The organism is Parabacteroides sp. Marseille-P3160 (assembly GCF_900162725.1).
GTDB lineage: Bacteria > Bacteroidota > Bacteroidia > Bacteroidales > Tannerellaceae > Marseille-P3160.
In genome coordinates this window covers 565504-623174 of the sequence record NZ_LT799418.1, presented here as the reverse complement: position 1 = coordinate 623174, position 57671 = coordinate 565504, and the positions used below count along the sequence as shown (strand labels likewise).

The window sequence follows — 57671 nt, the reverse complement described above, 5'->3', positions numbered from 1 at the left end:
GCTTTAAAAATTGCTTTCATCATCTGTTCTCTCCCGATTCATTGCACCCGAATAATACTCTTTCTTTTTCCATTTCGTTAAATCGTTTATTTCATTCACATAAAAATATATGTTGGAAAGGATACTAATAGACAAGAAAAGGAAAGAAGAATAAAAATAATCTATAAAAGTTTCAATATATTGCAACTTTCGTTATATTTGCACTATGAAAAGAAAAGTAATAGCGTTCGGTCGATATTATAAGGAATTTCTTGCTACATTGACAGAAAAGGAAGTTTTAAAGGTGAAATATATACTTTCGTTGCTTGAAACAGAAGACCGTTTGCCTATAAAGTTCATAAAATCTATACGGGACGGACTGTATGAACTCCGTATAGAATACAATAGCAATATTTATCGTATCTTTTTCATTTTTGATGATGGACAAATAGTTATTTTATTTAACGGTTTCCAAAAGAAAACGCAAAAAACCCCACCATTAGAAATTGAAAAGGCTCTAAAAATAAAGGAGAAATATTATGAATACAAAAGACAACATGCTGACTGATATTAGTGCAGAACTTAATAAAGAGTTTGGAACACCGGGGACCCCCGAGCGAGTAAAGTTCGATGAAGAAGCATATGCTTTTTATACAGGCCAGATATTACTGGGTGCAAGACGAGAAGCTAAAGTAACGCAATCTGAACTTGCAAAAAGAATCAATGTAACTAAATCATATATTTCGCGCATCGAGAATGGATCTATAAATCCAAGTGTTGCTACATTCTATCGAATAATGAATGCTCTCGGACTAAGGATTGAAATTGTAAAACTAATAGCAGGCATGTAAAGAGACTGTCCAAAAAGTCGGACAGCCCCTTATTTTATCCATTTTCATCATCCATCCAACTTTTATCCGTAAAAGTAGGATATTTTTTTGAAGATTTAGGCAGAACAGGTATCCTTAGAGATTTTCGTCCATATTATTCCTTTTGAAATTTGCGGGCAGATATAAAATGCCTATGTCCTGTTGTTTTACATTTACAAAATCACATGAACAGTGTATGTCCACCCTTTTTATTAATAAATAGTACCTTTATAATAGACCTCGTCCCAGTTACTAATACCTAACGTTGATTTATATTTTTCTTTCACATTGTCCCAATCCGAAGTTTCAAAAGCACGATATACCTCCCATATAGGTTTTTTGCCGAGAGGATCGCCTTGGGCATCATAATATTTCCTCAAGCCTAAACGTAATCCCTCCTCTTCATAAGCATCTGCCCATAGATGATATTGAAATGCCGTTACATTTTTCATTCTGATTACTTTTTCCCAGATGTAAACCATTCCGGCAGCCTGATCCCATAATGACTTTTCGCCATAATCCGGAGAATTTAACCCCTGTTCGGTAAATTGAATTTCGCGAGGCTTACCTTTAAAGAGTACACTTGGTTGATTTGTCCAGGCATCCAATACCTCCAAATTTTTGAATGTCAAATAGGGTGTATCGAAACTATATGTTGCCTGAGTATCTTCCCATGTACGAGGATTATTTATATTCTGAGCATATGGATGATACGCAATACCCCATTCAAAATCAGCCTCTTTGCGCCCAAAACTATTTAATAATTCGAGAACCTCTTTCCCTTTAAATCCACGAGGATCTCCTATACGATTCCAATCATGATCTAATGATATCAGGACTTTAGCATTCTCATCATACTGCCGTGCTAATAGATATACTGTCCGCATTGATTTCTGATATAAATTCATATATGTTTCTTTTGTTTTTTTCCCCGCATTACACCAATAAAATCCGTTTTGTATTTCATTATGGATAATCCAATGATGAATACGCCCGTAAGTTTCATTACTATACCGTTCGGTCAAGAAACTCATTGTGGCTGCATAAGCTTCTGCACCTTCCTTTGTCGTAAAATTTGGCATAGAGAATGCTGCACTTGGTTGGGTCTCAGGATGAGCAGCCAGCCCTAACCATGATTTTTTATCTCCGCTTCTGTTCACCGGAATTAGAAGAATGGCAGATACCATCCAGTTTTTCTGTTGAGCGATTTTCATATCCTTGTCTATACCTTTCAAATGTTCGCCCTGAACGTCTGCATACCAAGTTTTTCCTGCATAGGTATAAGGGATACGTCCTGCACCATTTTCTGTATATAAAACCTGATCCAGTAAGATGTTGAATGTTACGGATGCAATACCTAAATCAATCATATCCTGATGATCGGGAGGGCACCCTCCAATGCCTTTTAAAGTACGAGGTATTATATTTGACAAATGCGACCGAGGTGTTATATCGTCAATATAATGCATTGCCGACAGTAATTCATATCCATCCGCTTTGGCTTCAACAATAGCCCATCCCGATAATAAACGATCGTGCTTATCATCTGCTATTCGATCAATCGATACAGATATATCACTTGATGTAAGCGGTATAAATGTTGTAGGCTTTTTCAAATTAGTCGCATCTTCCCACATGGGAATTTCAGCTAACCCTATATTTTTGAAATCGGTTCTATTTGTTTGTCCGTTTATAAGGATTTTTCCGTCACCGTGATTTGCCTGAATCGACGTTATCCTTGATTGGAAATTTTTAGACAAATATTTTTGTAAACGGGCCGTCAATTCTTGATCTTGCCTTTCCAGATTTTCCCTATTTTCAACTGATTCTTTTTCTTGCTCAGTCGGCTCACGCAATATGAAATTTCTTACCTTGAATGTTTTACCCGCAGACATCCCAAAACGGATACGAAGCTGTGTGAAGGGAGTAGGAGGCGATTCTAATGTAACGGATATATCATATGAATTTGTGATCCATCCTTCAGTACGAGGCATCCTGTACCCTTCGATCAAATGATTGTTGTCCAGGGCACTTCCAACAAAAATAATAAGCGGCAAAGATTCTGTCGTATTGAAACTTTCAAAAGAAAGTATATAATGTGTCTTGATATTAACCTCTTTGGATGCATCAACAAAGAAAAAGGGATCAAAACCGCCGGTTGTTACAATCCAACCATCCCCATCTTTCTTAAATTCTATTTGATTCGAATCTGCTTGGCGCGGGGTCAAATAGATCTCCGAACTCGGAGTTGGAGGATCAGGGATCGGTGAATCAGGAGTACCGTTTCCATTATCGCGACATCCTCCCCATAACATTAAAAGCATCAATAATAAATTACACATTTTTCATATTGTTTTTTAGGTTCTACATTATAATACATAGGACAACCAGCGGCTTTTTATATTCGCAGTGCCGCTTCCGTTTGCCATTTGAAGTCCTATTTTTCCTCAAGCTTCTTTATCTTGATGTTACGAAACGATACTTCGTCGAAATGATCTTGAAGGGCTATTTTCCCTTTTTGAAATTTCCCTATATCTTCTCCATTATATTTATCCGACCCATTCCATTTACTTTTGGCAATAAGATCTGCCCATTCGCAACCGCCCATATAAACGTTTGCGGTAACGATACCGTTAAGGTAGAATGTAACCTGTCCGTCTTTCTTAAGTATGCGGGACTCATTCCATTGGCCTACCGGTTTGGGTTTAGACGTTTGTGAAGCATCTATCAAATCATACATAGCTCCTGCCAAATGCTTAGGATCATGCCTGTCTGCACCCTCTATATTATCTAATAATTGCATTTCTATCCCTGTGCTCGAAGCCCATCCATACTCGGCTCCTTCTTTCACACCGAAAAAAACGCCACTATTACCGCCCTTGCTTATTTTCCATTCTAAACGCAAATCGAAGTTTTCAAATTCTTCGTCAGTAACTAAGTCCCATCCACGCTCACCTTCCTTCGTTATTTTAAAGTTCAGTTCGCCATTTTTTACTTTCCATGGACTTAGCACTTCAGTCCGATTAAAAGAATGCCAGCCGTTTGTCGTTTTGCCATCGAACAAAAGTTGCCAGCCATCGTTTACTTCAGCCTGAGTCAATTCATTTATTTTTTGTGCGTTGGCAGTACAAACAGTAAATACGGAAAGGAATAAACTCCCTAAAAGACACCTTAACATTTCTTTTTCCATTTGATTATTTTTCATTTACGATTTCCTATTACAAATATAGATGAAACCGCAGGGATTCTTATATCAACAGCCGTTAATACAATATCATCTTTTTTATGCTTGTATGCCTTCACATCAGTTGAAATATTACCTGTATGCGGGTTCCATAATTCAATATTTTTAATTGCACCTCGCAGATAAACTGTTAGATCCATCTCCTTTTCTGTAGTATTGGTAAAATAATAATAGTCTTTACCATCTTTCTGTTTATGTATATAGTTTACATATCCTATCTCATGTTTAGGAATAGATACTTCGTCAAATTGAACATCTGCAACAATATTCATCCGGTTGAATGCTTCACTTAGATTTTCTTTTGTCACTGCCTTTATAAACTTGATCTGTCCGCCTTTACTGTTCGACTTCGAAAGATCTGCCGTTATTTTTTCCGAAGCATCAACTCCAAACATTTCCGATATAATATTCTTCACAATATCGTCCTGTCCAAATTCTGCGGACTTGAAGGGTAAAGACGCCGTTGCTATTACTTTGCCTCCTCCGTCATAATATTTCTTTATCGCTTTTAGGGTAGCTGCCGAAATAATATCTCCTCCGGGAAGCAATAAAACTTTATAATCTTGAATATTCGTAGCATTATTCAATCTGAGTTCTTGCCCATTTGCTGTTATTTTACCATTGCACAAGTTTTCAGGGTGTATGAATGTAAAATCCCGACGAAGTTGGTTCGTAAGCAGATCACTCAACTGATGATGATTCACCCCTTCCGGCACCCAATTAGCCACAGGCAGTCCTGACGCAGCATCCCTATTAATATACGAGCCTCCCTGTATTGAAGCTATCGGTGATAATAAAGCGATTTCGGAGACGTGCTTTCCGCCCTGTAACAGCAAACATGCCCGCCCAACATAAGCGCTGTAACGAGGCAAGCAATCCCTAAGCAATGGATTTTCGGGAGCTATCAGCGGAGGTATAGCTACTTTCTTCGGATCCGTGTCATACCACATACCATGAGGAACAACCAAATTTACACCTCGTACAATCGCCTCGATCGTAGTTCTATACATTGCTAAGGAATCCATATCTGCGGAAAATGCACCACACAACTCCGCTCCAACTAATGGTTTATCGCCTAAGTCGGCCGCTGAACTCACTTGTTTAAATCCATTCAGACCTCTTCCATAATAAAAAATAGCATCTAATAATGGAATCTGTGCATAACGGTAATATTTAAGTATATCTCCATGGGCCACGACCGAATTCGGACTGTAATTTTCAGGCGGATGTCCCATACTTTTAAGATTTCTTTTGGCAGCCCATTCTGAAACTTGTTTTACATAGCCTTCTGCCATCAATTCGGAACGGATATCATAAAAAGCGACCCGGGCAGCTTCCGTTTCGGAACCTATGTCATAATACAAGGCCGGATAATAGAGTGCCGGGTTCTTTTTGTATTTTTCTTCAAATATCCGGGTTATGGCCGGAGTCCATGTCTCTTCCTGATGAACAAAACCGACGTCATCGAAAAAGGTCTTGGTTATCACATTGCCAAAATATTGGCTGTACCTTTTATCATATTCTCCATAAGTCATTTCGATCAATTTAGACACAGCTTCGGGCTGCATATAATCGACCAAAGGCCCATGAACACCATTTGTATTCATTTCACAAATGAAAAACATAATTTTCCATTTACCTTTTGGAGATTTCCAGTCTATTGCATTATTTTCATCCAGATAAGGTTGTAGATCGACAATCTCTTTTGTGTTCATATTCATTGCCGATACAGCCATGATTATAGATTTAGGATCGGGGCATTGTTCCTTTATCCGCTTTTCCCCGATAATATCTACTTCATACTTTTTTATCAACTTACGTGTATATTCAGGATACTCTCTTTGCAGGCGCCCTCCTACTGATCCACTGGGAAAATCAATATCATCATATAAGATAACTTGAGTGCCCTGCTTCTCCGATATTCGCAGTATATCCGAATAGCGCTCAAAGTATTCATCGCTTAAATAAGCCGGACTCATTCCCGGACATGGAATACCGGTCGGATGCTGAGGCCTTGGTGATACAGGAAGTACTGTGACTCCTCCAAAGCCGGATAAAGTTTTAGCTTCGGTCACTTCTTTTTCTATTTTTCCGGTAGTTAGATGCCCGTTCAAATGCCAAAATGGCATTGGACGGTATTGGTTCGGAGGTGATTTAAATTTCTCCTTCAACCCGTCTTGGCTGGAAGAACATGCAATCATCGTCATGCCAAGAGCAAGTATTGTTAATACCTTCTTCATATAATCTCTATTTATCATAAATTACTTCTTTTCCCGGGGTTGTGTCAAAAGAAAATGCTGTAAAAAATTCACAACTATGAATGCGTGCATTCATAGTTATGACTGCGTTCGTTCATAGTTATAACTGAATTTAGTCATAACTGTCATTTTTTCGATTGAAAGCGAATGACTTTTGACAACACACCTTCTTTAAATATAAGGGGAAGATAAATTCTACTGTTAATATCTTCCCCTTATGATTAAAAAGACATTTATGGGTTCTGTTCCAATAGATTATTACCGGAAAGCGCACTACTCGGCAAAGGATAACGGTTCAGCCTTTTATCATTAGAGGCGTTATGATCCCACCAATTTTCAGTAACAAACATGCCCCACCGTATCAAGTCAGTTCTTCGGCGTCCTTCACCTAAGAATTCGATGCCCCATTCGTCAACAAATCGATATTTATCCAGGTTTGCCGCCGTTACAGGATCGGGATCAACCTCATTCTCGAAATTTCTTTTACGTACTGCATTAATAAGGCTGGCGGCAGAAGCTTTATCTCCGGCTCTCCATTTACATTCAGCAAGCATATAATATATCTCAGCCAACCTGATAATGGGCCGGTCTGCTCCCCAGGTTAGATTGACATCGGATGATGTAGGAATAGGTACTTTTACAAGTCTTACTCCGGAATTCTCTTCACCGTCTTTTACCGTTGAGTGTAAACTGCCGACTGTTGGGTATGTTGCGGATCCTACTTGTGACATCCGCCCTACATAATCGACAAAAACAAGAGGCCTGTCTTTATATTCTTCAAATCCATTTATGACATTTCCTTCAGGCGTTTTGAAATCACCGACAATGAACATACCTTCATATGCGCCATTTCCCTTATATTTGTAAGGTTTCTTCCTCAAGTCTTTATCATTGAATTTCTCATAAGCCTTTCCTAATTTAAATTCAGTATATATTTCGCCCGTAGGTTTCCTTGACGGTTGAATACTTGTTGCATTCATCGCTCCACCCAACGTCTCATTTCCAAAATACATATAACTCGTACTATGATAATGAAACGCATACATATAGAAAGAATTATACTGCAACTTATTTCTTTCGGAAGGCGTCAGCCATAATAACTCTTTCGACTTATTGTTATCAAAACTATGAGGTCCGTACCAGGTAGAAGATAATTCATATTCTCCGTATACCCCATTGATAATATCTTCACAGATCTTGGCACATTCCGTGAACATATCTTCTCCTATATAGGATTGGGCGTTAAAGTACAGCTCGGCCTTAATTGCTGCGGCCGCACCTCTGCTGATTGTTTGCCCTTGAGAGTTATCCCAGGAGATAACAGGTAATTTGGGTATAGCATCGGTAAGCAACGAATCAATAAAATTAAAAGTTTCCTCATCCGTATTCCTGGGTTTCAAATCTTTCTCATCTATAGACCTATAAATAGGCATTCCACCATACCAATCCAATCCTCGCATATAGAAATAAGCCATTAGCGTTTTAAGTTGGCTCGTATGGTCTTGCCGATCCGCCTCAGTTAAGCCGATAGCATTATAATCTATTTTTTCAAGGTCTCCGATGACGTCAAGGCACAAAGTAATGCCCATTGTAGCCCCCGTCCATCCGCCGGTAACCCAACCTGAATTCGCGTCCCAGTCACTATGCTGCATACGCTCAAAATCTCCTCCGAAGTTGACTCCTTTTGTCAAAACAACAAACTGGTCGGCAGTACATTCCTGAGAAATCCATTTATCTCCGAGAAACCAATCAAAATGAGTAAAAGGACGTCCCATGGCAGAGTAGATTTCTTCCTTTGTTTTATAGAATGTTTCAGGTGTTACTTTATCATACCATACAGGCTCCAAATCAGTACATGAGCTCAAAAATGAAATTATCATTATCAGTATGGTATTCCTTATTATCTGTATTTTCTTCATAATATCCTTTTTTTAATAAATTAAAACCCTATTTGAATTCCCAGCATAAACGTACGTGTCCTTGGATAAGCATTGACATCCTCGAATCCGGGTTCAAGTCCGTTTACGTTTATTTCCGGATCCAATCCTTTATAACCCGTAATTGTAAACAAATCACGTCCCGTCAAATAGATACGGGCATTAGCTAATGGTCTGATCATTTTCCTATTGAAAGTATAACCTAATGTTATCACATCCACCTTGAGAAAACTTCCGTTTTCTAACCATTCATCCGTAAGTAGACGCGGGTTGTCCTTGCTAATAAATGCATTTTTTGTGACTGCATCTTTTAATACATTCCTTCCATTGCTCAATGAAGTAGGTATGCCATAATACATCTCATTGACATTAAACACATCATACCCAAGCCAGCTACGCATATAAATGTTTAAATCCCATTGTTTATAGCGCAAGTCATGTCCCCAGGATAAGGTTAATTTCGGAATTGATTTCCCAATATATCTCCTGTCTGTTTCGGGATTCCTCCTATCATAAGGGATAATATTTTCGTCTTTATCATAGATCAGTGCCATTCCATTCTCATCGTATCCGGCACTTTTAAATAGAAAGAATTTCCCAATTTCCGTGCCGGGTTGTATCCGGACAGCTGTTCCGGGTGATCCGGGATGAGGCAATGTATGCAAGTCTACATAGGCATTGCCAATGCCCAATGTTTTTAATTTAGTATTATTTGTAGATGCTACAATAGTTGTATTATATGTGAAATTCTTCTTGTTTATTGCATTCCAACTCAATTCAAATTCAAAACCGGTATTTTCCATATTCCCGGCATTCGTCTGAGAACTACCGTAAACATTAGGAGGAGACGCAACAGGTATAACATAAATCAACCTATCCACTTTCCGATTATACCAATCAAAACGACCCGTCAGTTTATTATTTAATACTGCATAGTCTAAACCAAAGTCAAGTTCTTTCTTAACTTCCCATTTCATGTCCTTTACTTGGTTATGTTGTAGCCCGTAGACTCTCATCCATTGTCCATTAACATATGTCCAAGAATCAAGGCTAAACATCCGGAAAGCATTTACAGAACTAAAACCTGCATTACCGGTCTCGCCATATGCACCACGGATCTTTAAATCGTTTATAAATTTGACATTCTCCATGAAATTTTCAGATGAAATACGCCATCCGGCCGATATCCCCGGAAAAGTCCCCCACTTATTTTGATAGAATTTAGAAGATCCTTCATAACGTGTCGTAAGGGTTAACAAATAACGGTCTTTATAAGCATAATTTATACGTCCTAAAAAAGCAATCAAACGAGTCCGGACATCTTTAAACGATCCCATATTGGCTTTTCCTTCCGACAGGTATGATCCTGATCCAAGATTATTAACTCCTATATAATCAACTAAAAAATTCTGATTATCAGCGCCAAATCCCTGGCCGTTAAACTCTTGAAAGGAATAGCCGGCAACAGCATTTATAGTATGATCCCCAAAGGTTTTGTCTAAATTAGAGGTTAGGTCAAAAGTCTTGTCTATATACCTTTTATAATCCTCGGAACCCCATCCCTTTACTCCGTTTTCCAAAGAAATCCTATGTTGCGCCGATCTATATTGAACTTGGTAAGCAGAAGTCCTTTTGGCAGCGACCATGGCCGATACAGACCAAAAATCAGTCAAATTTAATTTCAACGTTGAATTTGCCAATAGAAGAGTGGATTCAAGATTGTTGTTTTTCAATTTAACTTCTGCCACAGGATTAAATAATTGGGACTGATTGAGTATCATATTATAACCCGATTCATATTGATCGCTATATAAAGGATATGTCGGGTTTAGTGTCATTGCTTTCTCAAAAATCTCATTATCGATAAGATTTGAATTTATCTCCGAATAACTAATATTCGAGATTAATTCAAGCCGGTCGTCTAAAAATTTGAAATAGGTATTCAATCGCCCGCTAAGCTCTTTTCTGGTGGAAGTTATAGCCATACCTTTTGCATCTCTGACCGTAACGCTTCCTCCGACACGAGCGTTTTCTGTCCCACCGCTTGCGCTAATTACATAGCGTTGGCTCAATGGAGTCGAACGTAATATCTTATCATACCAATTTGTCGACCCTCCATAATTATACCCTCCGTCACCCGGAGTATCTCTGTCTGCTTTCCCATAGCTACGAAACTCGTCAGCCGTAAGAATATCGGGCTTCTTCCTTACAGTTTCTGTAGATAGCTCACTTACAAAATTGATTTGGGCTTTGCCGATCTGAGGTCGCTTGGTGGTAACCAAAATAACACCTCCAGAAGCTCTTGTTCCATAAATTGCTGCAGCAGAAGCATCTTTCAACACTGTTATGGATTCTATATCTTCTTTGGCAACTAAAGCCATCTCTGCTCCAGGTACGCCATCGATCACAATAAGCGGTCCCATATCAGCATTAATGGAATTAGCTCCTCTCAATTGGATGCTTTGATTTGCATTCGGGTCAGAACCGTTTGTCGATTGTACGGAGAGTCCGGCCACCTTTCCTTGTATTGCCATTAATGGAGAAGTGGTTCCACTTGTAAAATTTTCAGATTTTATTTTTGTGACAGCATTAGTCATCACCTTTTTATCTAAAGCCCCATAACCTACAACGACAATCTCATCTAATACATTAATACTCTCTTTTAGTATAACACTAAACTTAGTGCCCTCGGTTATATCCAAATATTGAGTAAGATAACCAATAAAAGAGATTTGTAACTGTTTATTTCCGGTAGGTATATCTAAAGAGAATACTCCATTTAAATCTGTAATTACCCCCATATTAGTACCTTGCACAATGACATTGGCACCAATAATCGGTTCGCCTTTTTCGTCCGTTACAGTCCCGGTAATTCTACGGGTTTGCGGTTGTTGCAAAGCGATCGGAAGTTCTTCTTTTGTGTTCAGAACGATCTTTTTGTTGACAACCGTGAAGACGATATCGGAATTATCAAATAGCTGGGTGAGTACTTCATAGATATTTTTGTTTTCAACTGCAACGGAAGCGTTTCTTGCCGTGTTGACTTGATGGGCGTCATAGACAAAGGTAAAGTCGCTTTGCTTCTCCACCTGCTCCAAGATCGAACCAACACTGGAGTTCTTTACATTCAGTGAAATGAGCTTGTTCTGGGCATAGGTGTTGCCGGCAAAACTCATTCCGATACTAAAAAAAAGAAAAAGAATACTTAGTCTCATGGCTAATGGTATTTTTCGTAAGAGAGTATACGATTTTCCCCCTAACTTTTTTAAGGTTAATTTTTTATACATACTTTTGTATTTGGTGTTTTAAAGTTATTTAATAGCTGCAATCGCAGCAGATGGCTTTCGTACGGAAGGATGTTGCTGCATTCTTCCGTATTTTTTTCTTTTTTCCTATTTCCTTCCCATAGGCAAAATGGTTTTACAATTCATACTTGATTTTTATTTGGTTAACTCTACTACCACGGCATTCAGTTTCTCTCCGCTGATTTCCGGTTTCCTTATTTTATATTTTATGCCGGTCGCCAATTGGATATATTCCAATACCTGCGGCAGTTGTTCGTTCTCAAATTTGGCGGTGATGATGGATTCATAGACTTTCCGGTTATTCACTGCAAACCGGACATTATAATAACGGCTAAGCCGTTGAAGCACATCCTGCATCGGGAGATTCTTGAAATACATTTTCCCTTCTTTCCAACCGGTTTCATAGATCGGGTCAACGGTCTCGACAGAGATTTTCCCCGCCTTAAAAACCGCTTTCTCATTGGGATGAAGCGGATAGCGTTCACTCCGGCCTGCAGTACGCAGATTTAACTGCACGGAACCTTCGACCAGTGTGGTAACTATTTTACTATCTTCTCCATAGGCGGAAACATTAAATTCGGTACCGGTTACTTCTACTCCATACGATTCGTTCACTTTTACGAGAAAAGGCTGATTTTTCCTCTTCGCAACGTCGAAATAGCCTTCACCGGCCAGATAGACTTCCCGATGCCCGGCGGCAAAATGGGTCGGATATTTGAGGTACCCGCTTGCGTTCAGCCATACTTTGCTGCCGTCCGGTAAATCGACCGCCGCCACCATGCCGGGGTTCGTCCGCACTTCTATGTATTGGGGAAGCGCTTCCGCCGGCTGTTGCCGGGTAAAAAGATAATAAGACAAAAGTAAGGCGGGCAAAAACAAAATCGCGGCGATCCGCTGTAAGGCCATCCACCGTCGCCTGATCGAAATGGACTTCTTTTCCCGGCGAATCTTTTCCTTCAAATCGCGCAGGGATGCCTCCGCATTTATCTGGTCTATGGCCTTTAAATGGTCGGCCAATTGCCCGATAAAATAGAATTGCTCCAATGCCTGCTCGTTCTCCGGCGACTCGGAGGCCCACTTCTCAACCGCACGCCTTTCCTCTTCAGAAGCTGTTCCTGAAAGGTACCGTATCACTATTTCATTCTCCGGGTTTTCCATTTTCTTCTTTGCTTTCTGTATATAATACCGTTCAGGATGAAAATGTACTAAACCGGAAGTAAATTATTTTTCCAATAAAAAGAAATTTACCTCATTTCCTGAATATTTCTAATTATTTATTTATGTTTGTTCACAAATCGATCGAAGATGCGTACGATAGATGTCAATAATTCTAATGCTATTCGCTTGCTGAAAGAAGGGGATGAAGCCATGTTCGACTCCTTCTATCTACATTATTATAGCAAGTTATGCGCTTTCGCCTCCCAATATGTCGAGCTCGTCGAGTCAGAAGAACTGGTGCAGGATGTCATGCTATGGCTCTGGGAAAACCGCCAGGCGTTGATTCCGGAGCTTTCGGTCAAGTCGCTGCTTTTCACTATGGTAAAAAACAAATGCCTCAATCGTATAGAACACCGGAAAATCAAAGAGGAAGTCCATGAAAAATTTCGGGAAAAATTTCGGCAGCAGTTTGAAGACCCCGACTTCTACGAACGGGAAGAATTGATGCAACTCCTCTCCGACGCCATCCGGCGCCTTCCCGAAGAGTATCGCCAGGCCTTCGAATGGAATCGGTTCAAGAACCTCACTTATAATGAAATTGCCGAGCTCACGGGCGTTTCTCCCAAAACGATTGCCTACCGGATTACGCAGGCGTTAAAAATTCTCCGTATCGAGTTGAAGGACTATCTACCTCTTCTTCTCTGGATCATAATCCATTAATCATAATTTTTCGCTTTATATATTTACACATATATATAAATTATCTATCAATATACTGATCAATAATTTATTTTCCGCTGTTGATAAACAAATGAGGAGCAATCGGATTTTTTATCCATTTTGACAGACCCCACATAAGACAAGCGTCCCGGATTTACTCATGGAACTTGAATATTTTTTATACCTTTGGACAGCATAACCAAATAATACCCATTCACATGAAAAAACTTAAAATTTCCATCCTCTGCCTGCTTTTGTCAAGCTCCCTACTTATCTTGGCAGCCTATTCCCAAGCCAATCCGCCCCGATTAATCGTGCGGGCCGATGATATGGGCTCCTTCCGGGCAAGCAATATCGCTTGCATGGAAACCTACCGGAGCGGAATCATTACCTCCGTGGAAGTGATGGTTGTGACGCCCTGGTTCCCCGAAGCAGTCAAGTTATTGCGTGAAAATCCCGGTTTGGATGTAGGGCTTCACCTTACGCTTACCAGTGAATGGGAAAACATTAAATGGCGCCCGTTGACACAGGCTCCCAGCCTAACGGACTCTAATGGCTATTTTTTCCCAATGATGTGGCCTAATCCAGCCTATCCGGGATTATCCGTCCTTGAAAACAAATGGAGCCTCAAGGAAGTCGAACAGGAGTTTCGCGCCCAGATCGAGCTGGCATTGAAGAATATCCCGCAAATCAGCCATCTCTCCGGGCATATGGGGGCGCTTCAGTTTCATAAAGACGTTTCCGAATTAGTCCGCCGCCTTGCGGATGAATATAACCTCACGGCCGTAGACCGGAGCGAAGCGATGAATGCCTACCAAGTAGAGTTTGTCGGCTATGACGGCCCGAAGGCTACCTCGGCCGAAAAGGAAGAGAGCTTCCTTCGGATGCTGAATAAGTTACAGTCCGGAAAGAGCTATCTCTTCCTGGATCATCCGGCGCTCGATAACGAAGAAATGAGTACGGTCGGCCACATCGGATACGAAGAGGTCGCCAAAGACCGGCAAGGCGTCACCGATCTGTTCACCTCCGACCGGGTGAAACAGACCATCCGCGAAAAAGGAATTGGATTGGTCAGCTACAACGAACTGACGAAAGCGCTCCCGCGAAGCGCGCCTGAAGCCGAAAAGGTATCGGAGCAAAAGATCCGGGATTATCTGGCCGACGTGAAGAAAAGCGGACAGGATTTGCACAGCCTTATGATTCTCCGCCATGGGAAAGTCATTTACGAAAAATGGTTGGGCGAACATTCGGCCAAAGAACCTCATATCATGAATTCGGTCAGTAAGACATTTACGGCGACAGCCATCGGCTTCGCCGTTCAGGAAGGGTTGCTGAAGGTGAACGACAAAGTCGTTTCCTTCTTTCCTAACGATTTGCCTGCTGAAGTCTCTCCCTATCTGGCCGAACTGGAGATCGAAGACCTGCTGACCATGTCGGTCGGCCATGACGCCGATCCTACGGGGGAAATCCGTACTTCGACCGAACCGGATAGTTGGGAAAAGCGCTTTCTGGCGACTCCGATCGTGCATCAACCGGGCACCCGGTTCGTCTATAACAGCTTGGCCACCTATATGCTGGCTTCCATCCTGCAGAAAGTTACCGGAGAAAAACTGACAGATTACCTCTATCCGCGCCTTTTCCGCCCTTTAGGCATCACGGGGGTAAAATGGGACGCCAGCCCTTCGGGGGTAAATACCGGCGGTTGGGGACTTTACATCAAAACAGAAGATATGGCAAAGATGGGACAATTCCTATTGCAGAAAGGAAAGTGGAACGACAAACAATTACTTACCGAAGCCTGGTTTGACGAGGCTACCCGGGCGCATATCCAGCAGGCCCCTTCCTGGGTCGGAAAAGAGATAAAAGAAAAAAACAGTGACTGGATGCAAGGTTATGGCTATCAGCTCTGGCGTTGCCGTCATAACGCTTACCGTGCCGACGGAGCCAACGGACAGTTTATTATTGTTCTTCCCGAGAAAGATGCCGTCATCGTGACAACTGCCCATATCAACGATATGCAGGCGGAGATCGACCTTATCTGGAAACACCTGCTCAAGGCACTGAAATAAAGATTCCTCTCTCAAGAGTTTAGATAAAAATTAGAAAAAGGATATTACCTCCGTATAATATATTTATATTACAACCAAAGGATAAAATTGGAGAACCGGTGGATAACAGATCGCTGCTTCGGAAAAAATGTTGCTGCAAGTTTAGTTCCCTCTTAATCTCAAGAATAGTTGTCAACTGGTTCCTACAACAATGGGATTACAAAAAATGAATAAACTTATTTTTTGTATAAGGATAAAGCTGCATAAATATTTTATCCAAGCCAAACGTTCATTAAGCATTTTTAATCGAAGGGGCCGAACAATACTACTTACAATTAAGAGAAAAAAGAGGATTATCCGTTAATAATTTTGCTAAATTTGCACTTTCCAAAAATGAACTATTACTTGAATCAATAAAATAATATTTATGGCAAAGTTAACAAAAGAAGATGCGCTTCGGTATCATGCCGAGGGGAAACCCGGGAAAATCGAGGTTATCCCCACTAAACCTTACAGCACGCAGGACGATCTATCACTCGCCTATTCCCCGGGCGTAGCTGAGCCTTGTCTGGAAATTGAAAAGAATCCTCTGGATGCATACAAATATACAGCGAAGGGCAACCTGGTGGCTGTCATCTCGAATGGTACCGCCGTGCTCGGATTGGGTGATATCGGCGCCATAGCCGGGAAACCGGTAATGGAAGGAAAAGGTCTTTTATTTAAGATATTCGCAGGCATCGATGTTTTTGACATTGAGGTGGATGAAAAAGATCCCGAAAAGTTCATCCAAGTGGTTAAGGCAATCGCTCCTACCTTCGGAGGTATCAACCTGGAAGATATCAAGGCGCCGGGATGTTTCGAAATCGAAACGCGCCTGAAGGCCGAATTACCTATTCCGGTCATGCATGACGACCAACATGGGACAGCCATTATCTCCGCAGCGGGTCTGCTCAACGCGCTCGAGATCGCCGGAAAGAAAATAGAGGATATCAAAATCGTAGTAAACGGTGCAGGCGCCGCTTCCACCTCCTGTACAAAAATGTATCTGCGATTAGGGGCTAAAAAGGAAAATATAGTGATGTGCGATAGCAAAGGCGTCTTGTCTGTCTATCGTACAGACCTGAACGAATCGAAAAAAGAATTTGCAACCACCCGCAATATAAAGACATTGGAAGAGGCAGTAGCCGGCGCTGATGTCTTTTTAGGTTTATCGGTAGCAGACGTTCTTACAGAAGAGATGTTGAGAACAATGAATTCTGACCCGATCGTCTTTGCCTTGGCCAACCCGAACCCGGAGATTGCTTATGATAAGGCGATCGAATCCCGCAAAGACATCATCTTCGCCACCGGCCGTTCCGATTATCCGAACCAGATCAACAACGTATTGGGATTCCCCTATATCTTCCGCGGGGCATTGGATGTCCATTCAACCGCCATCAATGAAGAGATGAAGACAGCTGCGGTTTATGCGTTGGCCGAACTGGCAAAGGAAGAAGTACCCAAGAGCGTGTTGGATGCCTACGGATTGGACAACCTCGCTTTCGGACGAAGCTATTTCCTTCCGAAACCATTTGATCCCCGTTTGCTGGTACGCGTTTCCACCGCAGTAGCCAAGGCCGCTGTCGAGTCCGGCGTCGCCCAGCATAACATTACCGATTGGGATGCCTATGCTGTTTCCCTGGAAAAATTCAAACGTTAACTAACCTGGTTATATAAATTAAGAATGTTTCATAAGCCGTTTCTCTTTCGAGAGGAACGGCTTTGTTTTTAGAGACTCCGGTAGCCCCCCGGCCGTACCTATAAATTGAAATTGCGGAACGGAATAGATTTTGTACTTTTGCAGATGGAAACAGAGGAACGATAGTGAATGAAAGTTTGTATCGCTGAAAAGCCAAGCGTCGCACGCGAAATTGCCGAAATACTCGGAGCAACCCAGAGAAAGGAGGGATATCTCGAAGGAAACGGATACCAGGTTTCCTGGACTTTCGGCCATTTATGCACCTTAAAGGAACCGCATGACTACACGGCCGACTGGAAACGCTGGAGCATCGGCGCCTTACCGATGATCCCCCCGCGATTCGGCATCAAACTGATTGAAAACGAATCGTATGAAAAACAATTCAAGATCATCGAGTCGCTGATCCAAAATGCCGAAATGGTCATCAATTGCGGGGATGCAGGACAGGAAGGAGAACTGATCCAGCGTTGGGTGATGCAGAAAGCTGGCTGCAAATGCCCGGTCTATCGCCTCTGGATCTCCTCGCTCACCGAGGAGGCTATCCGGGAAGGCTTTCAACAACTAAAGAATCAATCGGATTTTCAATCTTTATATGAGGCTGGACTCTCCCGTGCCATCGGAGACTGGCTCCTGGGGATGAATGCAACCCGGCTATATACGCTGCGGTACGGGCAGAACAAGCAGGTCTTATCCATCGGACGGGTACAGACCCCTACACTTGCACTGATCGTGAACCGCCAGAAAGAAATCGAAAACTTCCGACCGGAGCCCTATTGGGAATTAAAAACGATCTACCGGAATACGCGCTTCTCCGCGACAAAAGGCAAATTCGCCAAAAAGGAAGAAGGCGAGGCGTTCCTCTCTACCGTCCTGGACAAAGACTTTGTGGTCACCGATGTGTCGGAGAAGAAAGGGAAAGAAGCCCCGCTCCGCCTCTTCGACCTGACTTCCCTGCAAGTGGAATGTAACCGGAAATTCGCATTCTCGGCAAACGAGACATTGAAACTGATCCAATCTCTGTATGAAAAGAAGATAACGACCTATCCCCGGGTAGACACTACGTTTCTTAGTGAAGATATCTACCCCAAGATCCCGGCGACACTCAAAGGCATGACAGAATATGCCGAACTGACGACCCCGGTTTTAGCCGCGAAGATCCCGAAAAGTAAAAAGATATTCGATAATGCCAAGGTAACCGATCACCATGCGATCATCCCGACCGGCGTTGCTCCCCGTAACCTGACCGAACCCGAACGGAAAGTCTATGATCTGGTGGCCCGCCGGTTTATTGCCGCCTTTTATCCGGATTGCGAAATATCCACGACCACGGTACTTGGAAAAGTAGATACGGTGGAATTCAAGGTGACCGGCAAACAGATCCTGAAGCCCGGTTGGCGAGTGGTCTTCGGAGCGGAACAGAAAGACCCGGAAGCGGAAGAAAACGAGGAAGAAGGCATCTTACCGGAGTTTGTCAAAGGAGAAAGCGGGCCGCATCAACCGGAATTGTCGGAGAAGTGGACGAAGCCACCCAAACCCTACACGGAGGCAACCCTCCTGCGTGCGATGGAAACTGCCGGTAAATTAGTCGATAACGAAGAGCTGCGGGATGCACTCAAAGAGAACGGTATCGGTCGCCCCTCTACCCGGGCCGCTATTATTGAAACCTTATTTAAGAGAAGGTATATCCGCAAGGAACGAAAGAACCTGTATGCAACTGCCACCGGAGTGGAACTGATCGATACGATCCACGAAGAACTGCTGAAAAGTGCGGAACTCACCGGACTTTGGGAGAAGAAACTACGCCAGATTGAGCGGGGTACGTATAAGGCAAATATATTCCTTGAGGAGTTAAAAGATTTAGTGCGTCAGATCGTGCTGAATGTCCTATCGGATCAATCGACCAAAACCATCACGATCGAGGAACAGATAGAGGAGGAAAACACGAAAAAAAAGCCACCGAAGCAAAGCGGAGGTACGGCTAAAAGAGTAAAGAAACAAAAAAAGCCCTTGCGCTGCCCCCGGTGTAAGAAAGGAACGATCTTACGCGGCAAAACAGCCTATGGATGTTCCGAGTACAAAGAAGGATGTACGTTCCGGCTCGATTACGCCACCTACGGAGAAGGATTGAGCGAGGAAGAATTAGAAAAAATAATCCAATCCCTATGAACGAACCGATCATACAAAAAGAAGAATATTTTCCTTTAATGGATGCTGAAGGCCATACGATCGGCAAAGCAACCCGGAAAGAATGCCATAGCGGCAGCAAACTTTTACATCCGGTGGTCCACCTCCATGTGTTCAATGAAGCCGGTGAGCTCTATCTGCAAAAGCGAGCCATGAATAAAGATATCCAACCGGGAAAATGGGATACTGCCGTAGGAGGGCATGTGGATTACGGGGAAACGATTGAAGAAGCGCTCCGCCGGGAAGTAAGGGAAGAACTGGGTATCACGGACTTTACGCCGGTCTTCCTTGCCCGTTATGTCTTTGAGTCTGCGATCGAAAAAGAATTGGTTCACTCTTTCAGAACCCTTTATACCGGAATGATCACCCCTGATCCTTCCGAACTGGAAGGCGGCCGTTTCTGGTCTCTCCGGGAAATTGAGGAGAACATCGGAAAGGCCGTCTTTACCCCTAACTTCGAGAATGAGTTCAAGAAAGTACTTCAACAATGTTAATATTTGAGTATGCCGATCTGTTTGATCGCATCCGAAAAATCCTCCTTCGGTATTTTCGCCTTATTACGCACCTTCAAACGGTAGTTATAGACTGTCTGGGAGGAATAATGCAGGAAACTGGCTATCTTCGTACTATCGCTGATGCCCAGACGTACCAGTGCAAAGATCCTCAATTCCGGACTAAGCAACTCTCCGTCCCGGGGGATGATCTGTTCCTTTTCAAGGAGGAGTGAATTAAATTCTTCCACGAAATTAGGATACAAGTTCAGGAACATCGTGTCGAAGCTTTTATAAAACTCTTTTAGCTCATTGGCCAGTGTGGAGGAAGAGTCGGTCATATTCAACGCCTCTTTTATCTGTCCTACCTTCAGCTTCCGATGCACATTCTTACGTATATCCTCCAGTTTATCAATATAGACCGAGCACATATTGAAAACATGCCCGATATACTCTTCCTTGACCCGGTTGGATTCAGATAATTCCCGATTCAGAAGATTCAAATCCTCATTCATTCCTGTCAGGCTCCGGTTACTCTCTTTCAACGACCGACGGGCAATCGACAATGCTTTCATCTGTTTGCAGGTATAGAAAATAGCGACTAATAATACGAGCACCAATCCTAAAATCAGGAATATAAACAGATTTAAACGTTCTTTTTCCTGTCTTACCTTTTGATCGTAAGCCGAGTTGATTATCGGCAGCATCTGGGATATTTCCAGAGTCCGCATCCGTGCACTGCAAAAGAGAGCGTCTTCCATCGAACATTTAATATAAGCATAGGCTCGCTCGATATCTCCGTCTTCATAGAGCCGGATCGCCAGTTTACGTAGCGAGATATACTCTTTCACTCCCGAACGGATATCTCCAATAGATGAAATAGCCAAATAAATCCGGGCTTGCTCTTTTTGCCCCATTTCCATATAGATTTCCGAAAGATTGTAGGCTGCCATCCCGATCTCATGATTAGTCAGTTGGAATTTCTCTCCGCAAGCAAGGGTAAGTTTCAATGCTTCGTCAACCTGGCCGATTTGCAACAGTTTCATCCCTTTTACCATGTAATAGGCCAGATCATCGGGAGTTATCACGGATAGAATCGAATCCTTATATTGGAGTTCCAAGGCTTTATACGCATCCCGTTCATCCTTACTGAACGAATAACTGGCTAATAAAATATAGAGCGAATGATAGAGATGATAGATCGTGGACTTTTCGTAATTTCTGAAATGGGTGTGATCAATCGATTGTAGAATATCAAAGGCTTCTTTATACATGCCGGTAGTCATCATCACCTCCGCGTGATTCATCGTAGCAATAGAAATTTCCTGCTGATCTTTATCTCTCTGAGCAAGCTCCATCTGCTTTTTAACGATCTGCAGCGCTGAATCCATCTGATAATATTTATAAATACCGAAAAGCTCGCCGTACTTATTAAAGCGTTGCTTGGAAGACATATTCTGCTGCAGGCTCTTTTCAATCAGCAGGATCCGCTCCCTTGTCTCCTGGTCATAGATCGGACGCTCCTGAATGGTTTTATCCAATACCGAGAGCAAGGAATCGAGCTGCCCATTCGATGCATGGATCGAAAGACTCAAGGTTAATAAGAAGAATAAGACCCACAGTTGTTTCATTCTATCCGTACTTAATCACTGAAGTAACGAAATTACTAAAAAAAAACGGAACGAAAGACTATATAATCCAGGATAAACTTAAGAATTCATTCTCCACAAAAAAGAATATCAGTATGAACAGTATGAACGGGCAAATTTAAACTCCTGTTATGTTCGGCGGAAGCTCCAGCTTCCGTCGGTGATAAAAGCGAGGCTCCCGCCTCGCAATGATTCTCCTTTTTTTAAGGATAGGCAAAGCAGGAGCTCATATCTTTGCTTCCAACACGACGGAGTGAGAACACTCCGCCTAACAAATGGGTAAATACGTTTGCCCTTTTGTATGGTGGCAATTGAGTGTTTGATGGATATAAAACACGTGTTTGACAGCCATAAAACATGTGTTTGACAACCGTGAAACACGTGTTCGACAGCTGTGAAACACATGTTCGACAGCTGTGAAACACTCAAGAGCCAAAACTCAATATCACCATCCGGTGCAGTGGATATATTTATTGTTCTTACTTATTTTACAACACGGAGCTACTTATTTGTTTTGTCTTGTTCCTGTTTGTTTTTGGTCCGGTTCCATGGGAGTATGGAGGGCGTTCTTCCGTATGCTTGCAAAAACAAAAAAACCGGTAGTAATCAATTTGAATCTCTAATAACAGTGAATAAAAACTCCGTTTATACGGTTACCCTTTTTCTTCAAAACACTTACTCTTTATGATATTAACATATTAATCAATTATCTAATTATTAGTATATTAAATTACAAAAAAGAAGATTTCAGACTTACTTTGATTGTCTACATAGGTAACTATTTGCCTCTTGGGGCTTTTATATTTGTAGTGAAAGTGTGTAACTCTCTTTTTGAAAGTGTGTATTTATTCTCTAAAATAACCTAAAATCAAATTAAGCCATGAGTCTTAAAAGAAAAATTATTTTATTTCTACTGGTTGGCGTATTCACTTCCTCTCTAAATCTTTTTGCCCAGACCAACGACCGGATCACGGTACAAGGTATTGTAAAAGACAACCAAGGAATACCCACCATCGGTGCAAATGTCATAGAGAAAGGTAGTCCCAATGGAACGATCACCGATATGGACGGTCGCTTCTCTATTAATGTATCTCCCACAGCAACCTTAGTATTTTCGTATATTGGCTACGAAACACAGGAAGTCCCCATTGCCGGACGAACCACAATCAATATCACCTTCCATGAAAATGCAGAGATGTTGGAGCAGGTTATAGTCATCGGGTATGGTACGGTTAAGAAAAATGATGCAACAGGTTCTGTAACGGCTATTAAGCCGGACGAAATGAATCACGGTCTGACAACAACTGCCTCGGATATGATCACCGGTAAGATAGCCGGTGTAAACGTAACGAGTGATGGAGGTGCTCCCGGCAGTGCAGCGACCATACGTATCCGTGGAGGATCTTCTCTATCCGCAAGCAATAATCCATTGTATGTGATTGACGGGTTACCCATTGATAATGAAGGGATCAAAGGAGTATCAAATCCGTTAAGTACAATTAATCCAAATGACATCGAAACATTTACGGTCTTGAAAGATGCTTCCGCAACTGCTATTTACGGATCCAGAGCTTCCAACGGAGTGATTCTTATCACGACAAAAAAAGGTACGAAAGGCTCTCGTCCGCAGGTAAGCTACGATGGAAATCTATCGATTAGTTATAAAGATAATTCAATTGATGTGATGTCAGCCGATGCATACCGCTCGTTCGTCAATACGACCTTCGGAGAAACCTCTAATACCGCGAAATTGCTTGGAACAGCTAATACAAACTGGCAAGATGAAATATTCAGAACAGCGGTAGGTACGGATCATAATGTGACGGTAAAAGGTGGACTCTCTTTTATGCCCTATCGCGTCTCTTTTGGATATACAAATCAAGATGGCATTCTTGAAACGTCTAATTTTGAACGTTATACCGGATCCGTCAATGTGGCTCCCAGTTTTTTAGACAATCATTTAAATGTGATTCTGAATGCAAAAGGGATGATCGCGAACAATCGCTTTGCCGATACGGGAGCTATTGGGGCAGCAATGGCGTTTGATCCTACCCAACCGGTAATGGATGGTAATACCAAATACGGCGGCTATTACGCATGGGAAAATGCCGGTGAATTTATTTCTATCGCTACGAAAAACCCGGTTGCCATGCTTAAACAGAAAGAGGAGACAGCTAACTCTAAAAACTTAGTTGGTAATGCCCAATTTGATTATAAGTTCCATTTTCTTCCGGATTTACGGGCAAATTTGAACCTCGGAATGGATATAGCCACCGGAACGCAAGATATTTATTATCCCAAAGAATCTCCTTTAGGGTATGTCGACAATGGAAGAACCGGATCCGAAACAATAGAGAAATACAACAATCTATTGGAATTTTATATGCAATATGCAAAAGAATTAAATGAGAACCACCGCTTCGATATCATGGGTGGTTATTCCTGGCAGCATTTCCATAGGGAAGTAAGCAATGCTTACAATAACTTGAGCGGTGACAATCCAACGTCCTATGATTTTGCAACAGAGAGTTATTTAATTTCGTTTTATGGGCGTGCTAATTATACATTCATGAACCGGTATTTATTGACCGCCACGCTTCGTAATGACGGGACCTCCCGCTTCGCCAAAGGAAATCGTTGGGGATTGTTCCCCTCCGTTGCACTTGGATGGAAAATAAAAGAGGAGGCCTTTCTGAAAGACGTGGATGCGCTCTCCGATTTAAAATTACGCTTAGGTTACGGTATTACCGGACAACAAGATATCTCTCAAGGAGATTATCCTTATATGGCTACTTATTTTGCCGGCCAAGATGGGGCCTATTATCAATTCGGGGATGAATTTGTATCCATTGCCCGTCCGAATGGATATAATCCGAATTTGAAATGGGAGAAAACAACGACCTGGAACGCCGGACTGGATTTTGGATTCCTAAACAATCGAGTCACTTCTTCTATTGATTATTATTACAGAGAAACGAAAGATTTAATCAATGTGATCGATGTTCCTGCCGGGACCAACTTCAAAAATCGTATTGTAAGTAACATCGGTTCGTTAGAAAACAAAGGGATTGAGTTCTCTATTAATGCCAAAGCAATCTCCACAAAAGACTGGAAATGGGATATCGGCTTCAATATCGCATCAAACAGTAACGAGATCACGAAGTTAACAGCTCAGGATAATGAATCGACAATCGTCTTGGTCAATACAATCGATGGTGGAACGGGAACGATGATTCAGGCACAAGGCATCGGACATCCGGCGAACTCATTCTATGTCTATGAACAAGTTTACGATGAAAACAAGAATCCAATTGAAGGACTTTATGTCGATCGTAATAAAGACGGCATTATCAACGAAAATGATCGCTATTTTTATAAGAAGCCAGCCGCAGACGTAACGATGGGATTGTCATCCAAGTTAATTTATAGAAACTGGGATTTCAGCTTTTCCCTGCGTGCTAACGTAGGAAACTATACCTACAATAATGTGGCATCTTCCAATGCAGCACTGAGCGAAGGGAGCATTAATAACAAAGGATATCTGTCAAACCGGCCGATTTCAGCGTTTGCCACCAACTTCCAGAACATGAATGTTCTTTCGGACTATTACGTGCAAAATGCATCTTTTATCCGCTGTGATAATATTACGCTGGGGTATTCCTTTGACAAACTGTTAGGTGTAGTCGGCGGGCGTGTGTACGGAACCGTACAGAATCCGTTTATTATCACTAAATATGACGGCCTTGATCCGGAAGTGGGAAATGCAGGAACGCTCGGTATTGATCGGAATGTGTATCCGCGCCCTATCGTGGGTATTGTGGGTATAAGTCTTAATTTTTAATCTTAAATAAAACAAGTCATGAAAACAATCTCAATAAAACAGATCGTACGGACCTTCTTACTTGCAGGGTGTATCAGTTTCACTTCCTGCGTGGGAGATTTGGATGTAGACCCGATTGATCCGAATTTAAATATCTCTTTCGATCAGAATGCCAATCTTGCAAAAATCTATGCTGGTCTGGCTATCACGGGAAATAAAGGGCCTGATGGCGAAAGTGATATTGCTGATACCGATGAAGGGGCCTCCGGTTTGATGCGCATGATGTTCAACATGAATGAACTCCCAACCGATGAAGCCATCTGTGCCTGGTCCAGTGATGCCGATGTTTATCCGTTGAACTTCACGAATTTCAGTTCTTCGAACGGTGTTGTGCTTAACATGTTCAATCGTTTGTATATTCAAATAGCACAAGTTAATAATTTTCTGATCAATACGGCAGATAAAACCGACGAAGCAACAGTGACACAGCGCGCCGAAGTCCGTTTTATTCGCGCATTAGATTATTACTATCTATTGGATTTATATGGAAATGTAACCTTTGTAGACGAAACAACCGGCATCGGTTCGTATGTTCCGGAAAGAATTGTCCGGGCAGATCTGTATGCCTACGTGGAGAAAGAGTTGAAAGAGATTGAATCTTCCATGAAAGAGCCTCGCCAGAATTTGTATGGAAGAGCCGATAAAGCAGCCGTATGGATGTTGCTCTCACGGTTATATTTGAATGCTGAAGTTTACACAGGGACGGCCCAGTGGAGTGCTGCCGCAGAATATGCAAAGAAAGTAATGGATGCCGGCTATACGCTTGAATCAAATTATGGGGATATGTTTAAAGCAGATAATAACACATCAAATGAAATGATTCTACCCATCTGTTACGACGGAACATACACCCGGTCTTGGTCAGGCCTTTTCTTCATAGCCAGCTTTATTAGCGGAGACATGAGTTCTCTTTCCAACTTCGGAACAAAAGAGGCTTGGGGAGGTAACCGCGCCAGAGTCGCTTTGATTAAAAAGTTTGCAACAGATGGCGATTTATCAAAAACGACGGACGAACGTGCCTCTTTCTGGACCACCGGCCGTACACTTGAAATTACAAAACCGACTGAATTTACAGAAGGATATTCCATCACTAAATTCAAGAATATAACGAAATCCGGTACAATCGGTAGTGATCCGAATCAACAGTTCCCGGATATGGACTTCCCTTTATTCCGTTTAGCAGAAGCCAACCTGACCTTTGCCGAAGCGACACTCAGAGCAAACGGCGACAAGCAAGCAGCATTAACGGCAATCAACGCATTACGTACCCGGGCAAAAGCCACTCAAATCACAGCTTCCGATTTAACACTCGATTTTATCCTGGATGAAAAAGCGCGTGAGTTTTATTTCGAAGCGCAACGTCGTACGGATTTGATTCGATATAATCAATTCACTTCTAATTACACTTGGGACTGGAAAGGAAATACGGCAAACGGGACATCCGTTTCAAGCCATTATACCTTGTATCCTATCCCTTCTGCACAACTTACTGCAAATAGTAATCTAATTCAGAATCCGGGATATTAAAAACAGCGTACAAATTCTTTTAAACGTATAGAAGATTATGAAAAATATAGTGAATAGCATTTTACTTTGTCTGGTCGTCTTTTCAATTACCGGCTGTACAGATGACAAAGATCCCATCATAAATAATTTAACGAAGGCGGATGGAAGCCCGATCTCTTTTGTACTCAACGCGACAGCGAACAGTTCATATACGCTATTGGCAGAGAATGCAACAGCTGTCGTGGATACTTTAACCTGTGAGCAACCCGATTATGGGTTCAGTGCGGCAGTAACCTACACCGTCGATATCAGTGAAGCCGGAAGTGACTTCGCTACCTATGCCTCTTTAGCAACAACAGGACAAGGGGAAAAAATTGTCATTAAGACCTTTGAACTGAATGATGCAATGACCACGCTGGGGATGTCAAATCCAGCTGTCACATACAGCATCGATGTCCGCTTACGTGCAGCCGTAAATGACAGCGTACCTAAGCTGACATCCAATACGATCAGCCTGTCGGTAACGCCTTACAGCGGCTCACGAACCCCTGTCTATTTCGTTGGTAATATCTTGGATAACGAATGGAATAATAATGATCCGGGCATGATGCTCTTTGCCGAAAACGATATGAATGATATGACCTATACGTATACCGGTTATGTAAAGGCGGGAAGCGAATTTAAGATCATTCAAAACCTGGGAGACTGGGCTGTTCAATGGGGATATGCCAGTGATGGCAAACTGAGTCAGGATGGAGGAAGCGGTAATATCGGCGGATTCACGGCCAACGGATATTATACGATCTCGCTGGACTTATCAAACAACACCTATTCCATAGAACCTTATGACAATACACCGGCAGAATATAATCAAATATCCTTTATCGGAGCATTCAATAATTGGGGAGGTGACCTTGACTTAACGCAATCCACTTATGATAAACACATTTGGGTTGGACAGAATATTGAAATACCTTCCGATGGCGAATTAAAACTTCGTGTAAATCATGATTGGGGAGCCAGCTTTGGTGGAAGCAATAGTCTTTGGTCTGAAAAACAAGGCGAATTCGCAAAATTTGATGGTGGCGATAACGTTACAGTAAAAGCTGGAACCTATTTTGTGAAGTTCAATGACATCTCAAAACATATTATCTTAATCGCTAAATAGAACAGTTATCAATATAAAGAAAGAGGAGAGGGAGGATCTAAGTCGACCGCCCCTTCCCCTTCTTTTTTATAATAATAGATGCAATATAAAATAGAGATCAACGATGAAAAAAAGAATGCTTACGCTCATCCTACTTGGCATGAGCTCTTTCCTTGCATGCCCTCATGCCCAAGAACTTCAATCACCGGACGGGAACTTAACGATGAAATTTACCCTACAGTCGGGAGGCGAGCCGAGTTATACCCTATCCTATAAAGGCAAGGACGTAATTAAACCGAGCACACTGGGACTGGAACTGGTTCCCGAAGCTGACTCCAGAGAGTTCTGGGATTTCTCGCCCGAAGGGACTGTAGCTGAAAAAAGGGATGCCAAAACATCGCTCTATAATGGCTTCACGGTAACGGATACAAAAACAACAACCTTCGACGAAACCTGGGAACCTGTTTGGGGAGAAACCCGGCAGATCCGAAATCATTATAACGAACTGGCCGTGACGCTGCACCAGACAGAAACCGATCGGCAAATTATCCTCCGCTTCCGTCTCTTCAATGATGGATTGGGCTTCCGGTATGAGTTTCCTCAACAAAAGGACCTGACCTATTTCACCATCAAGGAAGAACGCAGCCAGTTTGCCCTGACCGGAGACCATCTCGCATTCTGGATTCCGGGCGACTATGATACGCAGGAATACGACTATACGACATCACATTTATCCGAGATACGGAGCCTGATGAAAGGAGCCATTACTCCTAATTCTTCACAGACTCCTTTCTCCGAAACAGGTGTACAGACGGCTTTAATGATGAAGACCGCTGAAGGACTGTACCTCAACCTGCACGAAGCGGCATTGATCGATTATTCTTGTATGCATCTGAATCTGGATGACAAGAATTTCGTCTTCCAATCCTGGTTGACACCGGATGCGCAAGGTAATAAAGGCCATTTGCAGGCTCCTTGCACTTCTCCCTGGCGTACGATTATTGTCAGCGATGATGCGCGGGATATACTGGCATCCAACCTGACACTGAATCTAAACGAGCCTTGTAAACTCAAAGATGTCTCCTGGATCAAACCGGTGAAGTATGTCGGGGTTTGGTGGGAAATGATCACCGGACGTAGCTCCTGGGCTTATACGAACGACTTGCCCACCGTCCGGTTAGGCGTTACCGATTATACAAGAACAAAGCCGAACGGTATCCACGGAGCCAATACGGCACATGTAAAAGAATATATCGACTTTGCAGCCAAACATGGTTTTGATGCCGTATTGGTGGAGGGTTGGAATATCGGTTGGGAAGATTGGTTCGGCCATTCGAAAGATTATGTATTTGATTTTGTGACTCCTTATCCCGACTATGATGTGAAGGAATTGCACCGTTATGCACAAAGCAAAGGGATCAAGATGATGATGCACCATGAGACTTCTTCTTCCGTCCGAAATTACGAACGCCATATGGAAGCAGCGTATCGGTTTATGAATGAGAATGGCTACACCTCTGTGAAAAGCGGTTATGTAGGTGATATGATCCCCAGAGGAGAGCATCATTACGGACAATGGTTGAACAATCACTATTTATATGCCGTCCAAAAGGCGGCGGAACATCGGATCATGGTAAATGCCCACGAAGCAACCCGTCCTACCGGATTATGCCGTACGTATCCGAACCTTATCGGCAACGAATCAGCCCGTGGAACCGAATATCAAGCCTTCGGCGGAAGCAAGCCGAATCATGTAACCATCCTTCCCTTTACGCGCCTGCTCGGCGGACCAATGGATTATACGCCGGGGATTTTCGAGATGGATGTTGAGAAAATCAATCCGAATAACCATTCGCATGTAAACTCCACCCTCTGCAACCAGTTGGCGTTATACGTAACCATGTACAGCCCGTTGCAGATGGCTGCCGACCTTCCGGAAAACTATGACCGCTTCCCGGATGCGTTCCAATTCATTAAAGACGTTGCCATTGACTGGGATGACAGCCGGTATCTGGAGGCCGAACCCGGCGAATATGTCACCGTTGCCCGGAAGGCAAAGGGCACGAACAACTGGTTTGTGGGAAATGTATGCGGCGAAAAGGGATTTGCCTCAAAGATCTCTTTCGACTTCTTAGAGGCCGGAAAGCAATATATTGCTACGATCTACGCCGATGCCAAAGAGGCGCACTATAAAACGAATCCACAGGCTTATACGATCCGTAAGGTGGTTGTCAACAACAAATCAAAGTTGACGCAGCTTTCGGCCCCCGGCGGTGGATACGCCATCAGTCTTTTAGAAGTAACGGATAAGGCTGAACTCAAAGGGATAAAGAAATTGTAATATTCACCGGCATCTTTTGTTCATCAAGACAAAGGATGCTTTTCATCAAGACAGACAAGATATGAAACGATTCAGCTTATTTATGCTACTGGCATTCATCAGTATAGGACTTACCCATGCGATTGAGGTGCGTAAGTTAGATCCCGCTTTCTGGTGGGCAGGGATGAAGAACACAGAATTACAGGTCTTGCTATATGGCGATCAAATCGCACGTTGCGAGGTTTCTCTCTCCTCCAAAGAGGTGAGGATCAAAGAGATTGTCCGCCTTGAAAATCCGAATTACCTGTTAATCTACATGGACCTGACCGGGGCAAAGCCGCAATCATTTGAGATCCTGTTGCAACGGGGCAAAGAGAAGAAAACGGTTCCCTACGAACTCAAAGCTCGTAAAGCCGGTTCTAGTGAACGCCCCGGATTCAACGCCGGTGACGTACTCTACCTGATTATGCCCGACCGTTTTGCCAATGGAGATCCAAATAATGACGTGATCCCGGGCATGCGCGAAAACAAAGTGGATCGTTCCGATCCGTTTGCACGCCATGGAGGTGATCTTAAGGGTATCGCTGATCATCTGGATTACCTGCAGGATTTAGGGGTAACAGCTATCTGGCTGAATCCGACTCAGGAAAACGATATGGCTTCCGGCTCTTACCACGGCTATGCCATCACGGACTATTACCAGGTAGACCGTCGTTTCGGTTCGAACGAAGACTTTCGCCAATTGGTAGATCAGGCACATCAGAAAGGAATGAAAGTAGTAATGGACATGATCTTTAATCATTGTGGCAGCGAGAATACACTTTTCACGGATATGCCTTCGCGCGACTGGTTCAATTTCCCGGAGAAATATGTACAAACATCCTATAAGACAGCGACTCAATACGATCCTTACGTATCAGCCTATGACAAAAAGAAAGCATTGGACGGCTGGTTTGTGGAATCCATGCCGGACTTTAACCAACGGAACCGCCACGTCGCGCGCTATTTGACGCAGACCAGCATTTGGTGGATTGAATACGCCGGGATCAATGGTATCCGGCAAGACACTCATCCGTTTGCCGACTTCGACGGAATGGCAGCCTGGTGCCGGGAGGTTACGGAAGAATATCCCGATTTTAATATTGTCGGAGAGACTTGGTATAAAAACAATGCAGCGATCGCTTTTTGGCAAAAAGACAGTAAACTGGCCGCTCCACGCAATTCGAATTTGCGTTGCGTCATGGATTTTCCACTGCTCTTTACGATGGAGAAAGCATTTGAAGAAGAAACGGACTGGGACAATGGATTGACTCGTCTTCATGAATACCTCGGACAGGATTTCATCTATACTAATCCGCAGGAACTGCTGGTCTTCTTCGATAATCATGACACCTCCCGCTTCTTCAAAACAAAAGAAAGTACGAAGAATACCGACCGTTTCAGGCAGGCCTTCGCTTTTCTGCTGACAACACGCGGTATCCCGGAAATCTATTACGGAACGGAGATTCGCATGGCAGCCGATAAATCGGAAGGCGACGGTGCGCTCCGCGCTGATTTTCCCGGCGGATGGAACGGGGATGCACGAAATGCCTTTTCGGCAGCCGGACGGACGAAGGAACAGAACGAGACTTATGACTACCTACGCAGACTCTTACATTGGCGACAAGGCAATGAGGTGATCGCCAAAGGTTCGTTAAAACATTTTGTCGTCGATCCTCTGAAAGGCATCTATATCTATGAGCGGAAGCTAAACAATAAATCGGTAGTAATCATCCTAAACGGCACGTCCAAAGAACAAGTACTCCCCTTAGAGCCCTATCGGGAAGTTTTGCCCAAGACGGAAGCAAAGGAAATTATTGTCAATCGGACGGTCTCCCTTTCTTCCGCATTAGAACTTCAGCCCCGGGAGGTCTTGATATTGGAATTCAATTAACCTTGATTCTGCGAATTCATGCGATTAAACATGACTGCCAGATGGGAATAAATGGAAGTGTTTTGGACGACAATCTCTTCGGGAACCCGGATACGGAACGGAGTGAAGTTCCAGATGGCTTTGATTCCGCCGGAAATGAGATCATCCGTTACTTCCTGCGCTTTCTCAACCGGGACGGTGAGAATGCCGATTGTCCCCTGCAACTCCTCTTGCTTTTGCTGAAACTCACTGATATGATAGACCGGGATTTCGTCAATGGAAGTACCGACGATTTCTTTGCGCGTATCAAAGCCGGCAACGATTTCGACGCCGTATTGCTGCAATCCGGAGTCACGCAACAAAGCGGCTCCCAAACGGCCGACACCGAACAGCAAAGCCTTATGGCGGGAGGTAAACCCAAGAAAATCTTCCAGGACTTTTATTAAGGTAGCAATTTCATACCCGACACGTGTTTTGCCGGTAATGCTGACATAAGACAGGTCTTTAGCCACCTGGCTGGAATCCACGTTGATTTCTTTTGCTATCTGAGTGGAGGAAACAAACGATTCACCCTGCCCTTGCATCAATTTAAGGAAAGCAAGGTACCAGGGTAGCCGCCTAAGGGTAGGTTCCGGTACTTTCGGTTGTTGTTTCATACTCAAGTCGCTCATCTCATCTTCTATAGGTATACCAATTTTACAAAGGTACGTTTTTTTTATCTCTCAGCAATGTTTTAACGATCACAGACATCGTAAAAAAGAAATAATCCCTGCAAAAAAGAGGTTTTTCAAAAAGGAAGTCCTAACTTTGCTCCAACTCCATGCCAATTGCATAGGAGATTTTTAGTCATCATCTTTTATTTACTTACAATTATTAGCATTATGGAAAAGAGCATTAAGGGTACTCGTACAGAGCAAAACCTGCTAAAAGCCTTTGCAGGCGAGTCACAGGCAAGAACACGTTATACGTTTTTCGCCAGCGTTGCAAAGAAAGAGGGTTATGAACAAATTGCAGGTGTATTCCAGGAAACTGCAGATCAGGAAAAGGAACACGCAGAACGTTTCTTCAAATTCCTTGAAGGAGGAATGGTAGAAATTACCGCCTCTTATCCAGCCGGGAAGATCGGGACGACGCCTGAAAACCTGGCAGCTGCAGCCGCCGGAGAGAATGAAGAATGGTCCGAGCTTTATCCCGAATTTGCCAAAGTAGCGGAAGAAGAAGGATTCAAAGCGATAGCCGTTGCCTTCAAGATGATTTCCAAGGTAGAAGAGGAGCACGAGATCCGCTATCGTAAGCTTTTGTCGAACATCGAAAAAGGCGAAGTCTTCGAGAAAGAAGAAGAAATCGAATGGCAATGCCGCAATTGCGGTTACGTACACAAAGGAAAGAAAGCTCCCGGAAAATGCCCGGCATGCGAACATCCGCAATCCTTCTTCGAACCGAAGAAACAAAATTACTAATCACCCGGTGATTTTTGCAATCATAAAAAAGGCGCCCGAAAGAGCGCCTTTTTTATTTATCTCACCAACTTTAACTCATCGATCAGGCGGTTGCATTTACCCCATTTATCGATCAGATAGAGAACATAGCGGATATCCACTGCGATACAACGCTGCAATTCGGGCTCGAAAGCGATATCCCCGCTCATTGCTTCCCAATTACCGTCGAAAGCCAGGCCGATCAGGCGGGCATTTTTGTCGAAGACGGGACTTCCGGAATTACCACCGGTAATATCGTTGTTTGTCAGGAAGCAAAGCGGCAGCTCGCCTTTTTCATTAGCATAGGGCTGAAAGTCGCGTCCCCGGATCAGATCCAGGATTTCAGGCTGCACATAGAACTCGTCACTTTCGGGATTCTCCTTTTCCAGGATTCCCTTATCCGTGGAATAATAGTCATACCAGGCGGCGTCATAAGGGCGATAGCCACCGATGGAACCGTAACTCATCCGCATCGTAAAATTTGCATCCGAATAGAAAGTTTTGTCCTTCTGCATTTCCTGCAGGCCGGCCAGGTATAAACGCTCACCCTTGGAGATATCATATTCCGCCTCGCTCATCGTTTGCTGCAAGCTCAGCACCGAAACCATCACAGAAAGGCTCAGTTCAGCCGCGGGATCCTTTTTCAGCTTCTTGTTTTGTTTCGGATCCTTCAAGGCTCCGGCAATCCGGTCATAGGATAAAAACATTGTCTTTTTAAACAGATCGGCTGCATAACGCTCATAATCGCCCTTATACTTCTTATCCACTTTCTCATAGATATCGGGCAGGAACTCGGACGAAACGGACTCTTTGGCAATCTTCATCATTGCGCCGAGCACCTTCTGGTCCAATGCGGCATTATAATCCTTAAAGAAAGGACGTATCTTTTCTTCCATGAAGCGGTCTACATCTTCAGGGGTAGCGTCTTTCGTGACGAAACTCTGTACCGTACGCGCCAGGCGTATGATCTCCGCTCCACTCATGAAAGCCTCCGTCAGGTAGGTATAGGATCGGCGATACGGATCATTGGTGGTATACCCTTTTTCCAACAGGGAAAGCACCTCCCCGTAAGTGGCCTTACGGGCCGGATCCTTGCCTACCCAATCGGCAAAGGCGGCCTCTTCGGCTTTTTTCCGTTCGATGACATTCAGCTTATCCAACCCACGGTTCATTCCGATCGCATTCTTCCAATAATTGGAACTGCCGGCATATTTGGACGCATATTGGATGCGCACCTCATCGCTGGCGCTCATAGCCTCTTTCCATATCTCCTGTTTGATGCCGCGCACCTCAATCCGCGGTTTATTACTGTCCTCGATCCGTTGGGTTACTCCCCAGGAAGAAAGATAACGGTCGGTGCTGCCCGGGAAACCGATGGTCATCCCGTAGTCTTTTTCCCGGTAACCTTGCAAAGACACTTCAGCTACATATTTCGGCTTGTACGGACGATTTGACTCGCTGTAGTTTACCGGCTCGTTGGATTCATTCGCATAGACGCGGAAAACGGAGAAGTCGCCGGTATGGCGCGGCCACATCCAATTGTCCGTATCCCCGCCGAATTTGCCGACCGAGCTGGGAGGAGCGAAAACCATCCGCACATCCCGGTATACGTTATACACCACCAGATAATACTTGTTATTATTGTAAAAAGGAACGACATCGGCCGCCAGGAAATCATTCTCCCCAATGGAATCACATAAAGCCGCTCCGATCGAATCGGCGGCATAAAGACGTTTGTATTCGTCCGTAATCGTATCGGTTACGGCATTGATGCGGTCGCTCACGTCTACCATCTCTTTCAGGTAACGCACCGACAAGCCGGGAACGGGAAGTTCGTCTTCCTTTCGTTGGGAAATAAAGCCATCCTTCAAGTAATCATGCTCCACACTGCTCAACTGCTGTATCGCCCCGAAGCCGCAATGGTGGTTCGTAAAGATCAACCCCTCTTCCGAAACGGTAATCCCGGTGCATCCTCCGCCGAAGATCACGACGGCATTTGCCACACACGGATCTGTCTCGCTGTACAACTGCTCCGGCGACGGATTAAAACCCAACTCCTTCATCAGGGCCAAATTCTGCTTATTCAACTCTTTCAACACCCACATCCCTTCGTCGGCATACATCTGCATGCAACCCGCCGCAAGCAGCAGTGATACAGATATCTTTTTCAAAACATTCATTCAGTTACTTTATTTAATTATCATTTGTTAATTTTTTCTCTATTTTGATTCTCCTTGTTTTTTGAAAAGTAACGTCCGATATACGGCATTTGATTCAAAGGAAGGTCTTTCCTGACAGCATAAAAAAGGAAGACGAGCAGCAGGAGCGTACGCCAGGCCATCCGGAGCAGCAGGTTATCTATCGGCGCATACATCCCACCGATATAGAGTACTGCCGCAAGCAATCCATAGGTAAGGCCGGACTTCATATCGTAAGCTATCGGATAGTATCGCTGTCCGAAGAAGTAGGAAAGCAGCATCATCAGCAAATTACAGGCAAAAGAAGCCCAGGCGCAAGCCATATAACCATAGCGCGGCCCGAACACAAGGATTATGCCGACGGTGGCCGCACAGCCCAACAGGGAAAAATAGGCTCCCCATTGCGTCTTGTCTACCAATTTATACCAGAGCGAAAGATTGAAATAAATCCCGAAGAAAAGTTCGCCGAACATCACAATCGGTACGACCTTCAGGCCCGGATAGTAATCCGGAGTAACAAGATGCTTCAGGATATCCAGGTAGAACATCACCCCCAGGAAGATGAACAGTGCGAAAATGATAAAATATTTCATCGCCTCCGAATAAGAACGTTTATTGTTTTCGCCCTTGTTCCGGGCAAAGATAAACGGTTCGTAGGCATAGCGGAAAGCCTGGATAAACATGACCATGACGACCGCAATCTTGAAGCAGGCCCCGTAAATCCCCAGTTGTTCCTTTGCGTATTCTTTATCCTCGAAAAGGAAAGGAAACAGGATTTTGTCTGCCGTCTGGTTAAAGATGCCGGCAACCCCGAGGATCAGGATGGGGAAAGAATAGGACAGCATCTTTTTCAACAGAGGAAAATTCAGTCGATACCTGAAACCGGTCAGTTCCGGAAGCATCAATAACAGATTAAGCGCCGAGGTCAGCACATTTGCTATGAAAACGTAGCCGACACCATAACCAGGGTGGTAAAACCAGGAGATCGTATCAGGGAAACGACTGTAAATCCAGGGACAAATCACAAGAAAGAAAACATTCAGGAAAATATTCAGAAAGATATTCAGGAGTTTGATAAAGGCAAAGCGGAGCGGCCGTTGCCGGTAACGCAGGTATGCAAACGGCAAGGCGCTGAAAGCGTCCATCCCGACGATCACGATCAGCATCCCGATGTACTCAGGATGATCGGCGTAACCGAGGGAGCGGCTGACCGGTGTCAGAAAAGCCAGCCCTGCAAGGATAAAGAGCAGGGAAGTGGAAGCCACGCTGATCAATGAAGTCGAGTAAACCTGCATCGGATCTTTTTCTTCTTTCTTGTTGATGAAGCGGAAGAATCCCGTCTCCATGCCGTAGGTCAACAGCACCAGAAGCAGCGCAGTCCATCCGTATAAATTGGTAACCACCCCGTAATCGCCCGTTGTATCCAGAACACGCACGTACATGGGTACCAACAACCAATTCAGAAACCGCCCTAAAATACTACTTATTCCATAGATAGCCGTGTCTTTGGCTAAACTTTTCATCCCTCCTGCCATCAGTCTATCGAATCAAAAAGGAGCCCCTGTTCTCCATTCCGTTTAAAACCTAAATGTGTATATGCCAATACCGTCGCTTCCCGCCCCCGGGGAGTTCGTTTCAGGAAACCCTCCTTGATAAGAAAAGGCTCGTATACCTCTTCCAACGTACCGGGATCTTCGCCTAAAGCCGTCGCGATCGTCGTCAGGCCGACGGGGCCTCCGCCAAACTTTTCAATGATGGTGGTCAACAGTTTATTATCGATCTGATCCAATCCGTATTTATCTATATTCAAAGCTTCCAGGGAGAAGCAGGCTATTTTCTTATCGATTTTACCGGAGCCTTTCACTTGTGCAAAATCACGCACCCGGCGTAATAAGGCATTGGCAATACGCGGGGTCCCCCGGCTTCGCCCGGCTATTTCCTGGGCGGCGCTTCGATCGCATTGCACCTTCAGTATGTCGGCGCTTCGCAATACAATATTCGTCAAGGTATCGATATCGTAATATTCCAGATGCATATTGATACCGAAACGAGCCCGCAGGGGACTGGTCAACAAGCCGCTCCGCGTAGTCGCTCCGATGAGTGTAAAAGGAACTAAATCGATTTGTATCGAACGGGCGCTCGGTCCTTTATCAATCATGATATCGATACGGTAATCCTCCATCGCCGAATATAGGTATTCCTCGACGATCGGGCTCAGCCGGTGTATCTCATCGATAAAAAGGACATCGTTTTTCTCCAGGGAAGTCAGCACGCCAGCCAAATCGCCGGGTTTATCCAATACCGGCCCGGAAGTTACCTTAAAGCCGACGCCCAATTCGTTGGCGATAATGTTGGATAGGGTTGTTTTGCCTAACCCGGGAGGTCCGTGCAGCAAAACATGGTCGAGGGCTTCCTTACGCATACGGGCGGCCATTACAAAGACTTTCAGGTTTTCCACCACCTTTGCCTGCCCGCTGAAGCTCTGAAACGACAGCGGCCGGAGCGCGTTCTCAAATTCCCTTTCGCTTTCCGGTATTCTCGTCTCTCGTATGTCGAAGTCTTCTTCCATTTTAAACTATTGACCGACAAAGGTAATAGAAACGGATTAAAAACCGAAGTTCTCACCCGATTAATCCCCGGTTGATCCATCCGGTTTTACAGATTATTATAGATCGTAACCTCTCATCCGAATGAATTAATTGCAACGGAATAAATCCAGGAGGCAAGCTTCCTTGCATATATAACTTGATCCGGAAAACTACAAAATTGTATTGCCACATCCGTATTGGCGGAAGAATTTACCACTTGAATAGGGCTTAAAATCAGAAAGAAATTACTGGATCGCTATGTTGATTTTTAATATATTAATTACTGCCGAAGTGTTGTTGTTGGGGTATTCATTAGATTAAGAAAAGACAAATCGTAAAAAACATTTTGTTTTCATACGTAATCAATTTTGCAAGCTGTTAATATATAACTATTTTCAATACACATCCTCCTCAACATTATTCAAAACACTAAAGTCTGCTCTTAAAAGGAGGATCATTATTAAAGCATTATTTAATTATCAATTACGAATTTACAAAATAAATGATATAATTCTCTATCATTCTCATTCGTAGAAATAGAAAGTTCATATAAGGCCTTACCACCTTGATAATATGCAACCTTTTTCGTTTTGTTTATTCCGTTTTCTCTAAATGCATTCAGATAGTTCTCGAGCCTATAGCCCCATCCGGACAGTACTTTCTCATCAAACTCAAATTCCATATCCATATCGTATTTTTGAGCTAATTCACATGCTTCGTCGAGCCTGGAAAGAGGTATACTTTCATTAAAAAAGTAATTAGGCTGAAGATAGGCATAATTAAAATTAAGTTTCTTCCATTCGGAATAACCATCGGATTTAAAATAAGGGATCCAAACAAAGCTATATTTAAGATTATTCAAATAAATTGCGATGTCTGCTAATATAGTTCGTGTATTTGTTGCCTCTTCCGCTATCCAATAAAAGCCGGCTAGCTCAATGTTACTATATTTCATTTCATTAAATTTTCGCCTTACATAGTCTATGTACCATATACATGCAGCAATACGGTCATTGGGCTTTGAAAAATCTAAAAGTGTCGCATTGCTTACTGCTCCCCAATCTTTTTGATTAACAATAGGTTCCGGTAAACCAATAATCACCTTCCTTTTTACATTTGGAGTACCTATCCTACCGATTGCTTTATCAACGGAGCGTTGTAATGCACCTAAACAATACTTCGATTGAAAATATGAATCAGCTAACATTTGCCAATCTTTCTGATTTGCAGGAGTATTCGTATATCCTGTAGCAAAGGATTTTCCTGATCCATTATGGATTTCTAAAAATAGAAAAGAATCAAACAACCAATTTTCTTGTCCTGATGAGTCTGTATAGGTAACGTAGGGATTAATATATTTTTCATCCCACTGAAAGGTACGGTGTGATCCTCCGCTATATAACAATACAAGATCCTTACATTCCAATAATGAAGTACGATTTTTTTCCCAACTGTAAATAGTATCTTTTTTACTGGGAGGCATTGGTGCTCCCCCTTCAGCATTATCTGCTTTTCCACAGCTTATCGCAATTAAAAAGAGGAAAAATAGCAAGAAACTCTTTTTCATATTCTATATTTAATTTTATGTCATGAGGGTATGGCAAATTCTGTCACACCCTCATTATTAATTACATATTATAGCCCCATAAGGTTATTTCACACAAAGAAATAGCCGTGGTGGGCGGATTTTTATAGTTTTCCAAACATTTTACCCTTAGATACCTGACGAATGGACTTTTATCTTTCGTAAATTCAAGCATGTCACCTTTGGCAAAATCAGCTAATGTCGATTTTGAATTATCTAATGTTCCCAATTTGGTCCATTTACTCCAATCACCGTCAACTGGAGGAGTCCCATCTTCTAGATAGCCCCACAACTCATAATTCTTAGGACAAACATTCGTGTATGCCCAATACAAACTTGCCCTAAAACGATATAAATGATAGTAATCACCCATATCGAAGGTAAAGCATTCTCCTGTCAGATAATTTTTGTAACCGATTTCTCCATAATTTTCAGGTTTAGACATAATACCTTTATCCCAGAGATAAATAATGTTTCCTTCCATCTGTTGCGTGTCATTATTCAACCTATATTCTTTAAATACAGAATTGTCAATGGATATATATTCCGGGATAGAAGCGGTTAATGTATAATCCAATTCAGAATATAAATTATCAATCCGAATATGATACGGTTTAGTCAAATCTAAGGTCAAAATTGTATCCGTAGGAGATATTAATTTAGCTCTTTTAGAAATGCTTAAATGTATATTTACATTAGATAAACTTTTTAGATTGTTTAAGTCTAATACAATGGTTCTATCTTTATCAGAAATAACTCCTGTTGCTATATCTTTTCCATCTTGCGCTGTAACCGCTTTAATCGGAGTCAGTACCGGATTAACAGGCAGCGATTCATCAAACTTTGCATCTTCACACGAAACGAAACATACGGCTAAGCAAAGCGTCATACTTATTAAAAAAGTTAAGTTCTTCTTCATCTTGTGAAATATTTTGATTTTTACCACCATGGATTTTGTACTAATTTTTTACTCATATCTATTTCAGTCTGAGGAATTGGAAACAAATAGTATTCTTTTCTGAATATCCTCGTTTCAAATGGTACTACATTATAAAAACCCGAAAAAGAAAAATTATTAGATGCCGGGTCCCCCGCATTAATATCCATCCCCCACATACGTCCGCCATCACCGTATTTACGGTCATCAGTCGCTCCTCCCTGATCTGGAGTGTGAGCCAACCAGCGACGCCTTGTTGTAAAGTATCGATCACCTTCGCTATTCAGTTCAATTTGCCTTTCCCTTATTATAAATTCACGCTGCAGGTCTTTATTTCCTGCAATTTCCGGATTCGTAGAAAAAACACTGGGTATGCCAGCTCTTTCTCGTATCATATCCCAATATTTACGTATGTCCGCATTTGAAGGATCATACTCGTTTAACGCTTCTATATAATTTAATAAGATTTCCGCATAGCGGATAAAGACATTCATATATTGTTGAGGAAAAATACGGTCATACATATTCGCCATCGGATCATTGTTTTTGAATGCCAGATACCCAGTACGAGAGAAGAATGTATATGAACCGGACTGGCGGGAAACACCTCCATAATAAAGTTCTGCACGAGCATATCCATCTTTTTGCCCTGCGGTATTGAAATAATTCCTTTTATCAATGTCATCGGGAAGTTGTGGGATAATCCGCCTATTATAAAGGATAGATGCATAAAAACGGGGTTCACGATTTGCATACATATTCCAGTCCCCCGCCCAATGCCCCCAAGCATCGCATTGACGTATGTCTGCAATCATTTTTTTACGGCCGTCTTCCGTGTTTACTGCGCGATTTTGGGGATTCCAATGTTTATTTGGAGTTGTAGAAAAACCATCTTTAATATATCCGGAATTTGGATCGTCAATTGTTTTTCCATTTTCCATTAAAAAAGCGTCGACAAGACGTTGTGTAGGGCCGACTCCACCTAATGTTTTAGGACCAGGAGTCGTATGGATCATCCATGCCTCGGTATTATAATTTCCATAGGCACCCCAAATAATCTCGCAATTCCATTTTATTAATTGGACATCCACGTATGATTTATATGGGTTAAACTCGTCGTCTCCGTTTTCATTATTCTTGTACAAACGAAGCTTCGCCTCAGGATTCTGTTCTGAAATATTAATTACTTCCCGACTTGCTGCAGCGGCTTTTTCCCACTTATTTTCATCATATATCGTATTGGCCAATTGACTTCCGTCGGGATTCTTAAAGTCTTCATATTCCTCATTCCCATTCCACTGAGGGCTTGCTGCCAACAAAAGTACCTGAGATTTAATCGCTTTGCAAACCATTTTATTGGGTTTACCCATCCAACTTGTATTATCACGCCAGTGAAGGGGCAGGTCTTTCTCCGCCTCATCCATCATTTGACAAATGTAATCCACACATTCATCAAACGGGGCACGCATAAGAGAGGCATAATCAGTATCACCGGATTGTAATTCTTTTAACAATACAACAGGGCCATATTGCCTGAGGAGTAACCAGTAATAATATCCGCGAAGGAACTTAACTTCTGCTTTGTATTGTATTTTTAGATCTTTACCCAATTCATCGCACTTGTCTACATTATTCTCAAAGACAAAAGAGGCCCTTATCGCTCTATACCAAAGGCTGTATTTATTATAGAAGCCGGAGGAAGGGTTCCAGTTTCCTAAATTAATGCCATAAGTATTATAGACAGTCCATGATAGATCTATTTCATCCGAACAACCTAACCAGGGATCATCTTGATGCAGATTGTGCAAAGGAATCGCAGCATATACATTCGCTAAATAACCTTCGACTTCTGTTCTGGAGCTCCAAACCATATCGTCTGTTTTCATGTCGTCCGGTTGTTTATCAAGGAAGTCGGAACAACCTGCAAACATACACGATAAGACTGCAACTAAAATTATTATCTGTTTTTTCATTTCTACATCATTATTTAAAAAGTTGTTCTAATACCGAAATTAATTTTCCGGGCAAGCGGATATTTGTTCCCATTCGATGTGCCTGTTTCCGGGTCCCACATTTTCCATTTAGAAAATAAAGCGACATTATTTGCTAGAAAATAAATACGTAAACCTTCTATTCCTAAGAATGAAGTCTTTTTCCGAGGAATGGTATAACCCAACTCAATATCATTTAGCCGGAGTAAATTTCCATTATAAAGATTACGGGTGGAAGCCTGCCAGTTATTTGTAGATCGTCCATTGGATAATCGGGGATAAAAAGCATCCGGATTAGGATTTTCTACAGTCCACCGATCCATCGCTTTTTCAAAGACGTTTCCTTTACCGACCCCTTCTGAAAATGGAATAAATGTAGAACCTCCTAATGCATAAGAAACGTTGGCCTGCCCTCTGAAGAAAATACCAAAATCAAAACCATTCCATAAAAATTGAGCTCCAAAGCCATAAATAATTTCCGGAACAGTAGAATAGCCGATGGCTGTTTCATCATCAATATCGATAATACCATCTCCATTCACATCTTTGTATTTAACGTCTCCAGGACGAACTTCTCCAAATTTCTGCTCCGGACTACTATCTATATCCTCCTGGTCTTTAAATAATCCTAGAGCGATCAACCCGAATTGCTGCCCATATCGATGGCCTGTCCTCATACGGTTTGCCCATTCTCTCTGTGGTTCATCCATCTCCTTTATCTCATTCCGGGTGAAAGTGAAATTCCCATAAAATTTGTACTGTAATTTATCTATCTGATGGTTTAATTCAAGTGTCGACTCTATTCCTTTATTTGTCATTACTCCCATATTCGCAAATGGAGCTGTATTTAGTCCGGCGATACCTGGTAATGTTTGGCGCTGGATCAAAATATCAGATCTTCTTTCGTGGAAAAAATCCAGATCTAACGAAATGGCATTATTCAACATCCTCAATTCAATCCCTAGGTCTTTCTTTAATCCTTTTTCCCATGTCAGATCACTCACTCCTACCTGATTTTCACCGACACCTCCGATTGTAGTCGGACTTTCTCCAAAAGCATAATTTCCTAAACCACTGCCCCAAGTGGATAGATAACCGTAACGCATATCTGAAGGAAGCGCATCGGATCCGACTAAACCAATTGATCCTCTCAGTTTTAAAACATTGATTGCTCTTACCTTCCAGAAAGATTCATTTGAGATGAGATATCCAAATGCACCTGCCGGGAAAAGGCCGAAACGTTTATTCTTGGGGAAATTTTCAGAACCATTATATCCTAAATTAAATTCTGCGAAGTATTTATCATCATATGAATAAGTGCTTCTGAAGGCCAAACCTTGTTTTCTGTAGGGTAAGGCCATAATTGAGGTTGAAGCAGAATTATTAATATAATCTCTCTGATAATACATAAGCATTCCTCCAATACGATGTTTTTGATCAAAAAGCTGATTGTAATTTAATTGTGCTTTTGCTTCAATCGCCCTATTAGAATTATAATATTGAGAATAGCTTAAAAAATCTTCTCCTTTATTAACTTCACGGACAACGATATCGCCTGTTTCATCATCGATGTTATCTATAGCGTAAGTGCTGGAAGATTTACTTCGTATTTGAGTATTGTTATTATTATTGTCAAAAGAGAAATAACCCTTAAAGTCCAATCCTTTCAATAGAAAATCTAAGTTCTGATTAAGAATAACTTGACTTGTTATTTGCGTTCTATATCGAGTGTTATAACCCGACCCCATCAAACGTTCTACAGGATTGCTTTCTCCTACCTGCGTCGGAGCTCCCCATCCCCACTTTGTACTTCCATCCAAATTTTTTCCAATTGGAAGACGGACCGGATTGGAAACAGGAGTAGAAAGGTAGGCCCAATAAAATAATTCTTCTGCCGGACTATTAAAATAAGTGGAATAAAGTGTTCTGTTTCCTACACTGGGTTCATGTATATCCGTTAAGTTAGCCCCGATTTCTAAACTGACGACCGTGGATTTAGTCAATGTGACATCTACATTGGAACGGAAATTATAACGCTTGAGATTAATGTTTGACGAATAATCATTTATTCCGTAGTCTTTTAAATTGCCGTTGTCTTCAAAATAACTTGCATTCAGAAAATAGCGGGCTCTTTCACCTCCACCTCGAATGTTTATAGTTGCATTTGCATTCGTAGACCAATCTGTGAAAATTTCATCAAACCAATTTACATTTGGATATAAAAACCTATTGGTGTGATTTTTTAGGGCAGCAATATAATCTTGCGAATAATTTTCTGAGCCTAACGCTTCATTGTACAAACGTGCATAATTAGCCCCATCCAAAAATTGGGGCATATTTACCAAATTAGATGCGCCATATTCAAATTTAACATCAATAACCGGCTTTTGGGCAATTCCTTTTTTGGTCGTTACCAGTACGACGCCATTGGCTGCCCTTACTCCATAAACAGCTGTTGCTGAGGCATCTTTAAGAATAGATATAGACTCTATTTCCTCTATGTTAAGATTCGTCATATCCCTTTCTACGCCATCTACCAGGATTAACGGGCTTTGGTTGGAACCAAGCGTCGAGATACCCCTTATCCAAAAAGAGGCATTGTCATAACCAGGTTCGCCCGAGCGCTGTACAATGGTAGCGCCGGCAACCCTTCCGGACAATGCTGACACTAAAGAACGCTGGGGTGCAATGATAGAGCTTGTTTCTACGGCAGAAATCGCACCTATAACACTGGCCTTCCTCTGTGTTCCCATTCCGACAACAACCGCTTCATCTAGAGTCGTTGTCTCTTCCATCATAGTAACATCAATCGCAGATTTATTCGATACGGTAATTTTTTGTTGTTGGAAACTAATAAACGAGAAAACGAGCACATCTCCTTTTTTCGCCTCAATAACATAATAACCTTCGGAGTCCGTGATAACTCCTTTCGTCGTTCCTTCGATCGTAACATTTGCTCCAGGTAAGGGCTGGCCATTTTGATCAATAATTTTACCTTTGATAATCATGCCATTTTGAGAGGATTCACTTACTTTATAATTTTCACCCGCATATCCATTTAATGAAATAATGGATAAAAGGAAAAGTAGAAAAGAGTGGTACATGATCTTTTTTACATCAATAATCGTGTTTGTCATACATACTAGATTTTATTTAAACATATTGTGAAATAAGATTTGATAATTCATTTAAACTTCGCATATAAACGAATGATATCATCTAAAGCGTTTATCGCCTTTTTTCGTAACTTTTTTCATAGCTCATCAATTTTATATTGTTTTTTCATAATTTGAACTCAGCCTCAGAATTGCTTTTACAGCTATCAATGCTTAAGCCGTAAAGCTAAGAATCAGTCGATAAGGATTATTTTGCTCTTAGACGAGAGCATATGTTTTTCGTTTGACGATGGCCAGGGTATCAATGGCATCCCTTACAATACTTTGAGCGAGTTCGGTATTTCGCTCACGATCACCTTTCAAAACTCTCCTGACATAGTCATCGGAACATTTATATTTCCTGGCTAATGCGGAAATTTTCAAATCTTTAATTTCTGTACTTGTAAAAATCTTTGTCGTCATATTCAAGACTATTATTTATATTATTTCTAACTTTGTCAAGAAAGACAAGACAAAGTAAATCAAGATTCTTGATATTACAAAATAAAATCACAAGAAATATGATATTTTTTTCAAAAAACCTGAAGTTTCTTAGGGAAAAGCAAAACATGACCCAAGGAGAATTGGCTAAGTTATTGGAATTAAAGTCTAACTCTATATCTAATTATGAAAACGGAGTTAGTGAACCGGACTATAATATATTGAAGCGGATAGTGGATATTTATAAAGTTTCGGCTCATGACATCTTATATTCCGATATGGAAATGACAACGGAAAATAAAAAATCAAGCAACTTGATATACCCCAGTGAATCTGCAAAAGATTTTATCGAAAAACTGTGCGACCTGTCTGCTGAAAACGCATTATTAAAGAAAGAGAACGAAGATCTGAAAAACCTGAATAAAAAAACAGATCGAATGTCTGATGTACCTTCAGCTTTTGTTGCAGAGAAGGAAATAGAGTTCAATAAAAAGACACGCAAACGGTAGCAAGACACAATCCCTCACACAATATTTCTCATACACATGTTTTACCTTAATGAAAAAAATGTACGTATGAAATTAAAGAATGCATTACCCATTTTAGCTTTAATCTCAATTACAAATTTTGTATTTGCACAAGATACGATTAAAGTTACCAATAATTACGGAAGTGAGAATAGAGAAATCCAAGATTTAATTGATTTTGAAAATATCTACATTGAGGAATTAAATTTCGAAGGTGAAAAACTTAAAGGAAAACAGTATGAAATTAATTTGCAAGAGTTTGTAAATGGAAAGCTAATTAGTGTATCGAAGCTTTTCGACGGTTCTGAATCTGATTATTTCAAAATTGCATCAGATAAAGAATCATTAAAATTTTTCTTTAGTATGACTGACGGGAATTTAAAGACTTACATAAGAGGACAAAAATTTGGAAGCAAAAAATCTTATTTCAAATTAAATGATGAATCTGACAAATATGCTTTGAAAGATTTCTTTGGAAGTAAAAGCGAACTAAATATAGACATAAACTCTAAACAAGAGATTCCAATCTTCGCAATAATAACACCAACTATTCATAAAGACGGTTCCGGTTCTTATTGTGAAGTTGTTCAATCAAATGTAAAACCTGAGAATTTGGGAGAACATTTCAACATCCCGCATTATTTTTTAGTAACAATAAGATTCAAATAATGAGACTCTACGAACATCCTGAAAGTAATCTGTTTTATCCAAAGATAACTCCTCAAGGATTTTACCTTTAATATTGTAATAGATTATTGTGTATTTTTAGTTCCAGGAATTCTGTAATATCAATCCGTCTGTGCAAAGTGGCAGGCAGGATAAGTAATAACTTTATTTTCTCCTTCTCAAGATGAAACGATTTGGCTCAGTCAAAAGTTAATGGCAACTTTGTTGATTGTTCAACAGACAATATATCACTGCATCTTAAAAACATATTCAAAGAGAACGAACTGGACGAAAATTCAGTTACCGAGGAATTCTCGGTAACTGCACAGACGGTAAGACCCATAAAACCAAACATTATAATCATGGATAAAGCCGAAAAGAACATCTTTCGGCTTCGCAAATCAGGAGATAAAACGCCCTTAAAAATTAAATTGACCGGTCAAAATCAAGTCGATTTGCCATGTGAAAATTCATAGTTATGAACCTTTTCATTCATAGTTATGAATGGCTCCAGTCACAGTACTCATTGTTTTCGTTTATAACTATGAATTTTCAGGAAGAATTCCGGGATGAATTGTGAATAAACATCCTCTTGATAAAGGTATGTAAATAGTTCCTTTACACCTTTAATATATATTAAATCTTTCATCACGCATACTTTCCTTGATTAGGCCATAAAAAACTATCATACAGCCTATTAAATTATCGATAGACCACCTTTTAATCTCCCCAAAGAGCGTTTTTATAAAAGCTCTAAGAAGGCCTTTAAAAAACAGGGAATTCTCCTTAAATCATCGCTACAGCACTATAAAGAGGGGATCGGATCCTTTTTACTCTCAGTTTTAATGCCTTCTCAGACCTTTTTGCCCCTTTCTACGCAGGATATCTTTGCGTCGTACCGGTACAACAAAGTAATCATTTTTAATTAATCATTTAAATTTTCAAATTATGGCACAGTTTATTAAATTAGTAAAGACACCCGCAAAACCAGGTGTAAAGGATTCAGGGTATAAGTTAATGGCACGTAACGTCAGTCAGGGCAAGACCAATCTGGCTGCCTTATGTCAACTGATTTCAGCCAGAAGTTCCATCTCCAGCGCCGATGTCAAGGCGGTCCTGGATTCCCTTAATTTCGTGATGGATTATGAATTGAAGCAGGGACGCATCGTGCAGTTCGATTCCTTCGGTAATTTCCGCCTCTCCGTAAGTAGCGACCGGGTGGATGAAAAGAAGGATTTCGATACTTCGCTGCTCCGCAAGCCGAAGATTGTCTTCACACCGTCTGGGTCTTTACAAGAGACCCGGAAGACCGTCAAGTTCTCTTTACAGACGGATGAGGAAACGGATCCGGAAGAAGGAGACGACAAACCGGAACTCTAAAGTCAGTGTAAATGAAACGGATGAACATCCAATTAATAATGGCCGTGCTACTCTGTGTAGCCTAATTAATGAATATAAACAATTGTTTCATAATATAATATAGTATATTCATTTGCAATTTGCAAATTTTTTGCAAGTAAAAGCCCCGACCTAATAAGCCGGGGCACAATCGGAAACTAAGCTACTGTCAAACAACTAAAGCTACCGACTGTTTTATCTTATCTGAAATATCTGTTAGCGCATGTGCTAATATGCCTAGTTCTTCTCTCGTAAACGATGCTTTTTTATTGTTTACTATGTTACCATTTAGCCTCTGATAAAACCATTGCGGAGACTTTTGAAAATATTCTTTTGCGAGGTGTGACACCGATATCGCAGGTAGTATATCTTTTAGCTTTTCACGCAAGATGGCTTCTTCTAGTTCCTTATTTGTTTCCTGTATCGAATCCAACATTTTGCCGGCAAATTCAACCTTATTATTACTTGATAGTGAATCTATCTCTTTGTCTATTTCTTCCAGTTCCTTATCGGTTTTTGCTACCCGGAAACGTTCTTTTAATTCTTGTATTTTCTTATCCATACCTTTTTTTTGTTTTATACCCCCTCTTTCGAGGGGGCTTGTTTTTACTCTAATTCTTTGAGAAACTCTATCAACCGGTCTATCTCTCTCTGAAACCTTTCCCTCGTATCCGGAGGAAACTTTTTAAAGTAACGGAGGTAAAAGAGTAAATCCCTCTCTGCTTGCCTCCTGATCTTTTCTGTTTTTTTCATTCTTAATAGCTTTAATTGTTTGACATTACAAATGTAATAACATATTTGTTATTATAAAAACATTTAGCCATTTATTTTTGAAAAAAACAATAAAAAACCGCCTCTATTCTCACGAACAAAGGCGGCAAACAGATTGAGAATTTTACTTAGTATTAATATCTATTTCTTTAATTTCTTCGTTAGCCAAATAACTATATACCCTATCCCTATGATTAGCAACCCGGACGCAACACCCATCGCCCAGCCTCCGAAATCCATCTTCGTTTTTTGCCAGCGGGTTAGCTCTTTTTCTACCGGGAACGGAACCTGTATAGAATCGCGTATATAGACGCTATCCCGGACAGTATTATAGCGGTAGATGTACTTATACTTATTAAAGTACACCGTATCGCCGAGTTGATAAACACGTACACTGTCGAGCTGATAAATGCTATCGCGTTGTATCTTATCCTTATATTCCGTACGCACACTTTCGACCGGAACATATTTAATCGACCGGCATCCGGAAAACATTGCGAGCGACACTAATAAGTAGAATACCTGTTTCATAACCCTACCTTTTCAATTTCTACCCATTTCGTTCCGTCTACGCTATTTACGTCGAGCAGCCCGATTTGCTTTCGATCGAAATCAACTGCATTTACTTCATATTCCCTGCCTTTGTGGTAGACCTTTGCCGGCCGGGTGAATGCTTTTTCAAACTCCTGTTGTGTCATAATATCAATTTTTTAATACTCCGTAGGGTACGAACCTACGGAGCTGGTGAAAAATAATAATCTTGACAGATTAATCGTTATATTGTAAGAAGTTTCCATCCGGCCCTTACGTCCCCCATAACAGCCGGTATTCCATTTTCAACCCCCGACATAGCAGCTATAATCCGGCACATCAGATCTTCGTTGTTTACATCGATTTCCACGTCCGGACGAACCTTCGCGTTATTCGATACACTTTTAATATAAGCTTCTGTATCATTACTGTCCTCCGGGGGGGCCCACCGGTATATCCATTCCCGGAGCGTATTTAACTTATATATCAGCTTATAGTTCCTGATTATGCGGAACATCGACCGGTAGCCGTATGCCATCGAAACAAAAGTTTTGAAACTTTTGTCTTTTGACGGGATAACCTCGCCTTGAAACTTGTCTGAATTAATTCTGATGTTTCCGGGGTTATTGTTCCGTAATCCCCTCGGGTATTTTGTTGTCGCCATCTTTTTCCTTTTTCTTGTACACCTGATCCCTTAACTTGCAATCGGATTTGTAACACCGGAATCCTCTATAAAAAGTAACCTTGCTTTTTGTCTCGGCTATTTCGTTGCATTTTTCGTTTATTTTATCCGAAAATTCGATTCGGATCGCAATAAGTTCTTTTGTGTATTTATCCGTCGCGGCATTAAACTGTTCTTGTATCTCTCTGTATTCCTTCTGGTATTGTGTAAGTTTCGCGGTTAAATAATCGTATTGATCTTGCTGTAAGTCTATCTTTACTTTTTCCGCTTCCGCGTCTGCCTGATTAGCTTCCGCGTTATGTTTTTTTCTTTCTGCTTTTACGTATAAAAACCAAGGTATGTTTCCCAGTAATAATATTCCGCTAATAATTTCCCAAATGCGATCCATCTTCTTTTCTTTTTAAACAGGGACGGCCGTAACCGCCCCTCTGGATAACCTAAACTCTAATTGCCTTATTTTACAACACCAATTTCCACGCTTGTATCTTTCTCCTCTTTCGACACTAAACTCTTTAATAGATCGAAGGCCCCGGATCCGCTTAATCCAGCAACAAGAATAGTCAGTACGATCTCATACCATTCTGCCCCCTGAAGAAATACGGCTTTTCCGCTTAAATACCCGAAAACAAGATAAACGGCCGATACGGCGATTGAAATCAGAATCTTGTAAATTGCTTTCGTAATTTCTTTTCCTGTAAGTTTAGCAACCCACTTGACTACTTGAGTAATCGCAACAGCTATAATAGCGGTCACAGAAGCAAAAGAGGAAAAGTCCCCGGGAAAGATAAGATTCCAAACATTCCATCCTGGATCGGAACCGATTGCGGCCGTTGAGTCAACTTGTGCAAATAAGCACGTTACACTTGCGAATAACATCGCGATAAACAATAAAATTTTAGTTTTCATATTTAAAAAATTTGTGGGCACATGCCCGGTTATTAGTTATATCTTCCGAATGGCCCGGATGGAGGCGCGAAATTGTCCGTATCCCGAACCACATCCGATATCCTCAATTCGTCTATAACAAGACCAGTAAATGCAGATGCGTTCTTCGTCGTATTGAGAAGCCACATAACAACAGGCGTAAATGCGGCGGAACTTGTTGTTGTTGCTACCAATACCCCGTTTTTCCACGTCTTATATGTATTTCCTGATTTTGTTACCCTTAGATGCCTCCAGTCATTTGCTTCGATTGTCCCCATCGAGATAGTTGTTTCATTTATTACGAAATACAGTGTTCCGCTATAACTTTGTCCGAAGACATACCTCGAAAATGTAGATGATTTATTCGCTGCTATAGACACAACACCCCCTGAGTCTGCCGTAGAAGACCTTTTCTCCCACCACTCGACTGCAAATTCGCTCCACGACGGAAGATTTAAGACAGATCCTATAGAATCAAAATCAATAGATGAACTTGAACTACCTGCCGATACCCCTTGTCCGAATTTTCCCGCTGAATAATTAACGCTTCCTGTTATTGTCCCATATAAATTGCTTTCGGAATCATCCGCAATGTTATTCTCAGCGTGAAAAAGGAACTTTGTACTTATGTCTGCCGTTAGGATCAAATATGCAGTTGTCTGTGTATTTGCGGTTGCGGACTTCTTTATAAGGTATTGCCTCTCATAGTTATCGAGATACAATTTAGAGTACGTACCGTTTTTAAGGTATACTATATCTCCCTTTGTAACGTCGATAGTCGGGGTTATACTAACCTCTTCCTTGTTTATTGTCAACCCGCCCCCGCCTGGCGCTCTTAAATATCCGCTCATAGGTTTATAATTGAATAGTTTATAATCACATCTCCTGTAGGTTGGCTTTTAGCCTTCACTTTGAATGATCCGGCCGATACGTCAATCGAAGGGTAAAGCTGTGCATCCGCAGCAGCATCGTAAGATTCATCTGCCGTTGCCGCGTCGATTATAGATGTTGATTTGATGGATGCATTAGAGATTGTTGCTTCATAGAGATTTGAAGTAGTATTCAACACCCACGCAGAAGTAGCCAAAGTTGAAGATCCGTTAACTTGAGCGATCCCGGCTAATCTGTCCTCTACCGCCTTTCCTCTATTTCCTGCAAAAGCCGTGTTACTCGTTTCCCCTAATGCCAACGACGGGGAGATAACGACGTATACGCTGCCAGACCACCTATATTGTAGATTCGTCGTAAGGTCAGTATAGATTTTACCTGATTCCGGCGTGTAGGCCACGTTTTGAACATTTCTAAACTCCGTTTCGGAGTACAGAGTTCCTTCTAATACATCGTCTACATAGGAAGGTAATTCGCTTGCCGGAACCTTACCGTCTACGAGGTTAGCTTTTGCGTTCAGGGCTGTTTGGGCTGCGGTTGAAATCGGTTTGCTTGCATCGGACGTGTTATCTACACTTCCTAAGCCTATTTCCGATTTCGTATAAGACGGCTTGCTCGATCCTATCCAAGACGGTATACCCGTTATGTCTGTACCCCACGCAACAGCACTCTTAAACGCAAGGCTTCCGAGGTCGGCAAACCACTTCCAAATCTTACCGAGCGAAATTGAAAGTTTTTCCCCGGATGTAAGATTCTGTCTCGAAGCCGCCCCGGTGAATTGAATAGTACCATCTTCGATAGCTACTATAGCCTCCACCCTGACGCCGGTATCTACATAATCCTTCAGGTCATTGTCATATACCCACCAAGTTTTATAGCCTAATGCAGAGCTATCACGGATGACTGGGGATTTTCCCGGCTCTCCGATGAATCCATCCATCCTTTCGTAGGATCCATCTTCTTTTTTAGAGTATGGTATAAAGTATTTCATTCAAATAAAATGTTTTTGATTTTCCGAATACTCTCTGTTTAACCGTTGCAAGAAACGGGAAACCATCTTCGGGGATAGCATCCAACGCATTCGAGATAGGCGCCGATTATGTAAAAAACTTTTGAAGTTGTCCATTTTTGCCTAAACAGCACAAGATGCCGTCCTTCCCCAAAAGATGTATTCACCTTTTCGAAGTCTACAACTTCTATCTCTGTGTTAAGGACAGAATAAATTGATACCTCCGGGCAATCAAAGCTCTTCTTGCTCCCCATCTTCATCTGTATTCCAAAGTCAGCAAACCTTTTCATAATGCTATGCCGTTATCTATGCAGTCTTGTTCTACCATTTCATGAGTGTTTTTTCTTAATGCCAGGAAATTCAAATAGGGTTGTTTCCTCTCCTCGGTAACTATACCAAGCACAGAAGCCTCATAGTCATTACGTAGCTTATTCTCAACCGATACAGGATATAGTTCCTCTATCAGCGTTTTGAATATAGTATTAGAGTTAACAGGATAGTCAACCAGTAGTGAATCATAAAAAAAACCTTCTGTTTCTTCCTGCACACCTTCCTCGATATTGTGATTATACAACACCTGATAATCGTTTATCCAGTCGAATATGTTCGGCCTGAATGTTGAAAAAAGCTTTTTAGTCAATCTTTCCATTTATCGCCATTTTTAAAATGTTTTTCCGATGTTCTTCCGTGCAGCCCGCTGGCCGCCTAAGCACTTATTCGCTTTTCCCGGCACAAGCGGAACCCGTGAAACGCATACGCAAACGCAAACCGATAATGCGTAAACGCACAACGCCAACCGGCATACGCCCCATAAGACGCATTGCCAACAAAACGGGTAGAGAACCAGCCATAGGAAGGTGATGCATCATCCGTAGGACAATAGTAATAGTCGCAGTAAGTCTTATTCGCGGCCCCACCAACGGAAGTAGGCATCATGTGTATATTTGGGGAAACAGTTTTTATATATCCATCCACACGGGGTAACTCGGCGATAAGTTCATATCCATCCGGAACAGTGGCCTGATTATCTGACGGAACAACTATTTTACTAATATCTTTACAGAAATAGCAAAGGGATTTTCCTCCCTGGTCGGCTGTTTGATGCCATACGGCATAATCGGATGATATTAAAAGGATATATTCAGACGGTAGTTCAAAACCACGATAAGATGCCACATTGACTACTTTGTCTTCATATATCGGAGCTTCTCCCGTACCCGTATTTTTCCAGTTTTTTATAGTGTAACTTACAAGGCCTGTCTTATTTCCTATTTTAGCCGTAACTAAAGAGGGAATAAAAGGATAATAGGCATTAAAATTAAGCCATTCTGTACCATTTACTGCGGTGCCATTACCAAGTCCTCCCTGATGGTATCCGTTAGAATCCAAAATAGGATTATAGGTTTCCTGAATATCGAAATTGCAATACTCGATATAGTAGAGGAGCGCAAGTGCATTATATGCTAATCCGGAGCTGTTATTGTAGTCTGCACCCACTGCCTTACATTTATTAATTATGTCGGCCGATGCGATAGCTGTTCGAGCCATTCCGAGTCCTGATTTAGCCGTTCCATCGCTGTCGGAGGCGTTGTTTGCGCCCCGGAAACGGGCGGCATTAGCCGTCACAATAGGGAATCCGTTCGCATCCCTTGCGATTTCATTTTCATCCCATATAAGACTACAAACAGTCGCAGCCCTATTGTTAACATTATCGTAAGTAGAGAATGTAGGAGCAATGTCGAACACGGAAATAAGTTCAAAACCAGGTAGAGCATAAGGGGAAATGCGCCATTCCGTATATTCGTCCGTATCAACCACTTTAAGATAAAAGTCCGGCACACGAAGCAAAAGATTCCCGTTGCTACCATCTATCGCAACTGTATTTCCGTTTTCATCTACCGTTGAATCCTCATTTCCAAGCTTAACATCTCCATTAGGAGTGGCAAGGTAACGGTATATACCGTTTTGCACAGGAAGATCCTTATGCATTTGCAAGGAACCCACACGTGTAGGAAGTTTTGAATCATTCGCCTTTGTCTTTCGTATACCATACCAGTAGTTATCCATATTCGCTATATCGATAATAGACATCAGCTCGATGTGATTGTTAAACTTAACCCAAATTTCCGTCGTGTATTTCCTCTTTATGTAGTATGTTCCGTTCGGGCTTACTGACGTGGGAGGATTAGTCTCGTTGTAGAAAAACATTCTATCTTTTTCCATATCTCTTTTGTTTACCAGTTATTTATCCAATTTCCAGTTATTGCATCGGCAGCCGTTTCGGCTCGCTCTGCCTGTTCCTTCGCATTATCTCCTTGCTGTTTCGCATAGTTTCCCTTGCCTTCTGCGTCGGAGGCTGCTCCTTCTGCCAAAACGGCGGCATCGTTTGCGTTCTGTGCCGCGGCGTTGGCGTTTTGAGTCGCGGTGGCGGCATCATTAATGGCTCTTATTGTGTCAGCTTTCAATTCTATATAATCGGCAGATATTTCACCCATTTGCCGCATTACGTCTTCGGCCGCCTGCGTGGCCGGCTCTTTTAATTTAGATATCTCCTCTTCCGACAGGTTTATAAGATGCAGATTCGAGACGTCGAGCGTGTCGGTGACGGGAATAGAGATTATCTCTACATTGCATTGGGAAGAATTGCGCTCATCTTCGCTGTGTGAAACGATATTAAACACTTTTGGATCTCGCTCGAAATCGAAGCCGGCGTACTTAAAGCTTATAAACAAACGATGTTCGCCTGTAGCAAGACTATCTGATACGTTAACCTGAATACTTTCTTCGACGAACGAATAATCCACATCGACTGTCCCGTTCCAATACGCAAGCTTAACGGTCAATTCTTCTACCTGGCGTAGATCGATCTTCTCCCCCTCGTTTGTTACGGCAGAATAGAGAATATTAAAGCTATTGCCTTTACGGATTCTTTTCATGACCAGTTATTTATCCAATTGTTTAAAATACTATCCGGCTTCTCTTCTGTTTCCAAAAAAGCTACCTGGGCCGTTGCCTCCTCAAGCGAATCGACTATATCTACGCCTAAATCACCCTTTACGTAGATGTCCGTCTTTATATATGCATGTTTAGTTAAACTCCATTCGTACACGTAATTATCCAGACCTACTTTCGTCGGATGGGCATTTAGCTCTTCCATTAATGCAACTTTATCATCAATGTCAGGCTTATAAGTGTCGTTCCATTCTGCTTTTGCGTCTGCTGAAGGTTGACGGAGATAGGATAGCCAGTCTTCGTAAGTCTTATCTTCGTTGCCTTCTTCTTGCAACCATAACTCATATGCCGAAAGGCCCTTTAATTCTTCAATAGAAATAAGATCTTGCCATGCTTCGCCTTCTAACCTCCATTGCCAATAGGTATCGGTTGACTGAAGTTGAATCTGTTTTCCATCTGCGCCCTTCAGCAGCAGCAAGGGCGCCACAACTACCGATTCTATCGTTCCGACCTTTCTGATTGCAGGAAGAGACACAAGGTTGGCCAGCGAGGTTGCTTCTTCAACCTCGCCGACTCCCTGGCTGTTCGCTGCAAGAATGGTTGCC

At 42.1% G+C, this 57671-nt stretch carries 44 protein-coding genes and 2 pseudogenes (1 of these 46 running past the window's edge); 17 read left to right on the top strand and 29 right to left on the bottom strand.

The genetic code is table 11. The annotated features are described in order from the left end of the window. Positions 1–205 precede the first annotated feature (205 nt). Together BQ8014_RS02555 and BQ8014_RS02550 are read left to right on the top strand one after the other, a co-directional pair. Entirely contained in the window at positions 206–547 is a 342-nt protein-coding gene (locus tag BQ8014_RS02555) for a type II toxin-antitoxin system RelE/ParE family toxin (RefSeq protein WP_080902996.1), read from the top strand. After that, a complete protein-coding gene (locus BQ8014_RS02550; protein WP_080902995.1) occupies positions 519–830 on the top strand; it encodes a helix-turn-helix domain-containing protein in 312 nt (103 codons plus the stop codon). Before BQ8014_RS02555 ends, BQ8014_RS02550 begins: the two co-directional genes overlap by 29 nt. 230 nt (positions 831–1060) lie before the next feature. Here BQ8014_RS02550 and BQ8014_RS02545 read toward each other — a convergent pair whose 3' ends face one another. The 6 genes from BQ8014_RS02545 to BQ8014_RS02520 all read right to left on the bottom strand — a co-directional run bounded on the left by BQ8014_RS02545 (position 1061) and on the right by BQ8014_RS02520 (position 12750). After that, a complete protein-coding gene (locus BQ8014_RS02545) occupies positions 1061–2743 on the bottom strand; it encodes a DUF5722 domain-containing protein (protein WP_139785057.1) in 1683 nt (560 codons plus the stop codon). 542 nt (positions 2744–3285) lie between these two features. Beyond that, complete coding sequence (locus tag BQ8014_RS02540; RefSeq protein ID WP_200814335.1) at positions 3286–4053, bottom strand: 3-keto-disaccharide hydrolase; 768 nt, start codon at positions 4051–4053, stop codon at positions 3286–3288. Continuing rightward, positions 4050–6332: a glycosyl hydrolase gene (locus tag BQ8014_RS02535; RefSeq protein WP_160150015.1), complete on the bottom strand. Its 2283-nt coding sequence runs from the start codon at positions 6330–6332 to the stop codon at positions 4050–4052. The genes BQ8014_RS02540 and BQ8014_RS02535 overlap by 4 nt, the downstream gene beginning before the upstream one ends. Before the next feature lie 251 nt (positions 6333–6583). Further along, complete coding sequence (locus tag BQ8014_RS02530; RefSeq protein WP_080902993.1) at positions 6584–8269, bottom strand: RagB/SusD family nutrient uptake outer membrane protein; 1686 nt, start codon at positions 8267–8269, stop codon at positions 6584–6586. 20 nt (positions 8270–8289) lie between these two features. Continuing rightward, entirely contained in the window at positions 8290–11502 is a 3213-nt protein-coding gene (locus BQ8014_RS02525) for a SusC/RagA family TonB-linked outer membrane protein (RefSeq protein ID WP_160150014.1), read from the bottom strand. Between the two features lie 225 nt (positions 11503–11727). After that, positions 11728–12750: a FecR family protein gene (locus BQ8014_RS02520; RefSeq protein WP_080902991.1), complete on the bottom strand. Its 1023-nt coding sequence runs from the start codon at positions 12748–12750 to the stop codon at positions 11728–11730. A gap of 147 nt (positions 12751–12897) precedes the next feature. Between BQ8014_RS02520 and BQ8014_RS02515 the strand changes: the two genes are divergently transcribed. The 5 genes and pseudogenes from BQ8014_RS02515 (at position 12898) to BQ8014_RS02495 (ending at position 19934) form a co-directional block, all read left to right on the top strand. After that, entirely contained in the window at positions 12898–13470 is a 573-nt protein-coding gene (locus BQ8014_RS02515; protein WP_080902990.1) for an RNA polymerase sigma-70 factor, read from the top strand. 218 nt (positions 13471–13688) lie between these two features. After that, a complete protein-coding gene (locus tag BQ8014_RS02510; RefSeq protein WP_080902989.1) occupies positions 13689–15539 on the top strand; it encodes a ChbG/HpnK family deacetylase in 1851 nt (616 codons plus the stop codon). Positions 15540–15945: 406 nt separating this feature from the next. Beyond that, positions 15946–17205: pseudogene (locus BQ8014_RS02505) on the top strand (malic enzyme-like NAD(P)-binding protein); the annotation flags it as partial. Between the two features lie 180 nt (positions 17206–17385). Further along, entirely contained in the window at positions 17386–19422 is a 2037-nt protein-coding gene (locus BQ8014_RS02500) for a DNA topoisomerase 3 (RefSeq protein WP_080902988.1), read from the top strand. Further along, positions 19419–19934 carry an NUDIX hydrolase gene (locus tag BQ8014_RS02495; RefSeq protein ID WP_080902987.1) on the top strand — a complete coding sequence of 172 codons (516 nt, stop codon included), beginning with the start codon at positions 19419–19421 and terminating at the stop codon, positions 19932–19934. Before BQ8014_RS02500 ends, BQ8014_RS02495 begins: the two co-directional genes overlap by 4 nt. On the opposite strand, the gene BQ8014_RS02490 is transcribed toward BQ8014_RS02495, so the two are convergent. Continuing rightward, a complete protein-coding gene (locus BQ8014_RS02490; RefSeq protein ID WP_080902986.1) occupies positions 19931–21562 on the bottom strand; it encodes a DUF6377 domain-containing protein in 1632 nt (543 codons plus the stop codon). The genes BQ8014_RS02495 and BQ8014_RS02490 overlap by 4 nt on opposite strands. An 898-nt stretch (positions 21563–22460) precedes the next feature. Between BQ8014_RS02490 and BQ8014_RS02485 the strand changes: the two genes are divergently transcribed. From BQ8014_RS02485 to BQ8014_RS02465, 5 genes are all read left to right on the top strand, one after another. Beyond that, a complete protein-coding gene (locus BQ8014_RS02485) occupies positions 22461–25421 on the top strand; it encodes a SusC/RagA family TonB-linked outer membrane protein (RefSeq protein WP_080902985.1) in 2961 nt (986 codons plus the stop codon). 18 nt (positions 25422–25439) lie between these two features. Beyond that, on the top strand, positions 25440–26987 hold the full coding sequence (locus BQ8014_RS02480) for a RagB/SusD family nutrient uptake outer membrane protein (RefSeq protein ID WP_080902984.1): 1548 nt from the start codon (positions 25440–25442) through the stop codon (positions 26985–26987). 37 nt (positions 26988–27024) lie between these two features. Then, positions 27025–28134, top strand: a complete 1110-nt coding sequence (locus BQ8014_RS02475; protein WP_087880477.1) for a SusE domain-containing protein — start codon at positions 27025–27027, stop codon at positions 28132–28134. Between the two features lie 103 nt (positions 28135–28237). After that, positions 28238–30454 (top strand): glycoside hydrolase family 97 protein, encoded by a 2217-nt coding sequence (locus tag BQ8014_RS02470; RefSeq protein WP_080902983.1) that lies wholly within the window; start codon positions 28238–28240, stop codon positions 30452–30454. 61 nt (positions 30455–30515) lie between these two features. Further along, positions 30516–32366, top strand: coding sequence for a glycoside hydrolase family 13 protein (locus tag BQ8014_RS02465; RefSeq protein WP_080902982.1), 1851 nt, complete (start codon positions 30516–30518; stop codon positions 32364–32366). Here BQ8014_RS02465 and BQ8014_RS02460 read toward each other — a convergent pair. Then, positions 32363–33001, bottom strand: a complete 639-nt coding sequence (locus BQ8014_RS02460) for a redox-sensing transcriptional repressor Rex (protein ID WP_369808776.1) — start codon at positions 32999–33001, stop codon at positions 32363–32365. The genes BQ8014_RS02465 and BQ8014_RS02460 overlap by 4 nt on opposite strands. A gap of 225 nt (positions 33002–33226) precedes the next feature. On the opposite strand from BQ8014_RS02460, the gene rbr reads away from it, so the two are divergent. Then, positions 33227–33805, top strand: a complete 579-nt coding sequence (gene rbr, locus BQ8014_RS02455; protein ID WP_080902980.1) for a rubrerythrin — start codon at positions 33227–33229, stop codon at positions 33803–33805. Positions 33806–33861: 56 nt separating this feature from the next. On the opposite strand, the gene BQ8014_RS02450 is transcribed toward rbr, so the two are convergent. The 8 genes from BQ8014_RS02450 to BQ8014_RS02415 all read right to left on the bottom strand — a co-directional run bounded on the left by BQ8014_RS02450 (position 33862) and on the right by BQ8014_RS02415 (position 46700). Further along, on the bottom strand, positions 33862–36003 hold the full coding sequence (locus tag BQ8014_RS02450) for a dipeptidyl-peptidase Dpp7 (protein ID WP_080902979.1): 2142 nt from the start codon (positions 36001–36003) through the stop codon (positions 33862–33864). 20 nt (positions 36004–36023) lie between these two features. Then, complete coding sequence (locus BQ8014_RS02445) at positions 36024–37556, bottom strand: lipopolysaccharide biosynthesis protein (RefSeq protein WP_080902978.1); 1533 nt, start codon at positions 37554–37556, stop codon at positions 36024–36026. Continuing rightward, the gene (gene ruvB, locus BQ8014_RS02440) at positions 37556–38590 is read right to left on the bottom strand and encodes a Holliday junction branch migration DNA helicase RuvB (RefSeq protein WP_080902977.1); all 1035 of its coding nucleotides are present in this window, start codon (positions 38588–38590) and stop codon (positions 37556–37558) included. Before ruvB ends, BQ8014_RS02445 begins: the two co-directional genes overlap by 1 nt. A 491-nt stretch (positions 38591–39081) precedes the next feature. Next, on the bottom strand, positions 39082–40176 hold the full coding sequence (locus BQ8014_RS02435) for a DUF4855 domain-containing protein (protein ID WP_080902976.1): 1095 nt from the start codon (positions 40174–40176) through the stop codon (positions 39082–39084). 61 nt (positions 40177–40237) lie between these two features. Beyond that, a complete protein-coding gene (locus BQ8014_RS02430; RefSeq protein ID WP_160150012.1) occupies positions 40238–41113 on the bottom strand; it encodes a DUF5000 domain-containing lipoprotein in 876 nt (291 codons plus the stop codon). A gap of 20 nt (positions 41114–41133) precedes the next feature. Beyond that, positions 41134–43104: a RagB/SusD family nutrient uptake outer membrane protein gene (locus BQ8014_RS02425; protein ID WP_080902974.1), complete on the bottom strand. Its 1971-nt coding sequence runs from the start codon at positions 43102–43104 to the stop codon at positions 41134–41136. A gap of 14 nt (positions 43105–43118) precedes the next feature. After that, positions 43119–46259: a SusC/RagA family TonB-linked outer membrane protein gene (locus tag BQ8014_RS02420; RefSeq protein WP_080902973.1), complete on the bottom strand. Its 3141-nt coding sequence runs from the start codon at positions 46257–46259 to the stop codon at positions 43119–43121. A 237-nt stretch (positions 46260–46496) separates the two neighbouring features. Then, complete coding sequence (locus BQ8014_RS02415) at positions 46497–46700, bottom strand: hypothetical protein (RefSeq protein WP_139785056.1); 204 nt, start codon at positions 46698–46700, stop codon at positions 46497–46499. 98 nt (positions 46701–46798) lie between these two features. On the opposite strand from BQ8014_RS02415, the gene BQ8014_RS02410 reads away from it, so the two are divergent. The 4 genes and pseudogenes from BQ8014_RS02410 (at position 46799) to BQ8014_RS02395 (ending at position 49291) form a co-directional block, all read left to right on the top strand. Continuing rightward, positions 46799–47227 carry a helix-turn-helix domain-containing protein gene (locus tag BQ8014_RS02410; RefSeq protein ID WP_139785055.1) on the top strand — a complete coding sequence of 143 codons (429 nt, stop codon included), beginning with the start codon at positions 46799–46801 and terminating at the stop codon, positions 47225–47227. A gap of 66 nt (positions 47228–47293) precedes the next feature. Next, entirely contained in the window at positions 47294–47914 is a 621-nt protein-coding gene (locus tag BQ8014_RS02405; RefSeq protein ID WP_080905766.1) for a hypothetical protein, read from the top strand. 177 nt (positions 47915–48091) lie between these two features. Continuing rightward, a pseudogene (locus BQ8014_RS19615) lies at positions 48092–48231 on the top strand (cell filamentation protein Fic); the annotation flags it as partial. Between the two features lie 628 nt (positions 48232–48859). After that, positions 48860–49291, top strand: coding sequence for an HU family DNA-binding protein (locus BQ8014_RS02395; RefSeq protein WP_080902970.1), 432 nt, complete (start codon positions 48860–48862; stop codon positions 49289–49291). Between the two features lie 187 nt (positions 49292–49478). On the opposite strand, the gene BQ8014_RS02390 is transcribed toward BQ8014_RS02395, so the two are convergent. The 13 genes from BQ8014_RS02390 to BQ8014_RS02335 all read right to left on the bottom strand — a co-directional run. Then, entirely contained in the window at positions 49479–49871 is a 393-nt protein-coding gene (locus BQ8014_RS02390; protein ID WP_080902969.1) for a DUF5053 domain-containing protein, read from the bottom strand. A 44-nt stretch (positions 49872–49915) separates the two neighbouring features. Continuing rightward, positions 49916–50062 carry a hypothetical protein gene (locus BQ8014_RS19305; protein ID WP_160150011.1) on the bottom strand — a complete coding sequence of 49 codons (147 nt, stop codon included), beginning with the start codon at positions 50060–50062 and terminating at the stop codon, positions 49916–49918. Positions 50063–50221: 159 nt separating this feature from the next. Then, complete coding sequence (locus BQ8014_RS02385; protein WP_080902968.1) at positions 50222–50611, bottom strand: hypothetical protein; 390 nt, start codon at positions 50609–50611, stop codon at positions 50222–50224. Beyond that, on the bottom strand, positions 50608–50778 hold the full coding sequence (locus tag BQ8014_RS19300) for a hypothetical protein (RefSeq protein ID WP_160150010.1): 171 nt from the start codon (positions 50776–50778) through the stop codon (positions 50608–50610). The genes BQ8014_RS02385 and BQ8014_RS19300 overlap by 4 nt, the downstream gene beginning before the upstream one ends. Positions 50779–50855: 77 nt before the next feature. Next, the gene (locus BQ8014_RS02380; RefSeq protein ID WP_080902967.1) at positions 50856–51275 is read right to left on the bottom strand and encodes a structural protein P5; all 420 of its coding nucleotides are present in this window, start codon (positions 51273–51275) and stop codon (positions 50856–50858) included. Continuing rightward, a complete protein-coding gene (locus BQ8014_RS02375) occupies positions 51235–51681 on the bottom strand; it encodes an OmpH family outer membrane protein (protein WP_080902966.1) in 447 nt (148 codons plus the stop codon). Before BQ8014_RS02375 ends, BQ8014_RS02380 begins: the two co-directional genes overlap by 41 nt. 65 nt (positions 51682–51746) lie before the next feature. Next, complete coding sequence (locus BQ8014_RS02370; RefSeq protein WP_080902965.1) at positions 51747–52199, bottom strand: hypothetical protein; 453 nt, start codon at positions 52197–52199, stop codon at positions 51747–51749. A 32-nt stretch (positions 52200–52231) separates the two neighbouring features. After that, the gene (locus BQ8014_RS02365; RefSeq protein WP_080902964.1) at positions 52232–53068 is read right to left on the bottom strand and encodes a LamG-like jellyroll fold domain-containing protein; all 837 of its coding nucleotides are present in this window, start codon (positions 53066–53068) and stop codon (positions 52232–52234) included. After that, positions 53065–54096 (bottom strand): hypothetical protein, encoded by a 1032-nt coding sequence (locus BQ8014_RS02360; RefSeq protein ID WP_080902963.1) that lies wholly within the window; start codon positions 54094–54096, stop codon positions 53065–53067. Before BQ8014_RS02360 ends, BQ8014_RS02365 begins: the two co-directional genes overlap by 4 nt. A 304-nt stretch (positions 54097–54400) precedes the next feature. Continuing rightward, positions 54401–54763, bottom strand: coding sequence for a hypothetical protein (locus tag BQ8014_RS02350; protein WP_080902961.1), 363 nt, complete (start codon positions 54761–54763; stop codon positions 54401–54403). Between the two features lie 56 nt (positions 54764–54819). Beyond that, a complete protein-coding gene (locus BQ8014_RS02345; RefSeq protein ID WP_139785054.1) occupies positions 54820–56337 on the bottom strand; it encodes a hypothetical protein in 1518 nt (505 codons plus the stop codon). Between the two features lie 11 nt (positions 56338–56348). Continuing rightward, positions 56349–57050, bottom strand: a complete 702-nt coding sequence (locus tag BQ8014_RS02340) for a hypothetical protein (protein WP_080902959.1) — start codon at positions 57048–57050, stop codon at positions 56349–56351. Next, positions 57047–57671, bottom strand: the 3' portion of a protein-coding gene (locus tag BQ8014_RS02335) for a hypothetical protein (RefSeq protein WP_139785053.1). It continues 2 nt past the right edge of the window; only the last 625 of its 627 coding nucleotides appear in the window; its start codon straddles the right edge of the window (only 1 of its three bases is visible, at position 57671); it ends in the stop codon at positions 57047–57049. Before BQ8014_RS02335 ends, BQ8014_RS02340 begins: the two co-directional genes overlap by 4 nt.

Bases quoted from the DNA above. Each gene is read 5' to 3' on its own strand.
- BQ8014_RS02555 (WP_080902996.1), top strand. From the start codon at position 206: ATGAAAAGAAAAGTAATAGCGTTCGGTCGATATTATAAGGAATTTCTT.
- BQ8014_RS02550 (WP_080902995.1), top strand. From the start codon at position 519: ATGAATACAAAAGACAACATGCTGACTGATATTAGTGCAGAACTTAAT.
- BQ8014_RS02545 (WP_139785057.1), bottom strand. From the start codon at position 2,743: ATGTCTGCGGGTAAAACATTCAAGGTAAGAAATTTCATATTGCGTGAG.
- BQ8014_RS02540 (WP_200814335.1), bottom strand. From the start codon at position 4,053: ATGAAAAATAATCAAATGGAAAAAGAAATGTTAAGGTGTCTTTTAGGG.
- BQ8014_RS02535 (WP_160150015.1), bottom strand. From the start codon at position 6,332: ATGAAGAAGGTATTAACAATACTTGCTCTTGGCATGACGATGATTGCA.
- BQ8014_RS02530 (WP_080902993.1), bottom strand. From the start codon at position 8,269: ATGAAGAAAATACAGATAATAAGGAATACCATACTGATAATGATAATT.
- BQ8014_RS02525 (WP_160150014.1), bottom strand. From the start codon at position 11,502: ATGAGACTAAGTATTCTTTTTCTTTTTTTTAGTATCGGAATGAGTTTT.
- BQ8014_RS02520 (WP_080902991.1), bottom strand. From the start codon at position 12,750: ATGGAAAACCCGGAGAATGAAATAGTGATACGGTACCTTTCAGGAACA.
- BQ8014_RS02515 (WP_080902990.1), top strand. From the start codon at position 12,898: ATGCGTACGATAGATGTCAATAATTCTAATGCTATTCGCTTGCTGAAA.
- BQ8014_RS02510 (WP_080902989.1), top strand. From the start codon at position 13,689: ATGAAAAAACTTAAAATTTCCATCCTCTGCCTGCTTTTGTCAAGCTCC.
- BQ8014_RS02500 (WP_080902988.1), top strand. From the start codon at position 17,386: ATGAAAGTTTGTATCGCTGAAAAGCCAAGCGTCGCACGCGAAATTGCC.
- BQ8014_RS02495 (WP_080902987.1), top strand. From the start codon at position 19,419: ATGAACGAACCGATCATACAAAAAGAAGAATATTTTCCTTTAATGGAT.
- BQ8014_RS02490 (WP_080902986.1), bottom strand. From the start codon at position 21,562: ATGAAACAACTGTGGGTCTTATTCTTCTTATTAACCTTGAGTCTTTCG.
- BQ8014_RS02485 (WP_080902985.1), top strand. From the start codon at position 22,461: ATGAGTCTTAAAAGAAAAATTATTTTATTTCTACTGGTTGGCGTATTC.
- BQ8014_RS02480 (WP_080902984.1), top strand. From the start codon at position 25,440: ATGAAAACAATCTCAATAAAACAGATCGTACGGACCTTCTTACTTGCA.
- BQ8014_RS02475 (WP_087880477.1), top strand. From the start codon at position 27,025: ATGAAAAATATAGTGAATAGCATTTTACTTTGTCTGGTCGTCTTTTCA.
- BQ8014_RS02470 (WP_080902983.1), top strand. From the start codon at position 28,238: ATGAAAAAAAGAATGCTTACGCTCATCCTACTTGGCATGAGCTCTTTC.
- BQ8014_RS02465 (WP_080902982.1), top strand. From the start codon at position 30,516: ATGAAACGATTCAGCTTATTTATGCTACTGGCATTCATCAGTATAGGA.
- BQ8014_RS02460 (WP_369808776.1), bottom strand. From the start codon at position 33,001: ATGAAACAACAACCGAAAGTACCGGAACCTACCCTTAGGCGGCTACCC.
- rbr (WP_080902980.1), top strand. From the start codon at position 33,227: ATGGAAAAGAGCATTAAGGGTACTCGTACAGAGCAAAACCTGCTAAAA.
- BQ8014_RS02450 (WP_080902979.1), bottom strand. From the start codon at position 36,003: ATGAATGTTTTGAAAAAGATATCTGTATCACTGCTGCTTGCGGCGGGT.
- BQ8014_RS02445 (WP_080902978.1), bottom strand. From the start codon at position 37,556: ATGGCAGGAGGGATGAAAAGTTTAGCCAAAGACACGGCTATCTATGGA.
- ruvB (WP_080902977.1), bottom strand. From the start codon at position 38,590: ATGGAAGAAGACTTCGACATACGAGAGACGAGAATACCGGAAAGCGAA.
- BQ8014_RS02435 (WP_080902976.1), bottom strand. From the start codon at position 40,176: ATGAAAAAGAGTTTCTTGCTATTTTTCCTCTTTTTAATTGCGATAAGC.
- BQ8014_RS02430 (WP_160150012.1), bottom strand. From the start codon at position 41,113: ATGAAGAAGAACTTAACTTTTTTAATAAGTATGACGCTTTGCTTAGCC.
- BQ8014_RS02425 (WP_080902974.1), bottom strand. From the start codon at position 43,104: ATGAAAAAACAGATAATAATTTTAGTTGCAGTCTTATCGTGTATGTTT.
- BQ8014_RS02420 (WP_080902973.1), bottom strand. From the start codon at position 46,259: ATGACAAACACGATTATTGATGTAAAAAAGATCATGTACCACTCTTTT.
- BQ8014_RS02415 (WP_139785056.1), bottom strand. From the start codon at position 46,700: ATGACGACAAAGATTTTTACAAGTACAGAAATTAAAGATTTGAAAATT.
- BQ8014_RS02410 (WP_139785055.1), top strand. From the start codon at position 46,799: ATGATATTTTTTTCAAAAAACCTGAAGTTTCTTAGGGAAAAGCAAAAC.
- BQ8014_RS02405 (WP_080905766.1), top strand. From the start codon at position 47,294: ATGAAATTAAAGAATGCATTACCCATTTTAGCTTTAATCTCAATTACA.
- BQ8014_RS02395 (WP_080902970.1), top strand. From the start codon at position 48,860: ATGGCACAGTTTATTAAATTAGTAAAGACACCCGCAAAACCAGGTGTA.
- BQ8014_RS02390 (WP_080902969.1), bottom strand. From the start codon at position 49,871: ATGGATAAGAAAATACAAGAATTAAAAGAACGTTTCCGGGTAGCAAAA.
- BQ8014_RS19305 (WP_160150011.1), bottom strand. From the start codon at position 50,062: ATGAAAAAAACAGAAAAGATCAGGAGGCAAGCAGAGAGGGATTTACTC.
- BQ8014_RS02385 (WP_080902968.1), bottom strand. From the start codon at position 50,611: ATGAAACAGGTATTCTACTTATTAGTGTCGCTCGCAATGTTTTCCGGA.
- BQ8014_RS19300 (WP_160150010.1), bottom strand. From the start codon at position 50,778: ATGACACAACAGGAGTTTGAAAAAGCATTCACCCGGCCGGCAAAGGTC.
- BQ8014_RS02380 (WP_080902967.1), bottom strand. From the start codon at position 51,275: ATGGCGACAACAAAATACCCGAGGGGATTACGGAACAATAACCCCGGA.
- BQ8014_RS02375 (WP_080902966.1), bottom strand. From the start codon at position 51,681: ATGGATCGCATTTGGGAAATTATTAGCGGAATATTATTACTGGGAAAC.
- BQ8014_RS02370 (WP_080902965.1), bottom strand. From the start codon at position 52,199: ATGAAAACTAAAATTTTATTGTTTATCGCGATGTTATTCGCAAGTGTA.
- BQ8014_RS02365 (WP_080902964.1), bottom strand. From the start codon at position 53,068: ATGAGCGGATATTTAAGAGCGCCAGGCGGGGGCGGGTTGACAATAAAC.
- BQ8014_RS02360 (WP_080902963.1), bottom strand. From the start codon at position 54,096: ATGAAATACTTTATACCATACTCTAAAAAAGAAGATGGATCCTACGAA.
- BQ8014_RS02350 (WP_080902961.1), bottom strand. From the start codon at position 54,763: ATGGAAAGATTGACTAAAAAGCTTTTTTCAACATTCAGGCCGAACATA.
- BQ8014_RS02345 (WP_139785054.1), bottom strand. From the start codon at position 56,337: ATGGAAAAAGATAGAATGTTTTTCTACAACGAGACTAATCCTCCCACG.
- BQ8014_RS02340 (WP_080902959.1), bottom strand. From the start codon at position 57,050: ATGAAAAGAATCCGTAAAGGCAATAGCTTTAATATTCTCTATTCTGCC.